The organism is Streptomyces sp. NPDC002476 (assembly GCF_042889785.1).
Classification (GTDB): domain Bacteria; phylum Actinomycetota; class Actinomycetes; order Streptomycetales; family Streptomycetaceae; genus Streptomyces.
This window is the reverse complement of the sequence record NZ_JBIARH010000013.1, coordinates 115,344-171,656: the sequence shown is the minus strand read 5'-3', so window position 1 is coordinate 171,656 and position 56,313 is coordinate 115,344. Positions and strand designations below refer to the sequence as shown.

Sequence of the window (56,313 nt, the reverse complement as noted above, 5' to 3'; positions counted from 1 at the left end):
GTACCCCCGGACTCCGTGCGCGACCGGGTCGCGGCGGCGCAGACGGCGCTGCTCCGTGCCCTCGTCGCGGGCGCTCCCGCCCCGCCCGGCTTCGACGAGCGCCGTCTCGGCGTCCAGAGCCGCGCCCTGGCCTCCAAACGGGCGGGGGTGGTCGCCAAGGTGGCGCCGGAACTGCCGGAGATCCTGGGCTCCGGCTACCGGGAGGCGTTCCTCGCGTACGCCGCGCGCCGTCCCATGTCCGGGGGGTACCGACGGGACGCGCTCGACTTCGCCGAGGAGCTGCTGAGCACCGGCCGGCCGGCCGACCGGGCGGCCCGGCGCCGCCTCACCCGATGGTGGAAGGACCGGGCGGGCGGGCGTCCGCCCGGCCGCACCACGCTGCTGCTGCGCGCCGCCCGCGCGGCCCTCGTCGGCGGGTGAGCCGCAACTCCCCAGCGCGACGGGCGCGGGAGCGGCAGGGGGTTCCTCCCGCCGGATACGACGCTGGGCCCGGCCTCGAACGAGGCCGGGCCCAGCGTGCCCCCGTACGTGCCGCACACCCGCGCCCGGCAGGGCGGGGCGGGACGGACCGACGGGCGGGACGATCCACTCGTCCCTCGATCCCCGGGGGCGCCGCGGGCCGAACCCGCGGCGGACCCGGAACCGAACCCGGTGTCGCTGGAACGACGGGCGACGCGTGACGCGCCGGTGCCCGCCGTCTGATCTTCCGGGCTGGGGTGGTCGGAGCCCGTTCGCTACGCGAGCCCGGCCACCAGGTCTGCGACCGACTTCCTGCGTCCGGTGAAGAACGGGATCTCCTCGCGGACGTGCATCCGCGCCTCGGAGCCCCGCAGGTGACGCATGAGGTCGACGATCCGGTGCAGTTCGTCCGCCTCGAAGGCGAGGACCCATTCGTAGTCGCCGAGCGAGAAGGAGGCGACGGTGTTGGCCCGGACGTCGGGGTAGCCGCGGGCCATCTTGCCGTGGTCCGCGAGCATCCGGCGGCGGTCCTCGTCCGGCAGCAGGTACCAGTCGTAGGAGCGCACGAAGGGGTAGACGCTGACGTAGTCGCGCGGCGTCTCGTCGGCCAGGAACGCCGGGATGTGCGACTTGTTGAACTCGGCGGGGCGGTGCAGCGCCATGTTCGACCAGACCGGCTCCAGCGCCCGGCCCAGCCTGGTGCGCCGGAAGAGGTTGTACGCCTCCTGGAGCTCGTCCGAGGTCTCGGCGTGCCACCAGATCATGATGTCGGCGTCGGCCCGCAGACCGGACAGGTCGTAGGTGCCGCGGACGGTGACGTCCTTGGCCGCGAGCTGGTCGAACAGCTCCTGGACCTCGTCGGCGTAACCGGAGCGGTCGACGGGGAGCACATCACGAAGCTTGAAGACGGACCACAGCGTGTAGCGGATGACCTCATTGAGGTCCTTGGCCTTCTTACCAGCGTTGGGAATCTTCTCAGGCGCACTCATACGGCTATTGTCCCGCCTCGCTCCCTGTGCCCTGAACCGGGGTCGGCGTGGCGATGATCTCTTCTCCGGAACCGCCCGCGAGACCGGCGGCGATCTCGTCGGCGGCGCGGTGGGCGCTCGCCACGCACGCCGGGATGCCGACCCCGTCGTAGACCGCTCCGCAGACCCGCAGACCGGGCAGCTTGGCGACCTCCTCCCGGATCCGGGCGACCCGGGCCAGGTGTCCCACGGGGTACTGGGGCAGTCCTCCGATCCACCGGGTGACCTCGGTGTCCACGGGCTCCGCGGTCAGTCCGGTGGCCGCCGCGAGATCGCGCAACGACACACCCACCAGCTCGGAGTCCTCGCGGTGCAGATGGTCCTCCTCGCCGTACCGGCCGACGGAGGTGCGCAGGACGAAGAGGTCGGGAGCGGCCTCGGCGACCCACGACCACTTGCGGGTGGAGAAGGTGGACGCCTTGATGGTGCGCCCGTCCACCGGCGGCACGAGGAAGCCGGAGCGTCCGTCGAGGGCCGCGGTACCGGCTGTGTCGGAACGGCGGAACGCCATGGTGACGAGCGCCATCGACGCGTACTCGACCCCGGCGAGCTCGGCGGAGGCGGCCGGGGACTCGGCGGCGAGCAGGGTGGAGGCGGACCAGGCGGGGGTGGCCAGCACGACGCCGTCGGCGGCGATCACCCGGCCGTCGGTACGCACCTCCCAGCCGATTCCGGTCCGGGTCAGACCGAGGACGGGGATTCCGGTCAGGATCTCCCCTCCGGCCGCGCGCACCGCCTCGGCGACAGCCCCGGGGAGCGTGCCGATGCCGCCCTCGATGCCCTGGAAGACCGGGCCGGTCCGCGGCCGTGCCGCGGCCCGTTCCTGGATGCGCCGCACGCCGTCGAGGAGCGAACCGCCCTCCCGCACCACCTCGAACAGCTGCGGTACGGCGGCCCGCATCGAGATCCGGTACGCGTCGCCCGCGTACACGCCGCCGAGCAGCGGTTCCACGAGCCGGTCGACGACCTCGCGGCCCAGCCGGTCCGCCACGTACGCGCCGACCGCGACGTCGTCGCCGACGGCGGTCGGGGTGAGATCGCGTTCTTCGGCTACACGGGCGAGGCCCTCCGGGGAGAGCACGTCGCCGAGCGCCGCCGGATCGCCCGGCACACCCATCACATGGCCCTTGGGCATGGGCCGCAGAGCGTCGCGCGTCCACACCGACGCGGCGGTCGTGGCGGGCGGCCGGAGCCGGTCGCCGAGCCCGACGGCACGTGCCAGCTCCACCGCCTCGGGGCGCGTGGCGAGCATCGACTCGGCGCCCAGATCGACCTGTGTCCCGGCGACCTCACCAGTCATCAGCTTGCCGCCGAGCCGGTCGGTGGCCTCCAGGAGGGTGACCCGCAGCCCGGCCCCGAGAAGCCGGTGGGCGGCGGCGAGACCGGCGATACCGCCACCTATGACGACGACATGACCCGTGCCTGTGTGCGCGCGATTGAGTGAACGCTCCATGCCCCCACTCTCTCAGACCCGGTTCGAGGCCCGAACGTGACCGCTTCGAAACCGGGATCGGGCAACCCGCGGACGGGCCCCGCACGTCGAACCGGCAACGTCGACGACCCGTCCCGGGGGGACACACATGAAGACAGCCAGACATCCGCGCCGCACCCGGCGCCGTTCGCGCACCGCCCTGGCCGCCGGGCTCCTGGTCGGCCTCCTCGCACTGAGCGGCTGCGGCGCCGGCGACGACGCGGGCGAGACGCGTTCCGCCGACAGCGGGAAGGCCGCCGCGCCGCGCGAGCGAGCCGCCTCGGACGCCTCGGCCGGGCAGGTGGCCGAGGGCGCGGGCGGTTCGCCGGCCGACGGGCGGAAGACCGGCGGCCCGCCCGCCGTTGTCCACGTCATCCGCACCGCCACGCTCTCCGTCGAGGTGCGGGACGTACCGAAGGCCGCCGCGGCCGCCCGCGCGGCGGCGTCCGAGGCCGGCGGCCTGGTGGCCGACGAGAAGACCGAACGGGTCGACGCGACGCGCGAGACGTCGCACATCGTGCTGCGCGTTCCGCAGGACGCGTACGAAACGGTCCTGAAGGACCTCGCGGGCACCGGGAAGCTGCTGTCGCGCACCTCGTCCGCGAAGGACGTCACCGACCAGGTGGTCGACGTGGAGAGCCGGATCGCGTCCCAGCGCGCGAGCGTGGCGCGGGTGCGCAAGCTGATGGACCGGGCCGACGCGCTCTCCGACGTGGTCACGCTGGAAGGCGAACTGAGCAGCCGTCAGGCGGCGTTGGAGTCGCTGCTCGCCCAGCAGGCGTCGCTGAAGGACCGCACCTCGCTGGCGACGATCACCCTCGACCTCTCCGAGCCGGAGACGGCGCCGGAGACGAACGACGACGACGATCCGCCCGGCTTCCTGGACGCGCTCGACAACGGCTGGGACGCGTTCCTCACGGTGCTGCGGTGGGGTTCCGTGGTGCTGGCGGCCACGGCTCCGTTCCTGGTCACGATCGTGGTGCTGGTGGTGGCGGGGCGGCTGCTGCTGCGCCGGCTGCGCGGGCGCCGGGCGGCGCGGACTCCCGTGCCACCGCATTCCCCGCCGAGGCCCCCCGCGTCGTAGCGTGGGTCCCTTCGGATCGGTGTCGAAGGGACCGGGAATGGCGACGGAGCGACTGGTGGTCATCGGTGGTGACGCGGCGGGCATGTCCGCCGCGTCCCAGGCCCGCAGGCTCAGGGGTCCCGACGAGCTGGGGATCGTCGCCTTCGAGCGGGGCCACTTCTCCTCGTACTCCGCCTGCGGCATCCCGTACTGGGTCGGCGGCGACGTGACCGAACGCGACGACCTCATCGCCCGTACCCCGCAGGAGCACCGGGCCCGCGGCATCGACCTGCGGATGCGCACCGAGATCACGGAGATCGACGTGGCCGGGCAGCGGGTGCGAGCGCTGGACCTGGAGACCGACGAGACGTACTGGACGGGCTTCGACAAGCTGGTGATCGCGACGGGGGCCCGTCCGGTGCGTCCGGCGCTGCCCGGCATCGACGCGCCCGGGGTGCACGGGGTGCAGACGCTGGACGACGGGCAGGCGCTGCTGGAGTCGCTGGACCGGGTACCGGAGGCGCGTCGTCGGGCGGTCGTCGTCGGGGCGGGCTACATCGGGGTCGAGATGGCCGAGGCGATGCTGAAGCACGGCTTCGAGGTGACCGTCCTGAACCGGGGCGAGCAGCCGATGGCGACGCTGGACCCCGACATGGGGCGGCTGGTGCACGAGGCGATGGACGGCCTGGGCATCACCACGGTCAACGGGGCCGAGGTGACCGGGATCCGCACCGGGCCGGACGGCCGGGCCGACGCGGTCGTCGCGGGCGGCACGACCTATCCGGCGGACGTGGTGGTGCTCGGCATCGGAGTGGCGCCCGAGACGACGCTGGCCCACGCCGTCGGCCTCCCGGTGGGCCCGCACGGCGGCCTGCTCACCGATCTGTCGATGCGGGTCGTCGGGCACGACAACATCTGGGCGGGCGGCGACTGCGTCGAGGTGCTCGACCTGGTGGCCGGCCGCACCCGGCACATCGCGCTGGGCACCCACGCCAACAAGCACGGCCAGGTCATCGGGGCCAACGTGGCGGGCGGCTACGGGACGTTCCCCGGGGTGGTGGGCACGGCGGTGAGCAAGGTGTGCGATCTGGAGATCGCCCGCACCGGGCTGCGCGAGAAGGACGCCCGCTCGGTGGGGCTGCGCTACGTCACGGCGACGATCGAGTCGACGGGCCGGGCGGGCTACTACCCGGGGGCGCGGCCGATGACGGTGAAGATGCTCGCGGAGTACCGCACCGGGCGGCTGCTCGGCGTGCAGATCGTGGGCCGGGAGGGTGCGGCGAAGCGGGTCGACGTCGCGGCCGTGGCGCTCACGGCCGGAATGACGGTGGACCAGATGACCGCCCTGGACCTCGGCTACGCCCCGCCGTTCTCACCGGTCTGGGACCCGGTCCTGGTGGCCGCCCGCAAGACGGTGACGGCGCTGCGGCGGGCGGGCACCGCCTGAGAGCCCGGCGGGTGCCCGCGGCCGGCTCGTCCCGGCCGCGGGCACCCGCCCAAACGTTTCCCTCAGCGCGCGGTCCGCTCGTGCACGTGCTCCACGAGCCGGGTCAGGGCGTCCGGGTCCATCGACGGCATCACACCGTGGCCCAGGTTGAAGACGTGGCCCTCCAGACCGGCGGCGGCGTCCAGCACCTCCTGGGTCTTCTCCCGCACCGTCGCGGTTGGCGCGAACAGCACCGCCGGGTCGAGGTTGCCCTGGAGCGCCTTGCCGGGGCCGACCCGGCGCGCGGCCTCGTCGAGCGGAACGCGCCAGTCGACGCCGACGACGTCCGCGCCCGCCTCGCCCATCAGACCGAGGAGTTCGCCGGTGCCCACGCCGAAGTGGATGCGCGGGACCTCGTACGGGGCGACGGTCTCGAAGACCTTCGCGGAGGCGGGGAGCACCGAGCGTCGGTAGTCGGCGGAGGACAGCGCGCCCACCCAGGAGTCGAAGAGCTGCACGGCCGAGACGCCGGCCTCGATCTGCACCTTGAGGAAGGCACCGGTGATGTCGGCCAGCCGGTCGAGGAGGTCCGCCCACAGCTCCGGCTCGCCGTACATCATGGCCTTGGTGTGCTCGTGGTTGCGGGACGGGCCGCCCTCCACGAGGTAGCTGGCGAGCGTGAACGGGGCGCCCGCGAAGCCGATGAGCGGGGTGGCGCCCAGCTCGGCGACGAGCAGGCCGACCGCCTCGGTGACGTAGGACACGTCCTCGGGCGTGAGGTCGCGCAGCCGGGCCAGGTCGGCGCGGGTGCGGAAGGGCTCGGCGATGACCGGGCCGACGCCCGGCTTGATGTCGAGGTCGATCCCGATGGCCTTGAGCGGGACGACGATGTCGCTGAAGTAGATCGCCGCGTCCACCTTGTGACGGCGCACGGGCTGCATGGTGATCTCCGCGACGAGCTCCGGCATCATGCAGGAGTCGAGCATCGGGATGCCCTCGCGCACCTTGAGGTACTCGGGCAGCGACCGCCCCGCCTGACGCATGAACCAGACCGGGGTGTGCGGCACCGGCTCGCGGCGGCATGCCTTGAGAAACGCCGACTCATGGGTGGCGGAGGTCTTCGTCTGCTGGCCCATGGGGCGATCGTTGGCACTCACACCCAGAATCTTCGCACGAAGCCGGGGCGACCCCGTCCACGGCCTGCAGTGGGAGCAGGAGCGGCGTCCGGGGCCTTCGGATCCAGGACGGAGGAGGGAGGCGGATGGGGCCTCCCCTGCTCGAAAGCAGCTGAGAGCTCGGGGGAGGAGCGTCGGCGACCGACGACAGCGCCGGAGGTGGAGGTCCCCGACATCGCGATGCCGCCGACAATCGTGGACGAGGCCCTGACGACCTGGGGAGCAACAGGGAGCGGGCTCCCTGTTGCTCCCCAGGTCGTACCCGGCCGGGTGTCCCTCCCTGCACGCGGCTCCCGTTCCGCCTACTCTTCCCCGCATGGCTCCGGCTCAGGAACAGTTCTCCGATCGACCCGACGGCGCTGACGACAAGGACGGCGCGGAGGGCGACTCCACGCCGCCCGCTTTCCGGTCGGCGCTGGACGGCTTGCGTTCGGCGCGCCTGCGACCCGAACTGGAGGTCGAGCCGACCCACCCGCCCAAGCGGCTCGCCCCGTACGCGTACGCGCTGGAGGCGGCGGTCGTGCAGGGCGAGGAGGATCTGGCCGACGGCCGTCTCGTACTGCTCCACGACCCGGACGGGCACGAGGGCTGGCACGGCACCTTCCGTCTGGTGACCCTGGTGCGGGCGGAGCTGGAACCGGAGATGGCGTCCGATCCGCTGCTGCCGGAGGTGTGCTGGTCGTGGCTGACCGGCGCGCTGGAGGCGCGCGGGCTGTCGTACGGAGCGGCGGGCGGCACGGTGACCCTGGCGGGGTCGCACTACTTCGGCGCGCTGGGGGCGCGGCGGCCGGCGACACAGATCGAGATCCGGGCGTCGTGGACACCGCGCGAGAGCCGGGGCGGGGCGCCGGACACGGCGGCGCATCTGATGGCGTGGGGCGATCTGCTGTGCCAGATCGCGGGCCTGCCTCCGTCGGGTCCGGCCGACGCGGCGGTGGTCACGCTCCCGCAGCGGCGCGGCCCCCAGGTCCCCTGACACTCCGGTGGCGGAGCCCCGACCGAGCCGCCCCCCTCCCGCCCCGTTGACGCCGCGTCACCACAGGCGAACACCGCGTCACACTTTGCGCGGAATTACCGACATTTTTTTCGTACAATCGATCGCGCGTCCGATTTGCCCGAATTGTTACTCAGCAAATCGCGATCTTCCTCTAAAGGAGGACGGGTCCGCTGCCGAAGAGGTCAATGACCCTTCAAGCACGGTGCGCCCCGGCTTCATCCCCGAGCCGGCCCGTCCCGCCACTCCCCAGGAGGCCTGGTGTCCGTTCTCCTAGAGCAGCCCGCAAGCCTGGTCGCCTACCGCCCGAACAAGCCGACGGCCATGGTCGTCGTGGCCGACCCGCGCGTCCGTTCCACCGTCACCCGCCATCTGTGGGCCCTCGGAGTACGTGACGTCATCGAGGCGTCGTCCATCGCGGAGGCCCGTCCCCGCGTCGGCAACCCGCGCGACATCTGCGTAGCCGACGTCCATCTGCCCGACGGTTCCGGGCTGACCCTGCTGTCCGAGACCCGGGCCGCCGGCTGGCCGAACGGCCTCGCCCTCTCCGCCGCCGACGACATCGGCGCGGTCCGCAACGCCCTCGCAGGCGGTGTGAAGGGCTACGTCGTCACCGGCACCCGGACCAACATCGGCCATCCCACCCGTCCGGGCGCCGCCCCCATCGGCGCGAACGCCGCCCGCATGCACCGCCGCCCGCCGGGCCCCCCGAGCCACCCGGGCGGCTACCGCGAGCTGTCCGGCCGCGAGGTCGAGGTCCTCCGGCTGGTCGCCGAGGGCCAGTCCAACAAGGCCATCGGCGTCTCCATGGGGCTGTCCGCCCTGACGGTCAAGAGCCATCTCGCCCGGATCGCCCGCAAGCTCGGCACCGGCGACCGTGCCGGAATGGTCGCCGTCGCCCTGCGGACGGGCATCATCCACTGACCCTGCGCGCCCCGGCAACTCCCCCGGCCGCCGGGACCGGCTGGTTTGCATGCATCGGCGCCCGTCGACGGAACGTTCCGTCGACGGGCGCCGTACATCCACGGATACCCTTGACACGTGACCGACGCCCAAGAGACCGCAGCAGACACATCACTGCGAACCACCGGGGGCGCTCCCCCGGACGACGTCGCCCCGGCGCCGATCCCCTTGCTCGAACCTCGCGAGGGCATTCCTCCGGTGGTGGCCTCCGACGACGCCCTCGCCCAGGTGATCGCGGCGTTCGCCGCGGGCACCGGACCAGTGGCCGTCGATGCCGAGCGCGCCTCCGGCTACCGCTACGGCCAGCGCGCCTACCTCGTCCAGCTCCGCCGCGAAGGCGCGGGCAGCGCGCTGATCGACCCGGTGGGCTGCCCCGATCTGTCGAGGCTCGGGGAGGTACTGCACGGCAGCGAGTGGATCCTGCACGCCGCCACCCAGGACCTGCCCTGCCTGCGGGAGATAGGGATGACTCCCACGGGACTGTTCGACACCGAACTGGCCGGCCGACTGGCCGGCTTCCCCCGGGTCGGCCTCGGCGCCATGGTCGAGAGCGTGCTCGGGTACACCCTGGAGAAGGGCCACTCCGCCGTCGACTGGTCCACCCGGCCGCTGCCCGAGCCCTGGCTGCGCTACGCGGCGCTGGACGTGGAGCTGCTGATCGACCTCCGCGACTCCCTGGAGAAGGAGCTCGACCGGCAGGGCAAACTGGAGTGGGCCCGGGAGGAGTTCGACGCGATCGCCACCGCGCCGCCCGCTCCCCCGCGCAAGGACCCGTGGCGCCGCACCTCCGGCATGCACAAGCTCCGTCGTCGCCGCCAGCTGGCGGTGGTGCGGGAGTTGTGGACCGTCCGCGACCGGGTGGCCCGGCGCCGGGACCTCTCGCCCGGCAAGGTGCTGAGCGATGCCGCGATCGTCGAGGCAGCGCTCGCGCTCCCGGCGAACGCGCACGCGCTGACCGCCCTGCCCGGCTTCGGCCACCGCATGGGCCGCCGACAGCTGGAGCAGTGGCAGGCGGCCGTCGACCGGGCCAAGGCCCTGCCGGACTCCGAGCTGCCCCAGCCCGGCCAGGCCGTCGCCGGTCCGCCGCCGCCCCGCGCCTGGGCGGACAAGGACCCGGCCGCGGCGGCACGGCTGGCCGCCGCCCGCGCGGCGGTGTCGGAGCTCGCCGAACGGCTGCACATGCCGCAGGAGAACATGATCACGCCGGACACGGTGCGCCGGATCTGCTGGGAGCCGCCCGGGAGCGCGACGCCGGACGCGATCGAGGCCGCGCTCATCGGCTACGGGGCCCGGCACTGGCAGATCGAACTGGTGACCCCGCTCCTGGCGCGCGCATTCTCCTCGAAGGCGTGAGATTCCGCCGACCGAGGGGCGTAATCACGCCAGGTTGAACGAGCGCCGCACGCCGCACCGCCGCACGCCGCGCCACCGGACGCCGGACAGGCCGTTTCCTCGGCCCCGTCCGGCGTTCGCCGTTCCCGGGCCGGGGGCGTGCCGGAGCCGTGGCGGTCGCGTGCGCCGCCGCGCCTCCGTGTGACCTTCGCCGCTCCGGTCGCAAGGGGTGGGCAGTCTGGTTACCCGCAAGTAGCATGAGGGAACGGCGTGCCCTCGGGCGCGCTCCGCAGCAGTGCCATCCCGCACCCTGGAGGAGAGCCACCGTGCCTCGTACCATCCGGGACGTCGTCTTCGTCGACGGCGTCCGCACCCCGTTCGGCAAAGCGGGCCCGAAGGGCATCTACCACGAGACCCGCGCCGACGATCTCGTCGTGAAGGCCATCCGGGAGCTGCTGCGCCGCAACCCGGCCCTGGACCCCGCGAAGGTCGACGAGGTCGCCATCGCCGCGACCACCCAGATCGGCGACCAGGGTCTGACGCTGGGCCGTACCGCCGGGATCCTGGCCGGTCTGCCGCAGTCCGTCCCCGGCTACTCCATCGACCGCATGTGCGCGGGTGCCATGACCGCCGTCACCACGACGGCCGGTTCCATCGCCTTCGGCGCGTACGACGTCGTCGTGGCCGGTGGTGTCGAGCACATGGGCCGTCACCCGATGGGCGAGGGCGTGGACCCGAACCCGCGTTTCGTGTCGGAGAAGCTGGTCGACGAGTCCGCCCTGTTCATGGGCATGACCGCGGAGAACCTGCACGACCGCTACCCGTCGATCACCAGGCTGCGGGCCGACGAGTACGCGGTCCGCTCGCAGGAGAAGGCCGCCAAGGCGTACGCCGACGGCAGGATCCAGCAGGACCTGGTGCCGATCTCCGTGCGCCGCACCAACCCGGAGGCGATGGGGTCTCCCCTGCTCGAGCGAAGCCGAGAGCCTGGGGAAGAGACGGGCTGGGGCCTGGTCACCGCCGACGAGCCGATGCGCCCGGGCACCACGCTGGAGAACCTGGCGGGCCTCAAGACCCCGTTCCGCGTCCACGGCCGGGTCACCGCCGGCAACGCGGCCGGTCTGAACGACGGCGCCACCGCCTCGATCATCGCCTCCGAGGACTTCGCCCGCGAGAACGGCCTGCCGGTCAGGATGCGCCTGGTCTCCTACGCCTTCGCGGGCGTCGAGCCCGAGGTGATGGGCTACGGCCCGATCCCGGCCACCGACAAGGCCCTCGCCAAGGCGGGCCTGTCGATCGGGGACATCGGCCTGTTCGAGATCAACGAGGCGTTCGCCGTGCAGGTGCTCGCCTTCCTGGAGCACTACGGCATCGCCGACGACGACGCGCGCGTCAACCAGTACGGCGGCGCCATCGCCTACGGCCACCCGCTGGCCTCCTCCGGCGTCCGCCTGATGACACAGCTGGCCCGCCAGTTCGAGGAGCAGCCGGAGGTCCGCTACGGCCTCACCACCATGTGCGTCGGCTTCGGCATGGGCGCCACGGTCATCTGGGAGAACCCTCACCACAAGGACGCCGGAGGCAGCAAGTGAGCACCACCGCAGAGCTTTTGAAGGGTGCGGCCGAGCTGTTCCCCGACGAGGTCGTGACATCGGCGCACGTACGCCACCTCGACCTTCCGGCCGGAGCGGGCCGCTTCGCCCTGATCACGCTGGACAACGGCCTGGACCACACCAAGCCGACCACCTTCGGACCGCAGTCGCTGGGCAATCTGAACGCCGCCGTCGACCAGGTCGAGAAGGAGGCCGCCGAGGGCGCGATCGTCGGTGTCGGCATCACCGGCAAGCCGTTCATCTTCGCGGTCGGCGCCGACCTCAAGGGCGTCGAGCTGCTGAAGAACCACGCCGACGCGCTGGCCATCGGCAAGGGCGGCCACGACGTCTTCCGTCGTCTGGCCGGCCTCGCGGTCCCCACGTTCGCGTACTACAACGGCGCGGCGATGGGCGGCGGGGTCGAGGTCGGGCTGCACTGCACGTACCGCACCGTCTCCACGGCGGTGCCCGCCTTCTCGCTGCCCGAGGTCTTCCTCGGACTGGTTCCGGGCTGGGGCGGCTGCGCGCTGCTGCCGAACCTGATCGGTGCCGACCGCGCGGTCTCGGTGATCATCGAGAACTCGCTGAACCAGAACCGTCAGCTCAAGGGCAAGCAGGTCTTCGATCTCGGGATCGCCGACGCGCTCTTCGAGGGCGCCGACTTCCTGGAGCGTTCGCTGGCGTGGACCGCGGACGTGCTGAACGGCACGCTCACCGTGGAGCGCCCGGAGATCGACCGCGGGGACGCCTGGGACCAGGCCGTCGCCCGGGGCCGGGCCGTCGCCGACTCCAAGGTGCACGGCGCCGCCCCGGCCGCGTACCGCGCGCTGGACATCATCGCGGCGGCGAAGGACGGCGACCTGGGCGCCGGCTTCGACGCCGAGGACCAGGCCCTCGCGGACCTGATCATGGGCGGCGAGCTGCGTGCCGGGCTCTACTCCTTCAACCTGGTGCAGAAGCGCGCCAAGCGCCCGGCCGGTGCCCCGGACAAGAACCTGGCCCGTCCGGTCACCAAGGTCGGTGTCGTGGGCGCCGGTCTCATGGCCTCGCAGCTGGCGCTGCTGTTCCTGCGCCGCCTGGAGGTGCCGGTCGTGCTGACCGACATCGACCAGGAGCGGGTGGACAAGGGCGTGGGCTACGTCCACACCGAGATCGACAAGCTGCTCGGCAAGGGCCGTATCAACCAGGACAAGGCCAACCGCCTCAAGGCCCTGGTCTCCGGTGTGCTGGACAAGGCGGAGGGTTTCTCCGACGCCGACTTCGTCATCGAGGCCGTCTTCGAGGAGATCGGCGTCAAGCAGCAGGTCTTCGCGGAGGTCGAGGCCGTCGCCCCGGCGCACGCGATCCTCGCCACGAACACCTCGTCCCTCTCGCTCACGGAGATGGCGTCGAAGCTGAAGCACCCGGAGCGGGTCGTCGGCTTCCACTTCTTCAACCCGGTCGCGATCCTCCCGCTGCTGGAGATCGTCCGGGGCGAGAAGACCGACGACGCCGCGCTGGCCACGGCGTTCGCCGTGGCGAAGAAGCTGAGGAAGACCGCGGTGCTGGTGAAGGACGCCCCGGCGTTCGTCGTCAACCGCATCCTCACCCGCTTCATGGGCGAGATCCAGAACGTCATCGACGAAGGCACCCCGGTCGAGACCGCGGAGAAGGCGGTGGAGCCGCTCGGCCTGCCGATGTCCCCGCTGGTGCTGCTGGAGCTGGTCGGCCCGGCGATCGGCCTGCACGTATCCGAGACCCTGAACCGCGCCTTCCCGGAGCGGTTCACCGTCTCCGAGAACCTCGCGGCGGTCGTGAAGGCGGGCAAGCGCGGCTTCTACGTGTACGACTCCGGAATGCCGGAGCTGGACCCGGAGGTCGCCGCGCTCCTCAAGCAGGGCGACATCGTCCTGACCGAGCAGCAGGTCCGCGACCGGGTCCTGGACGCGGTGGCGCAGGAGATCGGTCTGATGCTGGACGAGGGCGTCGTCGCCGAGGCCCAGGACATCGACCTCTGCCTGATCACCGGCGCCGGCTGGCCCTTCCACCTGGGCGGCATCACGCCGTACCTGGACCGTGAGGGCGTCTCGGAGCGGGTCAACGGCAAGCGTTTCCTGGCACCGGGCGTGGCGAGCGTTCCCGCATAACCCACTGGAACACGCCCGGTCCGGCTTCACGAGAAACGCACAAGCGGAACCACGGCGGGCCGTACACCTCGTGTGTACGGCCCGCTTTCGTGCACCCAAAAGGTCCGAATCGCAACCGGTTCGGGATTTTCCACGCCGCCGGTCGCCGAGGGGGCCGAGCACGTCCACCACCAGTACACGATCCGGATCGGCGCGGAAAGCGGCAAGAACCGCGAGACGGTCTCCCGCGAACTGCTGGTGCGCGGCATCGGCAACGCGGTCTGCCCCGCGCCGGCGCAGCCGCAGGCCAGGACCTTGTGGAAGGCGATCCGCGAGGACGCCCCGATCCCGGAGCCGGCGAAGAAGTCCCCCGCCACCGACGGCTGACGGACCTGCGGCGGTCGGCGCGCGAGACGCCCGGCGCGTGCGGTCGCCGCCGCACGGGCCGTCGGCGCGTGGCACGCTTCCGGCATGGTGAACGAACGGACCACCCTGGTGATCGTCGACGCGGCCAACGTGGTCGGGTCGGTGCCGGACGGCTGGTGGCGGGACCGGCACGGCGCGGCCGTTCGGCTGCGCGACGCGCTGGTCCCGCTGGCCGGGCACGGGCCGGCGGACGTCCCCGGCCCCGTCGATCTGGTGCTGGTCGTCGAGGGCGCTGCCCGGGGTGTCGACCCGGTCCCCGGGGTGCGGGTGGATCCGGCCCCCGGGAGCGGGGACGACCGGATCGTGGAACTGGCCGCGGCGGCGGGCGACCGCGCCTGTGTCGTCGTCACCGCGGACCGGGAACTGCGGCGCCGCGTCGAGGCGTACGGCGCGCGGTGCGTGGGGCCGCGCGCGGTGCGGCCCTCGCGCCCTTGAGGGCGGTCGCCGCCCGGCCCTACGGTCGGCCGACGGGCTCGTTGAGCCCGCTGTGCCCGCGCCCGTACACGAAGTAGATGATCGCTCCGAGGATCATCCAGACGGCGAACCGCAGCCAGGTCTCCGCCGGCAGATTGAGCATCAGCCAGACCGAGGCCATCACCGACAGGGCGGGGACGAGCGGGACCCACGGGGTGCGGAAGGCCCGGTGCAGCTCGGGGCGGGTGCGGCGCAGCACCAGTACCCCCAGGGCGACGACGACGAACGCGAAGAGCGTGCCGATGTTCACCAGCGTCGCGAGTTCGTGGAGGCTGGTGAACCCGGCGACGACCGCGATGACCACGCCCAGCAGGACGGTCGGGCGGTACGGGGTGCGAAAGCGCGGGTGCGTCCTGGAGAAGAACCGCGGGAGCAGCCCGTCCCGGCTCATCGCGAAGAACACCCGGGTCTGGCCGAGCAGCAGGATGAGACAGACCGTGGTGAGGCCGATCGCTGCGCCGAAGCTGATGAGCCCGGCGTAGACGGGATGACCGACGGCCTTGAACGCGTCGGCCAGCGGGGCCTCGACGGACAGCCGGGTGTAGTGCTCCATGCCCGTGACCACCAGGGACACGGCGACGTAGAGCGCGGTGCAGATGAACAGCGAGGCGAGGATGCCGCGCGGCATGTCGCGCTGCGGGAGCTTCGTCTCCTCGGCCGCGGTCGCCACCACGTCGAAGCCGATGAAGGCGAAGAAGACGATGGAGGCGGCGGTGAAGATGCCCATGACGCCGAAGTTCGTGGGCGCGTACCCGGCCATCAGCTGAATCAGCGGCGCGGTCAGCCCGGAACCGGGGGGCTGCTGCTGCGCCTCGGGGATGAACGGCCGGTAGTTTTCGGCCTTGACGAAGAAAAGTCCCGCGATGATCACGGCGAGTACCACGGCGACCTTGATGGCGACCACGACGGACGTGACCCGGGCCGAGAGCTTCATGCCCAGCACCAGCACCACGGTCAGGACGAGGATCAGGACGAAGGCCAGGATGTCGAAGCCGAATCCTTTCGCCACATCCGTTCCCGAGAGCACGTCCGGCAAGGTCCAGCCGAAGTTGTCCAGCAGCGAGCGGACGTAGCCGGACCAGCCGACCGCCACCACCGCCGTGCCGAGGGCGAACTCCAGCACCAGGTCCCAGCCGATGATCCAGGCGACGAGTTCACCGAGCGAGGCGTAGGCGAAGGTGTACGCGGAACCGGCGACCGGGACCGTGGAGGCGAACTCGGCGTAGCAGAGCGCGGCCAGGGCGCAGACGACTCCGGCGAGCACGAACGCGACGGCGGTGGCCGGACCCGCGGTCTCCTTGGCCACCTTGCCGGTGAGCACGAAGATGCCGGTGCCGATGATGACGCCCACTCCGAAGACGGTGAGGTCCAGCGCGGAGAGGGACTTCCTGAGCGCGTGTTCCGGTTCCTCGGTGTCGCGGATGGACTGCTCGACCGTCTTGGTCCGGAACAGTCCGTCACTGCTGGGTGGTGTGTCCTGCTGGGCGGTCACCGGCGTACCTCCACGCACTCGTCGTGTACGCCATGATTTGGGAGCTTCGGCGGCGAAGGACCGTGCACCGGAGGATTTCACGCGAACGGGCCGGTCGAACCACTCGTACAGGGTGGTTCGACCGGCCCGTTCGGCCGTGCCGGAGGTCGCTCGTACGGACCGGACCGGATCGGCCCGGATCCGCCCGGTTCACGGACCGCGTCGCGCGTACCGGACCGTGCCGCACGCGGGACCGGCGGCCCGCCGGGGAAGCCCGGGTGAGGACGTCAGTCGCGGACCGGTTCGATCATGGAGCCGCCGCCCACGGAGTCGTCGTCCGCGCCCGTTCCGAAACGCCCGTCGAGCCTGGCGACCAGACCCGTGACCTGGCGGGCGATGTCCGGCGCGGTCAGCCCGATCTCGGCCATGACCTCCTTGCGGGAGGCGTGGTCCAGGAAGCGCGGCGGGATGCCGAAGTCGCGCAGCGGCACGTCCACCCCGGCGTCGCGCAGCGCCTGGGAGACGGCGGAGCCGACGCCCCCGGCCCGGCTGTTGTCCTCGACGGTGACGACGACCCGGTGCAGCTCGGCGAGCGGGGCCATGGCGTCGTCGACCGGCTTGACCCAGCGCGGGTCGACCACGGTCGTCGAGATGCCCTGGGCGTCGAGCAGGTCGGCGATCTCCAGGCACATCGGAGCGAGCGCGCCGACGGAGACCAGCAGGACGTCCGGCCGGTCGGTGCCGGGCTCGCGCAGGACGTCCATGCCGCCGACCCGGCGCACGGCCTTGACCGCCGGGCCGACCGCGCCCTTGGAGAAGCGGACGACGGTCGGTGCGTCGTCGACGTCGACGGCCTCGCGGAGCTGGGCGCGCACCTGGTCGGCGTCGCGCGGGGCGGCGATCCGGAGTCCGGGCACGCACTGCAGGATCGACATGTCCCACATGCCGTTGTGCGAGGCGCCGTCGGTGCCGGTGACCCCGGCCCGGTCGAGGACGAAGGTCACTCCGCAGTTGTGCAGCGCGACGTCCATCAGGACCTGGTCGAAGGCGCGGTTGAGGAAGGTGGCGTACACCGCGAAGACCGGGTGCAGCCCGCCGGTCGCGAGACCGGCCGCGGAGACCGCGCCGTGCTGCTCGGCGATGCCGACGTCGTAGATCCGGTCCGGGAACTCCTTCTCGAACCCGGTGAGGCCGACCGGCTGGAGCATGGCCGCGGTGATCGCGACGATTTCCTTGCGCTCCTTGCCGAGCTTGACCATCTCCTCGCCGAAGACGGAGGTCCAGTCGAGGCCCGCGGTGGCGACCGGGAGACCGGTGTCGGGGTGGATCTTGCCGACGGCGTGGAAGCGGTCGGCCTCGTCCTGGAGGGCGGGGGTGTAGCCGCGGCCCTTCTCGGTGAGGCAGTGCACGATGACCGGTCCGCCGAAGCGCTTGGCGCGCTGGAGCGCGGACTCCAGGGCCTCGATGTCGTGGCCGTCGATCGGGCCCACGTACTTCAGGCCGAGGTCCTCGAACATGCCCTGCGGGGCGATGAAGTCCTTCAGCCCCTTCTTCGCGCCGTGCAGCGTATCGTAGAGCGGCCTCCCGACGACGGGGGTGCGCTCCAGGATGTCCTTGCCCCGGGCCAGGAAACGCTCGTAGCCGTCGGTGGTGCGCAGCGTCGCGAGGTGGTTGGCGAGACCGCCGATGGTCGGCGCGTAGGAACGCTCGTTGTCGTTGACGACGATGACGAGCGGGCGGTCCTTGGCCGCGGCGATGTTGTTCAGCGCCTCCCAGGCCATGCCGCCGGTGAGTGCGCCGTCACCGATGACCGCGACGACGTGGTCGTCCTTGCCGAGCAGCTCGTTGGCCTTGGCCAGGCCGTCGGCCCAGCCGAGCACGGTGGAGGCGTGCGAGTTCTCGATGATGTCGTGCTCGGACTCCGCGCGGGAGGGGTAGCCGGAGAGGCCGCCCTTGCTCTTGAGCTTCGAGAAGTCCTGACGACCGGTGAGGAGCTTGTGCACATAGCTCTGGTGACCGGTGTCGAACAGCACCTTGTCCTTTGGCGATTCGAAGACCCGGTGCAGGGCGATGGTGAGTTCCACCACACCCAGGTTGGGGCCGAGATGGCCGCCGGTCTTCGAGACCGCGTCGACGAGGAAGGTCCGGATCTCTTCGGCGAGCCGGTCCAGCTGCTCGGGAGTGAGCCGGTCCAGGTCACGCGGTCCAGCGATGCGGGTCAGCAGATCCCACCCGCCCACCGCCGCCCTTGCACGACGCGTTTCGCGCGGCTGTGTCACCGTGCCTCCTTGCGTTTTGAGCTGGGTCAAGCATGCCGATCCGATGAGTCTAGTGTTCCGTCCGTTCGGGGGGTCATCGGGCGGGGCGTTCGGGACGGACTCGGTACACGACCGGAACACGACCGCGTGCACACCCGGTACGCGACGGCGTGCGCCGGGCCCGCGCACGCACGGTGCGTGACGGGCCCGGGACCGCGCGGGGGCCCGGCGCCGGGACGGGCACCGGACCCCGAAGCCGGGCGGTGCGGGCTCACGCGCGTCCCGCGGTCTTCTGGGTGCGTCGGGAGACCGAGTCGATGACCACGGCGGCCAGCAGCACCGCGCCGGTGATCATGTACTGGATGGCGTTGGCCATGCCGATCATGTTCAGCCCCTGCTGGATCGACTGAATCACGATCATGCCGAGCAGCGCCGACCAGACCTTGCCGCGGCCCCCGAAGAGGCTGGTGCCGCCGATGACGGCCGCGGCGATGACCAGCATGAGTGTGTTGCCGCCGCCGACGCTCTTGGTGGCGCCGCCGGACAGGCTGGCGATGAACAGGCCGCCGAACGCGCCGAGCGTGCCGGACAGCGCGAACACGGCGATCCGGACCCGGGCGACGTCGATACCGGCCCGGCGCGCGGCCTCCGGGCTGCCGCCGACGGCGAAGACCCGGCGGCCGAAGCTCGTGCGCCGGGCGACGAGGTCCGCGACGACCAGGACGGCGAGGAACAGCACCAGGGCCAGCGGCAGCCCCCGGGCCCCCGGGGGCTCGTTCAGCACGTACGCGACGGCGAAGCACAGGACCGCGACGGCCGCGGTGCGCAGCACGACCTCGCCGTCGGTACGGGCGGGGAGGCCGGCGGCCCGGCGGCGCCGGCCGTCCACCAGGAGCGAGGCGGCGTACGCGAGGACGGCGACCAGGGCGAGCCCGTAGCCGGCGGCCTTGTCCTCGAAGAAGTAGTTGGTCAGGTCCTCGACGACGCTGCCGGACGGCGTGTTGATCGATCCCTCGCCGCCCATCATCCAGTCCTGGAGCCCGCTCCAGCCAAGGAATCCGGCCAGGGTGACCACGAAGGCCGGTACGCCGATCCGGGCGAAGAAGAAGCCGTGCAGTGCGCCGAGGGCCGCCCCGGAGAGCAGGGCGGCGACGATCGCGAGCCACTCGTTCCAGCCGCGGTTGACGTCGAGCACGGCCCACACGGCCGCGCCGACCCCGGCGACGGAGCCGACCGAGAGGTCGATCTCGCCGAGCAGCAGGACGAACACGATGCCGACCGCCATGATGCCGAGGCCGGAGCTGTAGACGGCGATGTTGGCGACGGAACCGGCGGAGAGGAAGTTGTCGTTCCGGAGCTGGAAGACGATCGCGATGACGACCAGGCCGACGAGGACCGGCAGCGAGCCGAGATCGCCTCCGCGCACCTTGCGGCCGAATTCGGCCCAGTACCCCCTGAAGCTCGCCTCGCGGACGAGCAGCCGGGGGTCGGCGGCGGGAACGGATGCTTCCGCAGGCCGCTCGGACGCGGTCCGCGCCGGGGTCGCGGGGTTCCCGGGGTTGCGGGGACGCTCCGCGGCCTCCGGGGACCGCGAGCTCTCGGAGTTCCCGGAACCGTCGGGAAGATCGGGGGACTTGGCGAGGTCGCTCACTTCGCGTCCTCCTTCGTGGCCCTGCGGGCCCGGCGGCGTGTGACGGCATTGTCGGTGGCGCCGGTGATGGCGGCGATGATCTCTTCGTGGGTGGTGCCCGCCACGTCGAAGAAGCCGTTGTTGCGGCCGAGCCGGAGCACCGCGACCCGATCCGCCACGGCCCGTACGTCGGCCATGTTGTGGCTGATGAGGAGGACACCGTGGCCGCGCTCGCGCAGCCGCTCGACGAGGTCGAGCACCTGGGCGGTCTGCTCGACGCCGAGGGCCGCGGTCGGCTCGTCCAGAATGACGATCTTGGGGTCGCCGATCAACGCTCGTGCGATGGCGACGACTTGGCGCTGGCCTCCGGAGAGCGCGGCGACGGGCGTCCGGACGCTCGGGATGCGGATGGAGAGGGTGTCCAGCAGTTCCCGGGCGCGCTTCTCCATCGCGATCTCGTCGAGGACGGACGCCTTGCGCAGTTCGCTGCCGAGGAAGAGGTTGGCGACGACGTCGAGGTTGTCGCAGAGTGCCAGGTCCTGGTAGACGGTGGCGACTCCGAGGGCCTGGGCGTCGTTCGGCCGGCTCACACGGGCCGGTGCGCCCTCCCATTCGATGACGCCTTCGTCGATCGGGTGGACGCCCGAGACGGTCTTGACGAGGGTCGACTTGCCGGCGCCGTTGTCGCCGACCAGGGCGACGACCTCACCGGAGCGGATCTCCAGGTCCACGTCGGTGAGCGCCTGGACGGCGCCGAACCGCTTGGAGATTCCGCGTAACGCCAGCACGGGTGGAGCGGACACGTGAATCATCTCCTTCACCGCCTGACCGGCGGGAATGGTGTGCCGAGCACGGGGGTGCGTGGGGGGAGGTCCGGCGCACACCCCTGCTTGCGGGGCGCCGACGGGGCGGGCGCCGGACGGCCGGGAGGCCCGTGGCCGCGGCCCGGACCGGGGAACCGCCCGGGCCGCCGGACCGACTCGGAAACGGCACCGGCCGGGTACGGAAGCGTCACCGCGGACGGGCCGGGGACGGGTACGGACCAGGACCGGGTAGGGACCGTGACCGGGTACGGACCGGGACGGATGCCGAGCCGGCTCATGGCACGGGCCGAACAGGAGCGCGGCGCCCTACTTGATCCCCGCCGCCTCGCAGGCCGCCTTGTACTCGGGCGTGCAGATCTCCGCGGCCTTGTACACCTGGTCGGCGATGATCGTGCTCGCGACGTTCTCCCCGGTCACGACCTGCGCGTCGTACAACCGGGCCGGGATGCCCTTGAACTCCCCCGAGAGACTGTCGACCTGAGTGGGAGTCAGATCGTCGAACTTCTTGCCCTTGAGGAGCCTGACCGCGATCTCGGCGGCGGTCTCCGCCTCCGGCTCGATCTGCTTGTAGATCGTGAATGCCTGGTCGCCCTTGAGGATCCGCTGGAGACCGGCGAGTTCGGAGTCCTGGCCGCCGACCGGGACCTTGATGCCGCGCTTGTTCAGCGCTGTGATGATGCCGCCGGCCATGCCGTCGTTGGCGGAGTAGACGCCCTGGAAACCGCCCTTGCCCAGGGAGTCGATGGCCGCGCCCATCTTCTTGTTGGCCTCGTCCGGGGACCAGTCCGGGATGTCCTGCTCGTAGACGATCTTCTTGACCCGGGTGTCCAGGACGCTGTGCGCGCCCTTCTTGAAGAACGGGGCGTTCGGATCGGTCGGCGAGCCGTTGATCATGACGACGCCGCTCTCCGCGGCCTTGGCACCGAGCGCCTTGACCAGCGCCTCGCCCTGGAGGCGGCCGATCTTCTCATTGTCGTACGACACGTACGCGGAGATCGGGCCCTCGGCGAGGCGGTCGTACGCGACGACCTCGACGCCCTTCTTCTCGGCCTGCCGCACCCAGGACTTGGTGGCCTTGTAGTCGACGGAGTCCAGGATGATGACCTTCACCCCCTGCGTGACGAGGGCGTCGAACTGCTTCTTCTGGGTGTCGCTCTGCTGCGCCGCGTTGCTGTACTTGACCTCGCAGTCGCCGCACAACTGCCTGACCTTCGCCTCGATGAGAGGGCGGTCGAAGGTCTCGTACCGGGTGGTCTTGTTCTCCGGCAGCAGCAGACCGATGGTCCTGCCGTCACCTCCGCCGCCGGCCGTGTCGTCACCGCCGGCCTTGCCGCAGGCGGCGAGGGAGACGGCCATGGAGAGTGCGGCCGTTCCTATGACGATGCGACGTGTCGTTGCGTTCTTCATACGGATTGCCTCCATGACGAGGCCGCGGCACCGCGGCCGAGGTGGCAGGCAGTCAACTCGGCCTTGCAGTGAGCGTCAAGGAGTAAATCATTAACAAGATGACAACGGTGCCATTCATTCTCTAAGTGAAGGCAGGGCCCTTTGTCGGCAAGGCGCTTCCCAAAAGGGTGGAATCCCCCATCTCGCTGAGCACCAGGGCGAGCGCGCCCAGCACCTCGGCCCGCCCCCCGAGCGCCCCGGGCAGCACCGAGAGCTGTCTGGCGGCGCTGGGGATGGCGTAACGGGCGACCGATTCGCGGATCGGCGCGAGCACCAGTTCGCCCGCCTCGGCGAGGGGCCCGCCGAGCACCACCCGGCTGGGGTTGAGCAGGTTGCAGAGGCTGGCCACCCCGCTGCCGATGTGGCGCCCGACGTCGGCGACCACCCGGCGGCAGCCCGGGTCCCCCTCCTGGGCCAGCCCGACCATCCCCTCCATGGTGAGGTCGGGGCCGTGGCCGGGCCGGAGCAGCGGCAGGACGTAGCGCGCCGCCGTGAACGTCTCCAGGCAGCCCCGGTTGCCGCAGCGGCACACCGGCCCCGACTCGTCGAGCGTGATGTGCCCGATCTCGCCGGCCGTGCCGCCCGGCCCGCGGTAGATGCGGCCGTCGATCACCAGGCCCGCCCCGACGCCGTCGGCGACCTTGATGTACGCGAGGTCCTTCACCCCCCGGCCGCTCCCCCAGACCAGCTCCCCGAGCGCCCCGAGGTTGGCGTCGTTGTCGACGTGCACCGGCACGCCGAGGCGCCCCGCCAGTTCCTCACGGGGATTGATGCCCTTCCAGCCCGGCAGGATCGACGTGGAGCCCAGCGTTCCGGACTCGACATCGATCGGGCCGGGCACGCCGAGCCCCACCCCGATCACCTTGTCCTGGCCGATCCCGGTCGCCCCGATCAGCCGTTCGACCAGCCGCTGGGCGCGTCCGAAGCCCTCCTCGGACGAGGCGTCGACGTCCAGCGGCTCGGCCTCCTCCGCGATCACCTGATGGGCGAGGTTGCCCACCGCCACCCGCAGATGCGTATGGCCGAAGTCGACACCCACCACGATGCCCGCGTCGCCGCTGAGCGAGACGCTGCGGGCCCGGCGGCCGCCCGCCGAGGTGGGGGTCACCTCGACCGTGCCGCCTTCCTTCAGTTCACGAACGATATTGGAGACGGTGGCCGCCGAAAGGCCGGTGCTCCGTGCGATCTCCGCCTGGGTGAGCGAGCCGGCCATGCGTACCGCACGCACGACCCGCTCCAGGTTGGCGCGATGCAGGGATGTCTGCGACCCCGGAGTCTCCATCGACTCACTCCTAGTGTTCTCTCCAAGATGTGAACTCCAAGCTGAGCGTTTTGCGGCACTCCCCGTCAAGACCTTGAGCCTCCGAGCCCACCCGAAAGCACCCGCCGCCCGAACGGCGTGCCCGGCCGGGATCCGCGCGGGCACGTGCCACCGCTCCCCCTGTCCGGCCCCGGAGAAGGGGGCCTGCGCACGCGGAACCGCCCGTCGGCACGGGGCCGACGGGCGGTTTTGGAGCGGGACGGCGGGGTGGGGCGCGGCGCTACTTCACCGCCCCGGCCGTGAGCCCCGCCACGACCTGGCGCTGGAAGACGATGTACGCCCCGAGGACGGGCAGCATCGCCATCACCAGACCGGCGAACAGGCCGGACCAGTCGCCCTTGTACCCCTGGCTGTTGGCCAGTTCGACCAGCCCCTGGGAGAGCACCCGCTGGTTCGGGTCGGTGTTCAGCACCGTGGGCAGCATGTACTGGTTCCACTGTCCGAGGAAGTTGAAGATCCCGACGCTGATCAGGCCGGGCCTCGCCATCGGCAGCATCACCTGGAAGAAGGTCCGGGTGTGCGAGGCTCCGTCGAGCATCGCCGCCTCCGCCACCGAGGTCGGCAGCGTCCGGAAGAACGAGGTGAGGAAGAAGACCGTGAACGGCAGCGAGTACGCGATGTAGACCAGGATCAGTCCGTGCCGCGTGTCCAGCAGGGCCATGTTGTTCATGACGAAGAACAACGGCACCAGCGCCAGGATGATCGGGAAGCTCATCCCGCCGATGAACAGGAAGTAGACGAAGCGGTTGCCGGGGAAGTCGAACCGGGCCAGGACGTACGCCGCCATGGAGCCCAGCAGAAGGGTCCCGACGAGCGAACAGCCCACCACCACGATGGTGTTGAGGAAGTAGTCGCTCATGTGCGCCTGGCTCCAGGCGCGCGACCAGTTCTCGAAGTGCAGCGTGTCGGGCAGTTCCCACGGGGTCGACAGGATCGAGTCGTCCGTCTTGAACGACGCCATCACCGCCCAGAGCAGCGGCATGACGACCAGGATGGCCCAGATGATCAGCACGCCGTGCGAGAAGACGTTGAGGACCTGGCCCTCGCTGTTCTTCTCCTTGGCCGCGGGCGCCGTCGCCCGGGTCACGGGGGCCGGTCGCCGCGCCGGGGCCGCGGGCGGGGTGTCAGTGGTCTTCACGCGTACTCACCTCGTACTGTCGAGCCGGACACGGAGGCCGACCTGTGGTGCCTGCCGGGGATTCCCGTTGATCGCCGCATCAGAACTCCAGCCGCTCGCGCCGGCCCAGACGCATCACGATGGCGGCGAAGGCCATGGTGACGACGAGCAGCCCGACACCGATCGTCGTCGCGTATCCGGCCTGCCCGTCGCGGAAGGCCGTCTGGTACACGTACAGCGGCAGGACCGTGGTCGAGTAGTCGGGACCACCGGGGCCCACGGTCATGACCTGCACGGCGGTGAACGCCTCCACGCCGAGGGCCAGGATCCCCATGTAGACCCAGCCCGACTGCACCGTGTCCCAGAGCAGCGGGAGCGTGATCCGGAAGAACGTGGTGATGCGACTGGCTCCGTCGAGGAGCGCCGCCTCGTAGAAGTCCTTGGGGATGGACGCCATGCCGGCGGAGAAGAGGACGACGAAGAACCCGACCGTCGACCAGACCAGGACCGTCATCACGCAGATGAGCGCCAGGTTCGGGTCGCCGAGCCACTCCGGCTGGACGGAGTCCAGGCCGAGCGTCTTCAGCGTCCCGTTGATCATGCCGCTGCGGGGGTTGAACGCGAACTGGAACAGCAGGGCGACGATGACGATCGAGAGCACCTGCGGGAAGAAGTAGGCGATCTTGTAGAAGCCCGAGCCGCGCACGCCGGAGATCGTGGCGTTCTTGCGCCGTCGGCCCCCCACGTTGAGCATGAAGGCGAAGAACAGCGCCAGGCCCAGCGTCACCAGCGGCAGCAGGAGCACGAGCAGCACGCTGTGCTGCAAGGACTTCCAGAAGATGTCGTCCTTGAGCATCTTCGTGTAGTTGGCGAACCCGACCATCTTGAAGTCGGGGCTCAGGCCGGTCCAGTCCGTGAACGAGTAGTAGATGGACTGGACGAACGGCCAGATCACGAAGACCGCGTAGAGCGCCAGTGGGACCAGCAGGAATCCCACGATGAAACGGTACTTGCCATGCTGCATCGTTTACCGACCCCGATCTTTCCGCGGGTGCCGCCGCTGGTGACGGTTGCTCACTAGTGCTTGTAGTGCTTGATGGACTGGTCCTTGGCCGTCGCGTCGGCGAAGGCCTGGATCTTCTTGATGGTCTCGGCCGGGGTCGCGCGGCCCGCCAGCATCTCGCCGAGACCGGCGATGCCGACCTGTTCCTTCTGGAACTTCGAGTACCAGCCCTCGAGACGCGGGTTCAGCACGTTGTCGCCGGCCAGCTTGAGCGCGTCGACACCCGACTGCAGGGCGGTCGACAGGGTCAGGCCGTCGGTGCCGCCGTTGAAGGACGTGAGCGACTTGACCTGCTTGGTGAAGTTCTTCGAGGACTCCTCGGAGAGCATGATGCGCAGCTGCTCCATGGCGCCTTCGGGGTTCCTCCCCTTGGCCGGGACGATGAAGGGCTCGCCGCCGGAGGCCCACATGGTGCCGAACGGCATCTTGTCGGAGGCGTCCAGGCCGGACGGTGCCGACACCATCATCTTGAAGTCGTCGGGCGTCGTCGGCGCCGCCTCGTTCTCCACCCACGAACCGTTCGGGATGAACAGGGCCTTGCCCTTGGTCCATTCGGTCTGCGACTGGATGTGGGTCAGCCCGGGGGTGCCCTGGAGGATGTACCCCTTCCGGTACAGCTCGTAGTACGCCTCGAACGCCGCCTTGACCGCGGGGTCCTTCCAGGCGTTCGGCTCCAGGTTGTCCATCCGGTCGAGGACCTCGCGGCCGCCGATCTTAGCGATGAACGGGTAGAGCGAGTACGCCAGGTAGTAGGGGTACTTGCCCGGGTACGTCCAGCCGGCGATGCCCTGCTTCTTCGCCTTCGCGCACAGGGCGAGCATCTCGTCCCAGGTCTGCGGGTACTTCGCGTCGAGCTTGTCGAGCGCGGTCTGCGAGTACCAGACGCCGTACACGGTGTACGCGTAGTACATGATCCAGACCGGGTCGCCCTCCAGCTGGCCCATCTCCAGGACGCCCGGGCGCAGGGTGTCGCGGACCTTCTTGTTCGGGTCGTCGTAGGACGGGGCGTCCATGAGCGTCGTCAGGTCCGTGAGCTGCTTCTTGCCGGCCAGGATGCCCATGTCCATCTGCTCGGCACCCGAGTTGTCGATCAGGTCCGGCGGGGTGCCGCCGTTGAACCGGGGCTGCAGCTGCGACTGGATCTTCTGCGTCGCGACGTGCTTGACCTTCGGGGCCTTCGGGAAGGCCTCGTTGTACCTCTTCTCCGCGTCGAGGGCGTACTGTTCACCGAATCCGCCGTTGAAGATGACGACTTCGAGCGGGGCCGTCTCGTTGACGCCGAGCGGGTTCTTCTTGGTGACCTTGCCCTTCTCGACCTTCTCGTCACCGCCGTCGCCGCCGCTCGCACACGACGCCAGGAAGCTCATCGTCGGCACGGTGAGCAGACCGAGTGCGGCCGATCGCTTGATCACATCGCGACGGCCGAGGCCCTCATTCTTGTGGGCGGAGGTGGATCCCATGCTCAAGTCCTCGCCTTCTCCAGGACTCAGGCGGTGTGTACCGGTCGCCCGTCGATATTCGCCTCAGGCGAAGGGCCCCGCCACCGCGGTCAGTTGCGCTTGGGTAGTGCTGATGTTTCAGGCTAGCCACGTGCAATGGGAGTTCGGGAAAGAACAGCCGACGCGGACACCTTCGTGCCCTGCGAACCCACCCCTCGCCCCCTTGCCCGCGTCACCGTGAAACGCTGCGCGGACGCCGACAGGTATAGTCCACTCGCGCCCAACTGAGCAAGATCGAATGCAAGTTGAGCAGCAGTCTTTCCCGAGTTGAGACCTCGCGGATACGTGCCCCTCGCACGTTCCGGCCCCGGCACGAGCAATTCCGCACCACCGTGGATTCCCTCGACGAAACGCCGCCAACACCCTTGACACATCCGGAACTTGGCTCACTGCCGCACCATGCGTATCGGCGTGACAACGTTGCCCGGATGCACCTCCGGAAAGTACTGCTCGGCATGCGGCCCCGACATGGACCTCGTGGGTGACACGGCCGCGGCGACCGCATCGATCGCGGCTTCACCGGAATTGATCATGATCGCCCCCGCCGCGGCACGGTCGCCCGAAAACGGCGTGCGGGACCAAAAGCCCATCTACGGCACGGACATTCCGTTCGACTTTCGAATCGAACGCAGGCCGACCGGACCGGCGCAACACCGTCGAAGAGGGTCCCGACGGAAATAAGCGGTCATCGGGTGCCGACGGCGGATTCTCCACTGGAATACCGGGCAAGGTCACCGACACAGTGACAGACGTCCGGGCCGGTGCGGAGAACACCGGCGACGAGGTGAAGGAGAGCCTGGTCGACGGGGAGCCCGGCAGCGGGCGGCTGCCGTTCGAGCCCACCGCCCGGCCGGAGTCCGGCCTCCCGGAACCGGTCGAGGCGGTCCCCCTCGATCGCGCCCCCGTTCCTCACCGCCTTCTCCCACGTGCGCGGCCGGCGCCCCTCCTCGGGGCATCGGCCGGGGCGCGCCACGGCCGTACGGGCGGGGGCGACGCCCCGCCCACCGCTCAGGCCCGCTCAGGCCCGCTCAGGCCCGCTCAGGCCTGCTCAGGCCCCTCCGGCCCCTCCGGCGTCCGCTGCGGGAAGAGGCTCTCCGGCAGGCACACGTTCCACGCCGTGATCACCGGATTGCCGTGCTCCGTGCCGAGCCGGGACACGGCCCCCGTGGCGAGCTGGAACAGCGTGCCCCCGGCGGGTGCCAGCCCGAGATAGCGGGCGGTGAGCACCCGCAGGAAGTGGGAGTGGGCGACAAGGGCGATGTCCCCGTCCCGGCCCGCCTCGCGCGCCACCTCGGCCAGCACCCGGTCGGCCCGGGCGCCGACCTCGGCGGGAGTCTCCCCGCGGTGCGCGTCGAGGCCGGGGGCGACGCCGTCGGTCCACAGGTTCCAGTCGGGACGGGTGCGGTGGATCTCGTCGGTGGTGACGCCCTCGTAGCCTCCGTAGTCCCATTCGTGCAGATCGGACGTGATGCGCGGAGCGGCGAGCCCGGCGAGTTCGGCGGTGCGCCGGGCGCGCGCCGAGGGGCTGACCAGGGTGAGCGCGATCCGCCGCTCGGCGAGCAGGGGCGTCAGCGCGAGGGCCTGGCGCTCGCCGAACGGGGTGAGAGGCAGATCGGTGTAGCTGGTGTGCTGACCGGACCGCGACCACTCGGTCTCGCCGTGCCGGATCAGGATCAACTCGCCCATGGTGCGTTCCGCCTCCTGTGCCGTCTCCGTGCCAGTGGCCGTGCCTTCCCCGTGCCAGTGGCGCTGTGCGGGGAACCCGCGGGCCCACGATCGCATTCCCCCGGCCGGTGGGCGGTGCGCCCGCCCCCGGGTGTCGCGCGAAGACGCGCGGGGCCGCACCCCGGTGCTCCGGGATGCGGCCCCTTGCCGTTCGGGCGGCCGACCGGCCGCCCGGCGTCGCCTACTTGCGGATCAGGCTGCGCAGCACGTACTGCATGATGCCGCCGTTGCGGTAGTAGTCCGCCTCACCGGGGGTGTCGATGCGGACGACCGCGTCGAACTCCACACCGGTGTCGGTGGTGACCTTGACCGTGCGCGGCGTGGTGCCGTCGTTCAGCTCGGTCACGCCGGTGAAGGAGAAGGTCTCCTGGCCGGTCAGGCCGAGGGACTCGGCGTTCGCGCCCTCCGGGAACTGGAGCGGGAGAACGCCCATGCCGATGAGGTTCGAGCGGTGGATGCGCTCGTACGACTCGGCGATGACGGCCTTGACGCCGAGGAGCGCGGTGCCCTTGGCGGCCCAGTCGCGGGACGAGCCGGAGCCGTACTCCTTGCCGGCCAGGACGACCAGCGGAATGCCGACGGCCTGGTAGTTCTGCGAGGCGTCGTAGATGAAGGAGACCGGCGCGTCGTCCTGCGTGAAGTCGCGGGTGTAGCCGCCCTCCGTGCCCGGCGCGATCTGGTTGCGCAGCCGGATGTTGGCGAACGTGCCGCGGATCATGACCTCGTGGTTGCCCCGGCGCGAGCCGTAGGAGTTGAAGTCACGACGCTCCACACCGTGCTCGGTGAGGTACTTGCCGGCCGGGGTGTCGGCCTTGATGGCACCGGCCGGGGAGATGTGGTCGGTGGTGACCGAGTCGCCGAGCTTGGCGAGCACCCGGGCACCGGCGATGTCCTCGACCGGGGCCGGGTCCATCGTCATGCCCTCGAAGTACGGGGGCTTGCGGACGTAGGTCGACTCGGCGTCCCACTCGAAGGTGTTGCCGGTCGGGATCGGCAGGGCCTGCCACTGGGCGTCGCCCGCGAAGACGTCCTGGTAGGACTTGTTGAACATGTCCTCGCCGATGGCGTTGGCGACGACTTCGTTCACCTCGGCCTCGGTCGGCCAGATGTCCGCGAGGTGGACCGGCTTGCCGTCCTGGTCGACGCCGAGGGCGTCCTTGGTAATGTCCACCTTCATCGAACCGGCGAGGGCGTACGCGACGACCAGCGGCGGGGAGGCCAGGTAGTTCATCTTGACGTCGGGGTTGATCCGGCCCTCGAAGTTGCGGTTGCCGGAGAGCACCGAGGTCACGGCCAGGTCGTGCTCGTTGACCGCCTTGGAGACCTCCTCCGGCAGCGGGCCGGAGTTGCCGATGCAGGTGGTGCAGCCGTAGCCGACGAGGTTGAAGCCGACCTTGTCGAGGTACGGGGTCAGGCCCGCCTTGTCGAAGTAGTCGGTGACGACCTTCGAGCCCGGGGCGAGGGTGGTCTTGACCCACGGCTTGCGGGTCAGGCCCTTCTCGACCGCCTTCTTCGCCACGAGCGCGGCGGCGACCATGACGTACGGGTTCGAGGTGTTGGTGCAGGAGGTGATCGCGGCGACGGTGACGGCGCCGTGGTCGATCGTGTAGGTGGTGCCGTCGGGGGCGGTCACCTGGACCGGGTTCGACGGGATGCCGTTGCTGACGGCCGGGGCGTCGGAGGCCGGGAAGGACTCCTGGCCCGCCTCGTCGGCGGTGGTGACGTAGTTGCGGACGTCCTGGGCGAACTGCGCGGCGGCGTTGGCGAGGACGATGCGGTCCTGCGGGCGCTTCGGGCCGGCGATCGACGGGACGACCGTGGAGAGGTCGAGCTCCAGCTTCTCGGAGAAGTCCGGCTCGGCGGCCGGGTCCAGCCAGAGGCCCTGCTCCTTGGCGTACGCCTCGACGAGCGCGACCTGCTGCTCGCTGCGGCCGGTCAGGCGCAGGTAGTTCAGCGTCTCGCCGTCGATCGGGAAGATCGCGGCGGTGGAGCCGAACTCGGGCGACATGTTGCCGATGGTGGCGCGGTTCGCGAGGGAGGTGGCGGCGACGCCCTCACCGTAGAACTCGACGAACTTGCCGACGACGCCGTGCTTGCGGAGCATCTCGGTGATGGTCAGCACGAGGTCGGTGGCGGTGGTGCCCGGCTTCAGCTCGCCGGTCAGCTTGAAGCCGACGACGCGCGGGATGAGCATGGAGACCGGCTGGCCGAGCATCGCGGCCTCGGCCTCGATGCCGCCGACGCCCCAGCCCAGCACGCCCAGGCCGTTGACCATCGTGGTGTGCGAGTCGGTGCCGACGAGGGTGTCGGGGTACGCCTGGCCGCCCCGGACCATGACCGTGCGGGCCAGGTGCTCGATGTTGACCTGGTGGACGATGCCGGTGCCCGGCGGGACGACCTTGAACTCGTCGAAGGCGGTCTGGCCCCAGCGCAGGAACTGGTAGCGCTCCTTGTTGCGGCCGTACTCCAGCTCGACGTTCTGGCCGAAGGCGTCCTTCGTGCCGAACTTGTCGGCGATGACGGAGTGGTCGATGACCAGCTCGGCCGGGGCGAGGGGGTTGATCTTGGCCGGGTCGCCGCCCAGCTCCTTCACGGCCTCACGCATGGTGGCGAGGTCCACGACGCACGGCACGCCGGTGAAGTCCTGCATGATCACGCGGGCCGGGGTGAACTGGATCTCCTGGCTGGGCTGCGCCTGGGAGTCCCAGCCGCCGAGCGCCCGGATGTGGTCGGCGGTGATGTTCGCGCCGTCCTCGGTGCGGAGCAGGTTCTCCAGGAGCACCTTCAGGCTGTACGGGAGGCGCGCGGAGCCCTCGACCTTGTCCAGCCTGAAGATCTCGTACGACTCGTCGCCCACGCGCAGCGTGCTGCGGGCGTCGAAGCTGTTCGCCGACACGACAGTCTCCTTCATCAATGTGCGCGTACTCCGCGCCGCGCCTCATTACGGCGGGCGCCGCGTGGTGCCGCCTGCGGCCCCTCGCCCATCCGTTAAGGTAAGACTTAGTTAGGTAACCCTTACCCGATGGCGGACTGCGGTGCGCCTTCGGCAAATATCTCGATGTCGAGATAACTCTAGTACATCACCGCTGCCCGGTCATGCGCGGGCACCCGTGTCCGCCGCGGCCGAGGGCCGACCGCCGCGGAGTCCGGGCCTTCGGCAGGGGCGGGATCAGAAGGTACGTGCCAGCAGCAGGACGCCCATCGCGAGCATGGTGGCCGCGACCAGGGCGTCCAGCACCCGCCAGGCGCCGGGGCGGGCCAGGACACCGCCGAGGAGCCGGGCGCCGTAGCCGAGACCCGCGAACCACGCCAGGCTCGCCAGCATCGCGCCGAGACCGAAGACCCAGCGCAGCGGGCCGCGGTCGGCGGCGACCGAGCCGAGCAGCAGCACGGTGTCCAGGTAGACGTGCGGGTTGAGCCAGGTCAGGGCCAGGCAGGTCAGCACCGCGGCACGGACGGAGCCCGCGGCGGCGCCCCCCGCCGTCAGCGACTGTCCGGCGGCGGGTCGCAGCGCCCGGCGGGCGGCCAGCACGCCGTAGCTGATCAGGAAGGCGCCGCCGACCAGGCCGACCGCAGCCAGGGCGGCGGGCCACGCGGTGACCACGGCACCGAGCCCGGCCACGCCGAGGGCGATGAGGACCGCGTCGGACGCGGCACAGATGCCGACCACCGCGAGCACGGCCTGCCCGCGAGCACCCTGGCGCAGGACGAACGCGTTCTGCGCTCCGATGGCGACGATGAGGGACATGCCCGTACCGAATCCGGCGAGGGCCGCCGAGAGGACACCGCTGTTCATGTCGTCCGACGCTATGGCCCGCCGTGACATCAGTACAGCTGAAGTTTCTTACGTAGCATTAGCCGCCGTGATGGCGGATCTCCCCTTCGACCAGGTGCGTACGCTGCTCGCCGTCGTCGACGAGGGCACCTTCGACGCCGCCGCGGCGGCGCTGCACGTGACGCCCTCGGCGGTCAGCCAGCGGGTCAAGGAGCTGGAGCAGCGCACCGGGCGGGTGCTGCTGATGCGTACGAAGCCGGTGCGGCCGACGGACTCCGGGCAGGTGGTGGTGCGGTTCGCGCGCCAGCTGGCCGCTCTGGAACGGGATGCGCGCGCGGAGCTGGGGATCGCGACCGGGGCGGGCCCGGCCCGGGTGCCCATCGCGGTGAACGCGGACTCCCTGGCCACCTGGTTCCTGCCCGTCCTGACCCGGGTGCCGCAGGACCCGCCCATCTGCTTCGACCTGCACCGCGAGGACGAGGCGCACACCGCGGCGCTGCTGCGCGAAGGCCAGGTGATGGCGGCGGTGACGTCGTCGGCGCAGCCGGTGGCGGGCTGCACGGTGCGCCCGCTGGGCCTCGCGCGCTACCTGCCGGTGGCGAGTGCGGGGTTCGCGGCGCGCCATCTGTCGTCGGGGCCGCTGGAGCGCCGCCTGGCCGACGCGCCGGTGATCGTCTTCGACCGGCGTGACGACCTCCAGGACCGGTTCGTCCGGTCCCTCACGCCCGACGGTTCGGGCGCCGGCCGCCTGCGCCACCACGTCCCCACGTCGGAGGGCTTCTGCGACGCGGTGGCCTCCGGTCTGGGCTGGGGGCTGGTCCCGGAGCCGCAGGCGGAGCCCCTGCTGCGGTCGGGCGCCCTCGTCGAACTGGCCCCGGGGCGGCGTGTGGACGTACCGCTGTACTGGCAGCAGTGGAAGCTGGACGTGCCCGCGCTCGCCCTCGTGGCGCGGACGGTCTCGGCCGTGGCGGCCGAGACCCTGCACCCCCAGGGCTGACGGCGTCCCCGCGTTCCGCCGCCCGCCGGCCGGCGCCGGAACCGGCAGGGCGGGGCGACGGCTGCGGGAACCCCGTCCGCCCGGAAGGACGTCCACGGATTCAGGACACGCAGGGACCAGGACTCGTCGAAGGGCGCCGCACGCCATGGCCGCAACAGCCGCACGCCACCTCGTCCGTTACGCCCCCGGCCGCCCCGCCTCCGTGCTGCTCTGCAACGACACGGGACGCCTTCCCGCCGACCTGCGCCGGACGGGTCTGCCGCCCGAACTCCACGTCTGAGCCCACACTCACGGCCTTCCTGGCCCGTCTTCCCGGCCGTCCGGCACCGTGTCTATGATCCCGGCATGGCTGTTCCCGCGGTCGTCCCCATCGCCCACGAGCCGGACCACCGGACCGACACCATCGGGCACTACGCGGACGGACGGTTCCTGGCCACGGTCACCCATGCCCTCCCGGACGCGTGCGGGGACATCGCGGTCCGTCCCTTCCGGCTGACGGTCGACGGTGCGCTCTTCGTCCTCGTCACGGAACGCCACGAGGACGGCGACGGCCAGGACGACCGGGCCGAACTCCTCCCCGACGGCCTCGGGTTCGGCGCCCCCTGGGACGGCCTGCACGACACCTGACCCACTGCGACACGGGCCGTGCCATCGCCCGGTGGCGCGAGCACCCGAGCGAAGGAGAAGCATGAATGACATCGCCGCGTTCGACGGCATATCCCCGACCATCCTCGCCGAACTCCTGGGCCGCGAACACGTCATGGACATCGGCATCCGCCCGCTGTGGTCGTCGCCCCCGCGCGTGGCCGGACCTGCGTTCACCGTGCGGTGCCCTCCGGGCGACAACCTGATGCTGCACGCGGCCATCTACCGCGCGGAACCCGGTTCGGTCATCGTCGTCGAGGCGGGGGACGTGGACTACGCACTCGCGGGAGGAAACGTCTGCGCCATCGCCCGGCGTCGCGGGGTCGCGGCATTCGTGACCGACGGGGTGATCCGCGATCTGGCCGAGGTGCGCGAGCTGGGTTTTCCCGTCTTCGCCAGGGGCGTCATGCCCGTCCCGGGAGTGAAGAAGGCCGTCGGACCGCTCAACGTCCCGGTGCGGTGCGGCGGAGTGGAGGTCCACCCCGGCGACATCGTGGTGGCCGACGAAGAGGGCGTCGTGGTCACCCCGGGCGCCCGCCGCGAACAAGTGCTCCTCGAAGCCCGCAAGAAGCTCGCCGAGGAGGCCCGGGAGACCCTCGACACCTGGCAGGAGGCGCACCGCGCCCGGGTCGACGGCATCCTGGCCGAGGGCGGCTTCACCGACTGATCCCGCCCGTCCCCTCGTCCTCGTCCTCGTCCCCGTCCCCGTCCCCGTCCCCGTCCCCGAACGGGCGCACTCCGCGCGCCGGGGCGGCGGACCGGGTGGACCATGGAACGCACGTGCCACCCGTGCCGTGCCGCGCCTCTGACGTGCACGTGAGCGGCCAATAGTCGCGCCTGCGCACCGTCGTCACCCGAACGGCGCACCCCACCGGAAGGCGCATCTCATATCTGAGATAGCCTTTCGCCATGTCAGACGATTACCTCGTACGCATCGGCAAGCTCATACGTGACGCCCGTCAGCACCGGGGCTGGACACAGAGTCAGCTCGCCGAGGCGCTCGCCACCAGTCAGAGCGCCGTCAATCGCATCGAGCGCGGCAACCAGAACATCAGCCTTGAGATGATCGCGCGCATCGGTGAAGCGCTCGACAGCGAGATCGTTTCTCTCGGCTACGCCGGGCCCATGCATCTGCGCGTGGTCGGAGGACGCCGGCTCTCGGGCGCCATCGATGTCAGAACGAGCAAGAACGCGTGCGTGGCACTCCTCTGCGCCTCACTCCTCAACAAGGGCCGTACCGTGCTGCGCGGCGTCGCCCGCATCGAGGAGGTCTACCGCCTCCTGGAGGTCCTGAACTCCATCGGCGTGCGAACCCGCTGGATCAACGGCGGGACCGACTTGGAGATCGTCCCGCCCGCCCGGCTCGACATGGACGCCATCGACGCCGACGCCGCCCGCCGGACCAGGTCCATCATCATGTTCCTCGGCCCGTTGCTGCACCGCATGGACTCGTTCAAGCTCCCGTACGCGGGCGGTTGCGACCTCGGTACGCGGACCATCGAGCCGCACATGATCGCGCTGCGCCGGTTCGGACTGGAGATCGCCGCGACGGAGGGCCTGTACCACGCACAGGTCGACCACGCGGTCACCCCCGGCCGCCCCATCGTGCTGACCGAACGCGGCGACACCGTGACCGAGAACGCGCTGCTGGCCGCCGCCCGGCACAACGGCACGACCGTCATACGCAACGCTTCCTCCAACTACATGGTCCAGGACCTCTGCTTCTTCCTGGAGGCGCTGGGCATACGCGTCGACGGCATCGGCACGACGACTCTGACCGTGCACGGCGTCCCGCACATAGACGTGGACGTCGACTACTCCCCCTCCGAGGACCCGGTCGAGGCGATGAGCCTGCTGGCCGCCGCCGTGGTGACGGAGTCCGAGCTGACGATCCGCCGGGTACCGATCGAGTTCCTGGAGATCGAGCTCGCGGTGCTGGAGGAGATGGGCGTCGACTGCGACCGTACGACGGAGTACGTCGCCGACAACGGCCGTACCAGACTGGTCGATCTCACGGTCCGCCCCTCCAAGCTGGAGGCGCCGATCGACAAGATCCATCCCATGCCGTTCCCCGGGCTCAACATCGACAACGTGCCCTTCTTCGCGGCGATCGCCGCCTCGGCACACGGTCAGACCCTCATCCACGACTGGGTCTACGACAACCGCGCCATCTACCTCACCGACCTCAACCGGCTCGGCGGCAGGCTCCAACTCCTCGACCCCCACCGGGTCCTGGTCGAGGGCCCGACCCGGTGGCGCGCCGCCGAGATGATGTGCCCGCCCGCGCTGCGCCCCGCCGTGGTCGTGCTGCTCGCCATGATGGCGGCCGAGGGCACGTCCGTGCTGCGCAACGTGTACGTCATCAACCGCGGTTACGAGGAGCTGGCGGAGCGCCTGAACTCCGTGGGGGCACAGATCGAGATCTTCAGGGACATCTGAGGGGCTCCACAATGTAGTGCCGTCGCACGCTTACTCGACCTGCCCGAATGCAAGCAGGAAGGAGGTGCGACGGCACCCGCGTGACAGCTCTGGGACTCTGCGCCTGTTCACGTTCAAAAAAGAAGCAAGTCTCGGCCTCTGCGGCCCTTCTCGGCGACGCGGTAGCGAATGGGGTGCACGAACCGCCGGGTCGCAGTACGCGACGCGCTCCATACCGGCGGTCGCGGCCTCGCACTCGTCGCCGCGCTCTCCAACCGCTGGGAGACGGTTCCCCATCCGCCCAGCGGCAAGACCGTCCGAGCCGAACTGACCACTCCGAACCGCGAATGAGTACAGTCGGCGGGACGCCATCCGAAAACCGGCCACCCCAATCCGGTGGGCGGGCTCCAGGCGGTGGCTGGAGCGAGGCCGAAAGCATGGGCGCGCAGACGCCCACAGCTGGTTGTACCGCTCACGAGGAGGCCGGTTGCCCCCTGTGGAGGATCGCGCGAGCGATCCGGAAGAGGGCAAGGACAAGAGCGCCGACGGCGAGGACAGCGAGAGCGACGATCGTGGGGTTCACCCATGAGGGAACGAGGCCGACATGCTCGTTGCACGCGTCGGACAACGGGAAGTAAGACGTGCCATCCACACCTGTACGGTCCCGCCACGCCTGGTCGTAGGTGGTGTGGAGGGTGAGCTCGCAGGTTTCCTGTACGTCCAGACCGCCTGAGAAGATGCCGAAGCCCCACACATTGGCCGCGAGGCTCCCGAAGATCAGGGCGGCACCGAGGAGGGCGACGGGCTGCTTGTGCCACGGCGGGGGCCGTTTCGCGCCATGGCGCAGCATCAGCAACCCTGCCGGGACCGCCAGGACAAGACCTGCGAGGACGAGTTCGAACATCAGGACTCGGCACCGACCCTAGCGACGATCGCATCGGCGGACCCGAGCGCCTGCCGCCGGTCACCGGCCACCGCCACGACGTACGGCGTCGTACGGAGCATCTGCGCGTACGCGGACGACTGGGCTTCGGTCTTCAGGCCCGTCGCTTCGATCCGCGCCACAGCGCCGTGCATGTGACGCTGTGCCGCAGCGGTGGCATCCTGATGGTGCAACACGATGCTCAGTCCCCGCGCCCTGGCCTTCTTGACCCAGCCGTGCAGGCTCTCGGAGTTGATGCCGAGTTCGCGGGCGACATCGGTCACCGTCCGTCCCGACGAGCCCACGAGCTCGATCGCGTCCCGCTTGTAGTCGTCGGAGTACCGCTTCGTGTACTTGCTTCCCACCTGGCACTACTTCCTCTGGAACCTCTCAGATCCCAGTCTCCAGGTATCCGTGATCAAGGGGAACTTCATGGAGCGCCTTACCCCAGAGCAGCGCCGCCGCTTCCGCCAGATCGTGGCGGGCTTCGTCGACGAGCCCCGCTCGGAATCAGTCAGAACTTCTGTTGTTCAGCATCGGGGGGCAGGAGGCAGGGAGTGTCGACGGACAGACTCCATTGATCATCGGCCACGTCACCCGCGGAGACATAGTGCTTGTCCTTCGGATGCCGGGCCTGAACACCGTAGGTGCCACGCTCCTGCCCAGGGCCTTCCTGGTAGCCGACGATCTTGAATCCCTGGGCTTCAAGTTCGCTTTTCAGTGCCCTGGCTGCCTCGCTGTACCGAGCCCGGGGCAGTTTGGCACGTGCGTTGAACATCAGGGTGAACCGGCTGTCGTCGGCTGTCTCACCGTTCTTGCCGGTGCAGCTGGTGAAGTTTGCCTTGGCCGTGGCGGGGATGATCTCGACCTTGGTCGTGCGGGCCATGGACTCGACCCAGTGCTGGGCCCAGGCCTGCGCCTTCTCCTTACTCATGCGGGGAAGGGGATCGTTTACGCCGTTGTCGGACATGCAGCCTCCGAGAAGCAGTGCGAGGGCAAGGGCGAGGAAGGCCCGCCGTGTTGTGGGCATGGTCTGCGGTCTCTTTCGGATCAGTTGGACGGCCCGGGACGCGGCTTCAGCCCGGCGATGATGCGGCCCTGATTGTCGAGGCTCTGGCTGCCGTCGTCCCAATATCCGCTGTGCCCGGAGGTGTCGACATACATCCTCTGGGCTCCGAAATCGGGGTCCTTCGGGTCCGCTGAGAGTGTGAGTCCGGAGGTCCAGTTGGAGACGAAGTCGTTCCCGGAAGCGCCGACCCACAGGTGTTGGGGATTCACGTGTAGCTGGTCGGCGCGTTCCACGGTGAGGCCCGGGCTGCCGACAACAACGATGTCGTCCGCGTCCAGTCCGGTGCCGCCAGCATCGGCGGCACCGGTCATAGAAGATCCGTAGCTGTGGCCGATGACGGTGAGGTGCCCGCGATCGCCTTCGTGTGCGGATCGGAGACCGTGGGTGAAGTTGCGTAGGTCTTCTTCACCTGCCTTGGCCCGGCCTTGGGTGATTACGCTTCCGTCGACCTCGGGGGCGTCGTAGTCCATCCAGCTGATCACGGCGACGTCTTCTCCGGCTGCGGTTGAGTTTGCCGCCGCGTTTTGCAGTTTTTCGATGCGGTTCAGCTGTCCGCCGTAGTTGTCCAACTGGTTGTCCGTTCCCGGCACCAGGACCGCGGTGTGCCGGGCGCTGTCGGGGTTACCCAGGGCCACGATGGCGCGGCCGTCCTTCTCGGTGCCGAAGCCGAGGAGGTACATCTGCTTGTTTGCCGGGCCGCTGTCCGTCTTCTCCAGACGGTCCTTGAGGTTGGTCAGGTGCCGGTAGTTGTACCGGTCGTGGTAGCCAAGGCTGTCTTCCCGCAGTGCATAGTCATTCAGACGCAGGTCCAGGGCTGAACGGTTGGCTTCATCGCGGGTGGGCGTGGGCAGACCGTCCAGCGCGCCGATCCTGTCCGGGTAGGCGGCGAGGTAGAACTGCCGCTTCTCCTCGTCCAAGCCAGCCCACCCATGCAGGTCAGCGCCCCACAACCACCCATCGCGGCGGGTCACGGGGCCGCCTGGTCTCTTCAGGGACATCTGAACAGCCTGCCGCTTCACCCGCTCTGACCTGCTTTGATGCGGGCCTGGAGGGAGTGCGGCGGCGCCCGTGAGACACCTCCGGGACTCTGAGCCTGATTCGGCTCATCCGGCAGCGGTCAAGCCGTCCCCGCTGTCTGCGCGCCCGCCCGCGTGAAGGGGCACCGGCTCATCCGACGAGCACCCTCAGGGCCTCCTCCGACCCCCGGTCGTCGGGAAGGTAGGCCAGCAGATGGTGGCCCGGCTCGTCGACGGCGGCGAGCTTGACGTACCGCAGCCGCAGATCACCGGCCACGGGGTGCCGGAAATGGCGTACTGCGGGATGGAACGCCGAGGTCTCCCGGCGGCCGTACCAGCGCGCCGCATCCGGGTCGGCAAGGAGCTCCTCGGTGATCTCGGCGTACCGGCCGTCCTCCGGATGCCGGGCGGCCTTCGCCCGGAACTGGCCGAGCAGACTCCGCGCCTCCGACTCCCAACTGGCCAGCAGCGTACGGGCCGGCGGCCAGCGGAACACCAGCCACAGCAGATTGCGCTGCTTGGGCGCCAGCCGCGCCAGGTCGGTGAGCAGCGCCGTATACCCCGAGTTCCAGGCCAGCAGGTCCCAGTGCGGGTCGAGCACCACGGCCGGGTTCGGCGCCAGCGACTCCACCAACGACAGCAGATTCCGCGACACCCACCCCGGCGGCTGCTCGGACGGCGCGGCGTGCTCCACGAACGACATCACATGCGCGGTCTCGTCCGGGGCAAGGCGCAACGCCCGCGCCACCGACCGCAGCACCTGCTCCGACGTACGGACCCGGCCCTGCTCCAGCCACGCGTACCAGGAACTGCTGATCCCGGCCAGCTCCGCGACCTCCCCGCGGCGCAGCCCCGGGGTACGGCGCCGTGGTGAGCCGGGCAGCCCCACATCGGCGGGCGCCAGCCGCTCGCGGCGAGAGCGCAGAAACGCGCCCAGTTCGCGGCCCGGGCCGTTGAGTCCGCCGCCGTTCATACCCGTCCCCCTTGTGACGCCGACCCGCCCCGCGGCTTGGCACCACGCCCACAACGTGTGAGCAAGGGTAATCGGCTACGGGGCCACCGTGACCGTCCGCGGTGGTGAGCTGGATCTGCCGGTCCGAAAGCGGCGGCAGGCACGACTCGAGGAGCCCCATGGACACCACCGACTCGGACCGCACCACCCCCGTGCCCCCTCCGGCCGCCACCGCGGGCCCGACCGCCCCGCCACTCCCCGCTGCCTCGCTGCGCCTGTTGCGCGCCGCCGGTTTCGTCAGCAACTTCGACCGCTTCTGCATCACCCCGATGCTGCTGCTCATCGGCACCCAGCTCGGCGTCTCGCTGCCCACGGTGATGCTCGCCGCCAGCGGCTACTTCCTCGCCTACGGCCTGATGCAGCCGGTCTGGGGCCTTGCGAGCGACCGTCTCGGCCGGGTGCGGGTGATGCGGCTCTCGCTGACCGGGGCCGCCGTCGCCGCATTCTGCTCGGTGATCGCACCCGACGCGACCGTGCTGATCGTGGCACGCTCCGCGGCCGGCGCGTTCTTCGCCGCGTCCATCGCCGCGTCCATCACGTACATCGGGGACACCGTGCCCGCCCCGGTCCGCCAGCGCCCGCTCAGCGAGCTGATGACCGCGTTCGCACTCGGCACCGCTGTGGCCACCATCGTTGCCGGAGCGCTGGCGCACTACGTCAGTTGGCGCCTGGTCTTCGCCCTGCCCGGCTTGATCGCCGCATACCTGGCCGTCGCCCTGCGCCGGCTGCCGGAGCCGGCGCGCCCGGCGCCCGGTACGCTACTGGCCCCGTTCAAGGTCGTCCTGCGCTCCCGCTGGCAGTGGTACGTCATGGCCGTCGCAATGCTCGAAGGCGCCGTCCTGCTGGGCTTCTTGACGTACATCGCACCGGCCCTGGAGGCCCAGGGCGCCTCGGCGACGCTGGCCGGTGCGGTGTCCGCGCTGTACGGCGTGGGCTCGATGGCCGCGGCGCAGACGGTCAAGCGACTGGTCGGGCGCTGGACACCGGTACGGCTGATCGTGGTCGGCGGGGTGCAGATGGCGGTGGCGTTCGGCCTCTCCGCGGCCAGCCGGTCGGTGCCCGCGCTGGTGGTGTGCACGCTGCTGCTCGGCGGCGGCTGGTCGTTCATGCACTCCACGATCCAGTCCTGGGCCACCGTCCTCTCCCCGGCGGCCCGCGCCACCGGCGTCGCCATGTTCGGCCTGGCTCTCTACGTCGGCAGCGCCCTCGCCAGCGCTTTCGCCGCCGGACCCGCCGAGCACCACGCGTACCGGGGAATGTTCCTGACGGCCGCGGTCCTCACCGTCCCGCTGACGGTCGCCGCCGCGGCGGGCCGCGCCCGCTACCGGGGCTGACCCGGCCGCACCGGCGCCACACCCAGGTGGCGGACCGGATCCGGTTGTGCCAGGCGGAATTCGGGAGAAGCGGGCCGGTGTCGAGCGAAGAGAACCAACCGGTCCAGGGATCCAGCGGATGGCGGATGTGAGGTGCCCCAAGGCCCCGAGGCCGCGTTGCGCACATCCGTCTTCCCTCCCCTCGCCCCGGCCGGCTGTCAGGCGATGGACGCCACTGCCGAACCGGACGTCGGACCGTCCGGCCGGAGCAGGTCCGCGGCCCGGAGGGCGGTGGACCCCGCGTCCGCGTCCGCGGGCAGGAAGCGTCCGGCCTTGCCGCTCCAGGTGACGACGAGCTCGTCCCGGGCCCGGGTGACGGCCGACGGCCGTCCGCCCGCGTCAGGGGGCGGCGGACGGCCCGGGAAGCCCGCACTCGGCCCAGACCGTCTTCCCCGGCGCATGGGGCCTCGGATGCCAGCCCCAGCGGTCGGCGATCCCTTCGACGAGCAGCAGTCCCCGACCCCCGCCGGCGAGCCCGGATCCCGGCGCGGGGACGGGGAGTTCCCCGGGCCGGGGCGGTACCCGCTCGCCCCGGGTGTCGCTCACCTCGACCCGTACGGTCGGCCGGTCCTCCGCCGTCATGCGGAGAAGGAGTTGGAAGTCCCGCCCGGACACGTGCCCGTGCCGCACCGCGTTCGCCGCGAGCTCGGCGACGACCAGCACGACCGCCTCGTGCGGCCCGGTCCCGTACGGCACGCCCCACTCTTCGAGGCGGACGGCGGCCAGCCGACGGGCGAGCCGGGCGCCACGGGCGGTGGAGGTGAATCCCATGGCAAAGACATGGGCACTCAAGTACGAGGACAAGCCGGAGGGTTGAGTCGTGCGGCCGTGGGTGTCGATGTTGCTGTTCATGACCACCAGGCTCCTCGCGGTGGCGTAGCGTGACCAACGGTGACGCACTGACGCGAACCTCTTGTACGCGCGGTGTCGGTGCCGGTACGTGGAGCACGGTGTGACCGCGCCCAGCGGTGGGCGTTGGTCCGGGGAGGCAGGGTGCGATGGCGGCAGAGCAGACGAAGCCCGAGGCCGGGGCCAGGGCCGGGGCCGGGGCGGAGCGGGACGAAGAGAGCGGCGCACGAGCGGCGGACAAGTCGAGCCAGGGCGTGGTCACCGCGTTCGGGCAGAGCATGAAGACGCTGCGGATGCGGGCGGGGATGGAACGGGAGGAGCTGGGGAACCGGCTGGGCTACTCGGCGTCGACCATCGCGTCGTTCGAGCAGGGCCGGAGAATCCCGCCGCCGCGGGCGATCGACCGGTCTGACCAGGTGCTGGATGCGGGCGGCCTGCTGACGGTGTGGAAGGAGATGCTGGAGAAGGCGCAGTACCCGGCGTTCTTCCAGGGGATGGCCCAGCTGGAGAAGCAGGCCATGGAGTTGCTCGCCTACGACTCCCTGGTGGTCAACGGCCTGCTCCAGACCGAGGAGTACATGAGGGCGCTGCTCGCCATGCGGCGCCCGCCTCTGGATCAGGAGACGATCGAGCAGCGGGTGATGGCTCGGTTGGCCCGGCAGGACATCTTCAACCGCCGGCCCGCGCCGCTGCTGAGCTTCGTGATGGACGAGTCGGTCCTGAGGCACCGATACGGCGGCAGGGAGGTCCTGCGAGGACAGCTGGAGCACCTGCTTCTGATCGGCCAGAAGCCCAACGTCGAGCTGCAGGTCATGCCGACAGACTGCCAGGACAACGCAGGCGTCAACGGTCCGTTCACCGTCATCACGCGCAAGGACGGCAAGAAGTTCCTGTACGTCGAAGCGCAGAACACCAGCACCCTGGCGACCGACCCGGAGCAAACGGTTCTCGCCGCCGCGCGCTATGGGATTATCCGTTCACAGGCTCTCACCCCGCGAGAGTCGCTGAAGTTCATCGAGAAGTTGCTGGGAGAGCTATGAACAACACCGAATCCCTCGCCTGGTTCAAGAGCAGCTACAGCGGAACCGAGGGCGGCCAGTGCATCGAGGTTGCGGCGGGCGCGGGAGCCGTGCACGTCCGGGACTCGAAGAACATGACCGGACCGGTCGTTCGAGTGTCGCGCGAGGCATGGGCGGGGCTCGTCGGGCTCGCTTCAGCCGAGTAGTACAGCCGACGCTCGTACGCGCGAGAGCCCTGCCCGTCCGTGTCGGACGGCAGGGCTCTCGCCTGTACGGGAACGGATCGGTTCCCCGCCGCCTCCGGGGCCTTCGTGTCCCCGGGCTTCCAGTCGGCCTCCCGCATCCGTCGCGTGAACTCGGCGTGGGGCTTCGAAAGAGCGCACCCTGACGAGCCGAAGTCAGTGGATCGGTGTGGTCCAGGCGGTGAGGGTGCGGGGGGTCAGGCCGTAGCGGCTTTTGAAGACGGGATTGCGCCGGCCGCCTTCGAACCAGGGACGGCGGTTGGCTATGGCCTCGCGCAGCAGTTCGGCGAAGACAATGTAGAAGGGGCTGAATCCGGGGCATGCGTCGTAGTCGATGCCGCACGCCCAGAAGTGCAGCCGGGTGGGGTCGACGAGGGCGAGCGCGGAGCCCACCAGGTGGCCGTCGACGCGCAGTTCGAGGACGCGTACGTCGTTGCCGAGCGCACGGACGAAGTCCTGGAAGAGGCCGGGCCGGTAGTAGTCGGAGTTGTGGTACTTGGCGGCGGTGGCGCGGGCGAGGCGGACGAAACCGTCCAGGTCGGCTTCGTGGGGCGGGTGGAACGAGGTGGTCAGTCCTGCGTCCTGCGCGTTGCGCAGGTCGTGGCGCATGTTGCGGCGGGGGGCCTTGCCGAGGCCGTTGAGGTAGGTGTCGAAGTCGGGTACTGCTCGCAGGTCGAGGCCCCAGCCGGTGTCGATCTCGACGGGGTGCAGGCCCGCCTGGGCCAGGATCTCCGTGTGCGGGTGGGCGGCGTCGATGTTGGCCAGGCCGATCAGGGACGCGTCCCAGGCGGTGGCTTGTCGGCGCAGGGCGCTCAGGAGCGTGTGGGCGGCGGTGTCGTCGGCCTGAGGGTGGAGGGGCAGGACGGTGTCGAAGCAGTGCCAGACGTGGCTGAAGACGACTGGCGTGTCGACGGCCTGCGGCAGGTGGCCGGCGAGGACGCGCATCGGGTCGACACGTTGTTGCAGATAGGCGGGGAGTCCTGCGACCGCCAGTCCGGTGTGGTCCCGCACCAGCAGGTAGGCAGTCTGCCGCACCGGGTGAAGGGGGTGTTGTTCGAATGCGCGCAGGAAGGGGCGCCGGTAGAAGACGGGTGCGTCGGCGGCGTTCATGAGGGTGTCCCATTCCGCGCCGCAGTCGTCGATCGAGGTGTGGGCCGTGACGGTGAGGTGGTCGGTCGGGGTGCGGGTCATGCCGTGGCTCCTGTCGGCTCGGACCAGGTGAGTACGACCTTGCCGGCGTTGCCCTCGGCGGCCGCGGCGAATGCCTCGTCGTACTCGTCGGCCGGGAAGTGGTGTGTGATCACGGGCTGGGGGTCGAGCCCGTCTCGCAGGAGGTCGCGCATGCTGTGCCAGGTGTCGAAAACCCGTCGTCCGCTGATGCCGTGGACGGTGATCATGCGCAGGGAGAGATCGGCCCAGTCGGCCGGTACCGGTTCCGGCGGCAGGCCCAGCAGTCCGACATGGCCGCCCCGGTCCACGCAGGACAGGGTTTCGTGCAGGGCCTGGGGGTTTCCGGACATCTCGAAGGCGACATCGAAGCCGGTGTCCATGCCGAGGTCGGCAAGCAGGCGGGAGACAGCTCCGGGGGCGGCCTCGACGGTGTGATGGGCGCCGAGTGTCTGGGCCAGCTTCAGCCGGAAGGGGTTGACGTCGGTGACCGCCACCAGCCGGGCACCGCGGTGGACGGCCACCGCGGCGGTCAGCGCGCCGATCGGCCCGGCACCGGTGATCAGAACGGTGCGGCCGCCCAGGTCGAAGGTGTCCGCGGCGTGCACCGCGTTGCCGAACGGATCGAAGATCGCGGCCACGTCCAGGGAGATGCCGGGGGCGTGGACCCAGATGCTCCGGGCCGGCAGCGTGATGAACTCGGCGAACACGCCGTCGCGTTGAACACCGAGCCCCTGCGTCCCCGTGCACAGATGCCTCGCCCCGGCCCGGCAGTGGGCGCAGCGTTCACAGGTCAGGTGGGCCTCGGCCCCGACGAGCTGCCCCGGCCGCAGCGCGCCGACGCCCGCCCCCACCTCCACGATCTCCCCGACGAACTCGTGCCCGACCACGCGCGGCAGGGTCAGTGTGCGCTGCGCCCAGCCGTCCCAGCGGTGAATGTGCACATCGGTGCCGCAGATCCCCGTGCGCAGGACCCGGATGCGGACGTCCTCACGGCCCATCGCCGGCTCCGGTACGTCCACATAGCTCAGGCCGGCGGCCGCCGTGGTCTTGACCAGCGCCTTCACAGTCGATCCACATCCTCGGCGGCAGCCTCGCCGGGGAGCGGGGCGTGGAGACGGTCCAGGGGAACGGCGATCCGCCGGTCGTTCTTGTCCTCCAGCCAGCCTTCGAGGTCGAACAGCCACCATGCGTCGACATCGACGACGTAGAACCGTCGAGGCCCACGGCCCTCGAACTCCGCCCTGTCCAGACGCCATTGCTCGCGCACCTGCGGGTCGGCGAAGTTCCGCTCGTAGTACCACTGGCTCAAGGCGGTGAGCTCATCGGCGCCGACCGCCCGCGCCGTCCCGGTGAACTGGGCGCCGTCCAGGCCCAGTTCATTGTCGAGGCCGGTCATGAACAACGACGCGGACAGCCGCCCGTCGGCCTCGATGTTGACCGAGTGCCGGGCGGCCCGCAGCGAGTACCACAGCAGGCGCAGCGGACCGCGCAGCGGCACGAAGTTCACCGTCGACGCCCACGCGCCGTCCGGGCCCGCCGTGGCCAGGGTCATGAAACGGGCCTGTTCGATCAGGAGGTTGCTGCGCGTGACCAGCTGCTGCGTCCGGTCGGACGCGGGCCGCGACGGGGCCATCACAGTCCTCCTTCCTTGACCGCGTCGAGGATCAGCGCGTGCGGCACCCGGAGATAGTCCGCACCGAAGCCCGCCGGGGCGTCATCGGTCACCAGGTGGGAGGGCTGGGCGGGGGCGCCGAACCCGCACGCGGTCAGCGCCCGGCGCAGCGCGGCCGTGCTCCACAGCCGTGCCACGACATGCGCGTCGTGCCGGCCGAAACGCAGATCGAGTCCCAGCGGCGCGCCATCGCCCCTGGAGCCCTGGTCGTACACGCGGAAACCGTAGGAGGCGTAGTAGTCCGGGTCCGGGTGAAAGGCAGGGTTCACCGGCAACGTCACGAACCGGCCCCCGGGCCGCAGTGCCCGCGCCGCGGTACGGCACATCGCCGTCAATTCCTCGTACGTGGTGGCATAGGGCAGCACATACACGCCGAGGACGATGTCGAACGAGCCCACCATGGCCTCCGGCAGGGCACCGGTCACGTAGGTGATTCCCTTGGGCTCCCGCTCCTCGGCCCGCCGGGCGTGGGCGACCATGCCCTCCGCCTCGTCCATCCCGACCACCGCGTCGGCGCCCTGCTCCGCGAGGAGGCGGCTGTAGATCCCGCTGCCGCACCCCAGGTCCAGGACACGCAGGCCCTTGAGTGCACCGACCGCTTGCAGCACGGAAGGTGTCTCCAGATGCCGGCGAAAGGGCGTCTGGGAGAACTCCTCGTACAGCAGGGCCAGTTGATCGAACTGACTGCTCACTGTCACTCTCCTCCGGTTAGGAGGTCGCGCGCATAGGTGCGACGCCGACCCACCTATGCGCGCGACCTCTAAGGGTTGACTCCGATGGGTTTGCGATATGTCAGGAATCTCCTGGCCTGCGCTCCCGCTCAGTTGCGCGACACGATCTCTGTCGCGCCACGGCATGTGGAAGAGCGCGCATCTGGAGGCACAGGAGGCATGTGCGGCATCAGTCATGTACCGGGCGGGGCCCTGTTTCACGGGCGATCACCCATGAAACAGGGCAACGACCGTTGATGACGCCGTCGGCCGTGATGTCGAGTGACGTCGCCGGCCTATCGGCTCGCACCTGGTGGGGCGAGAGGAGTCAGGGTGTGGGCCCCGGGGAGTACTTCCCCTACTGAGTGGGCAAGGGTGCGACCGACGCCCAGTTCGATGAACAGGCGGCCCCCGGGCGGCGCGAGGCGGATGAATGCATCGAGGGAATAGGCGGGCATCACCCAGTTGTCGGCCAAAGCCTCGCCGAGTTTGTCGGCGTCGGTGTAGCACCGGCGTTGAGTCGACGAGTAGACGGGCACGCTCAGCGGCTGTTGGTCCACTTCCCCGATCAGGCCGAGGAAGCGCTCCCGGTAATCCCACAGGGCGGGATCATGCGCACGCAGGGGCACAGGCAGGATCTTGCGGCGGGGGCCGGCGAGCCTCATCAGAGCCGCCACGGCATCGGTGGATCCGCTGACGACGGTCTGGCGGGGGGTGTTCACGCAGGCGAGAACGAGATCATCGCGCGCTGTGCGAGCCAGGAGGGCCCGTGTCTCCGCCTCCCCGGCCTGGACGAGCACAAGGGCCCCCCGGGTGCCGGGGCTGCGGTAGACATCGCTCAGTGCACACACCAGACGGGTACCCTCTGCGATGGTGAGCGCCCCGGCTGCGACCAGGGCAGCACACTCGCCGAGGCTCTGCGACACGATCAGTGACGGCACGGTGCCCGCCCGGGCAAGGATCCGGGACAGAGCCACTGACGCGGCGAACTGCGCCAGCATGCTCGTCCCATGCGGTGCCGTGTCGGCCGGCCTGCGGCCCAGGAGCACGTCATGAAGTGCGCCGTGTGCCTGGTAGCCGTAGCAGGCCATGGCCTGCGTGACCTCTGCGAGGACCTCGTCCGCCGCGCCCCATGATCCGGCCGGAAGGGCGGTGTTCGTGCCTTCGCGGAGGCCGGCCAGGGCCCCGGTGGGGTCGGTTCCCTGCCCGGCGGCAAGGTAGACCACTGCTTCGTCGTGTATGTGCGGGAAGCCGTCCATCAGTGGCTCACCCGCTTCCATACGACCGTCACGGCGGGGAGGCCGTTTGCTGCTTCGGCGCGCAGGATCAGCCGGCCGTCTCGGAACTCCACGGTGCGGGAGAACGCGGTGTTCTCCCACTGCGGGGTGCTGCCGACGATCGTGCGGTGGACGACCACATCGTTGTGGACCTCGTACCGTCCGGCGTAGCCGACGTATCCGCCCGAGCCGCCGATCTGGGCGGACAGGCAGCCGTCCATGGTGTACATGATCTGGCCGTGGGCGTCCTCACCAAGCGGGTGGGTGATCTCGCCCTTCTCCATGCCGGTCAGGGACAGCAGTTGCCAGGTGCCGGCGAGCAGAAGCGGGTCAGCCGGCGGCATTGAGGCCTTGTCCATGTTCGGTGTCCTTTGTTCTGGGGTTGAGTGGGATCGGGAGGGCATGGGCCTGTCACCACCAGGTGAGTGCGACCGCTCCGACCGTCATGCCGGCGCCTGCTCCGGCGAACAGGACCTTCTCGCCGCGGCGCAGCGGCGCGAGACGGTTCATGTGGTGCAGCGTCAGGGGCATGGAGCCGCACCCGGTGTTGCCGTACCGGTCGCCGGTCACGCCGACCCGGTCGGCGTCGATGCCCAGGGAGTCGGCGATTTCCCGCAGCATCACCGGGTTGCCCTGGTGGAACACGAACCGGTCGATGTCCGCAAGCTTCCACCCGGCCTCGTCGGCTGCCTGGAGGGTGAGGGCGGGTACCTTCTCGACGAATACCCGGCGTACGACCTTGCCGTTCATGTGGAGCTTGTCGCGGCGCGCTTCCAGGACCTCAGGAGTGAGGGGCTCACGGGTGCCGCCGGCCATGATGCCGACCTCGTCGTGGAACTCGCTGTAGGCGGCGAGCGCCACACCCTGGATGCCGTAGCCGTCGGGGACAGGACCAAGCGTCACGGCACCGGCACCGTCGCCGAACAGGGCCGCGGTGGCGCGGTGGGAGCGGTTGATGTATTTCGAGTACTGGTCGGCTCCGACGAGAAGGATGTTCCGCACGTTCGGCAGGGTGTTGATGAGGCCGCGCGCCACCGCGAGACCATAAACAAACCCGCCGCAGGCGGCATTGAGATCGAAGGCCATGCCGTCACCGTCGAGCCCGAGACGGCGCTGCAGGGCCGTCGCGGTGGCCGGGGCGACCTGGTCCGCGGTGGACGTGGCGAGGATCAGCGCGTCGATGGGCCCGGCTGCGCCTTCCACGGCCTCGCGGGCCGCCGGCTCGCACATGGCGGAGGTGGACTCACCGACCGGGGCGACGCGGCGCTCCATGATGCCGGTCGCAACGGCGACCCACTCGGGATCCGTCGACGCCCAATCGGCGACCATCCGGTTCGTGACCACCCCACCCGGTACATAGGCGCCCAGAGAGCGGATGCCGACCGATACCGGCCCCGGCTTCCCGTCTTCCTCTGCGACAACGCCGTCGGCGGGGCCGGAGCCCGAGCGATAGAAGGTGCTCGTCATGAGAGATCTCCGTCGTGTTCCTGTAAGCGGTAGCGGTTGATGGCGTCGACGTGCCGGGCGCGCTTCTCGTGGTCGTGCACCCCCAGGCCCTCGGCCGCCTGCTTCATGCCTGCGCCGTTGCGCGAGACGAGCTGCCGGTACGCGGTCGAGCTGACCGGACCGTGCGCCGCCGCCTCCTCCCAGCTCAGGTGATCCGGCTTGGGCATGAGCTGGTTGGACTTGACCAGCGCGATCTCGGCGAGGCCGCCGAAGTTGACCTCGAAACCCCAGATGCGCTGCTCGGGGTCGAGCATCGTGTCGTTGTGCCCGTCGCTGGACTCGAGCTCGGCGGAGAGGCAGTGTGCGACGACCTCGTCGCCGGGCTTCCAGGCGTTCACCCCCGGGCCGGTGCGCAGGACCACGCCCGCGAGGTCGGACCCGATCACGTGGTACGGCAGGTCGTGGCGCTTGGTGAGCTCGCTGAGCTTGCCGTACCGCTCCAGGAAGCCGAAGGTGGCCAGCGGCTCGAAGATCGAGGTCCAGACCGAGTTGAAGTCGACCGAGCCGGCCATGACGGCCACCAGGGCCTCGCCCGGGCCGAGTTCGGGCACCGGCACGTCGTCCAGCTGCAAAGACTTGCGGGGGCCCTTGTCACAGGTCCGAAGACCTTCGAACATGCCGGTCTCGTCCTTGTGCACGGTGATCGCGCGGTACGAGTCGGGCAGGGGGAGTGCGGCGAAGTCGGCGGGAGTGGATTCCGGCGAGTGGATCGCTTCCAGAATCTCCTTCATGGTGTGGCCACTCGGCTCTGATGCGCTCGTGCTCCACAGATTCTGGCCCTGCTCGCTGTACCAATCAGGAAGGATTGACATAGGTGTACCTCCAATCTTTCGTCATGAGGTGGGATTGAATGCCTTGAGACGGCCTATGAGGGAAGGCCAATCCTGAGCTTCCGTGACGGCAGGTATTACATGGCGTAGGGCTAAAGGGGTTTGGGGATACCGGCGAGGCCCGCGTCGGGGACCGATAGGCCGCCGCCGATGCCCAGGGAGTAGCCCGTGGCAAAGGCGGAGGCGGGCGACGCCAGGTACAGCACCGCGTATGCGACTTCTTCAGGCTCACCCCAACGACCGGGCGGAGCATGCGCCATGAGCCAGTCGGAGAGTTCGTCGGTGCCGGAGGCGAAGCTGGTCATGTCGGTGTGGCCCCAGCCAGGGCACACGGCATCGACCCGGATGTCTTGCCGTGCCCATCCCGTCGCCGGACTGCGCGTGAGAGACAGTTGTCCGGCCTTGGAAGCGGCCCGGGCATCCAGGAGCGGAGGGCCGATCAGCCCGCCCACCGACGATTGCAGGATCAAGCTGGGCCGGGTGGAGCGGGCCAGGACGTGTTTCGAAAGTAGCGTCGTCCGCCCGAAGGGCGGGGCCCTCGGCGTCCGGTGCGGCGCGCGGGCCAGGTGGTGCGACGGGGCAAACGTTGCCGGGAGCGGCACTAGGACAAGCGCGACCGCACGGCCGATGCCCCGGGATGCGCCAGTCACCAGTGCCCGGGCTCCGTCGATCCGGAAGACGTCAAGAACGCTCATCACAGCTCCAATGGTGTTGCGGTGCAGTACCTGCTCACGTGATCCCAGGCGACGTTTACGGCGGATCGCTCGGGTCAGCCAGGGCGGGTGCGACGGTGGCCATGGCCATCAGCCCGTCCTGCACCCGAGTCCGGGGCAGGCAACGGCCAAAACGAAAAAAGCGAATTGCGCCTTTCGTTGATGACGAAAACCAGTACACAGCACGGATGTTCCGACGGACAGACAGTCGAGGCGGTGAATGCGCTGCAACCGATGCACCATTGCGCGGTTGTGAATTCCGGGCGAGGGTGGCCTGGTTGACCGTAGTCAGGGAGAGAAGACGTGCCGAAGACACCCAATACCCGCCTGCGAACGCTGCTTGCGGAGGCCGGCTGGAGCGGCGCTCAACTCGCCGCGGCCTTACGGCAGGTGGCTGCCGAGCACGGACGCCAGCTGGCCTGCGACCGCTCCATGGTCTCGCGCTGGCTGTCCGGCACCACACCCCGGCCGCCGGTGCCGCAGCTGCTGTTGGAGGTGTTCTCGCGGCGCCTCGGGCGGCCCGTCGGTGCCGTGGAGGCGGGCCTGAGCCGCCCTCCGTGCACGGTGCTCGATCTGTCCTGGGAGGCTAACCCGTTGCGCCGATTAACCGCACTCACTCGCGCCGACCTCGACCCTGAACGGCGCCGCCTGCTGCACGCCGGCGTGTACAGCCTGGCCATGCTGGCCGTTCCGGTCGTGCGGTCGCCCGACGCCAAACCGTTGGCCGGGCGGGCGCCGGGTTCAGACGGTGCAAAAGGCCGGGCGGGGCGGAGGGAGGTCGAGCAGATGCGGACCATGGCACGCACCTTCGCCGAGGCCGCCCAGCTCCACGGCTCCGGTCATGTCCGCACCGCGCTGGCCGCCTATCTCGGCCATGATGTGGCCGGCTACCTGCAGGCCCCCGCCACCGAGCACACACACCGGCAGCTGCTCACAGGGGCCGCCCAACTGATCCTGCTTCTCGGGACCATGAGCGCCGACAGTGGAGCCGACGCTCTGGCCCAGCGCTACCACCACACCGCCGCGTCCATGGCCGCCGAGGCAGACGATCCATTCACCCTCGCCATCGCGCTGCGCACCATGTCCGCCCACGCCCACGACCTGGGCCACCGTACGGCAGCCGTCCGTACCCTGGCGGAACGCGCCGCCGACGCCACGCTCACCGCCCCATTGGTCATCCGTGCCTACGCCCAGGCCCACCTGGCTGTCATCCAGGCTCACCACGACAAACACGCCGCCCTCACCGCCCTCGCGACCTCGGAGCGGCTCTACGAACGGGCCTCCACCACCCCGGGCCCGTTCACCCACTATCCGGCCGGCGCCCTCCACTACCAGCGCGCCCAGACCCTCGCCACCCTCGGCGACAAGACCGGCGCTGCCGATGCGCTGACCGCCTCGCTGCGCCTACGCGCCCCCGCCGAACACCAGGCAGGCGTCCTCACCCGGGCCCGCCTCGCCGAGACCCTCCTCGCCCAGGGGCACCTCGACGCGGCCCTCGTTCACTGGCACAAGTTCCTCGACGACTACCCCACCCTGCACTCCCACCGCGTCACCCGGCGCCTGTACACCATGCGCCACCTGCTCAACCCCCACAGCCGCCACGCCAGTACCGCCCGGCTCCTGGCCCGCGCCGCCCCCCTCCGCTGAGACACCCGCCGGCAGGACCCTCCTCGCCCACGGCCACCTCGACGCGGCCCTCACCCACTGGACACACTCTCTAGTGCCGTGACCGGCACCATGCCGCATCAGGCAACGTTTGCCCCGTCGCGACGTCGGGCACGCACCCCACGCCGCTCCTTGACGGGCAAACGTTGCCTGCCGCGGCACTAGCTAGACAACTACCCCACCTCAGCTCCGTCCGTGCCGCCGGCTGCCTGGACGTGATGGGCCGACACCTCGTGCCCCACCACCGTCACCGGCCTGCAGCAGCCCTCTTGGACCGCGCTGCACCCCTGCGCTGAATTGGCTATGACGGCGGCAACATCAAACGGATCTTGCATGATCAAATACATGCCTGCGGACCAGCCAAACTCGACCAATCCAGGGACATATTCACCCATATGCCATTCCCGTGCCCCGGGGCATCACCCGCAGGCGCCGGTGCTCGGGCCGGGGCACCCGGTCTGCGCGCGCTCGCGGATGTGCCGCCAGAGCCGGTCAGGGTCCGTCGGCTGACCGAGCAGGAGGGACAGAACTGCAGCGGATCGTGCGGCGGGGCAGCACCAGTACGGTGCGGTTCCGCCGGGCGATCATGCTGCTGTCCTCGGCGGGCGGGGACACCGTGCCGGTCATCGCACACCTGTTCAGGCCGACGGGTCGCTCACCTTGTCCGTGCGGGACTTTCTCGCCGTCTGGGGCCTCCAGTGGCGCCGGCCTGCAGCGGTCGAGCAGGTCCGCTCAGGATCGGTGACCGGAGCGGGCGGAGCCAGGCCGCCGGCCACCCGATTCACCCGACGCACGGGCAACGCCGCCCAGCACCACCCGCCACATGGATTCGAGCTGGTCGACGACCCCGGTGGGCGCGGTTCCGTCCGGCGTCCGGGCAAGGGCCTCCGCCCCGGTCAGCAGGCAGGCGGCCAGCGCGACCACCGTGTCCGGATCCACGCCCGGCCGCAGCTCCCCCTCGCGGGCGGCCCCGAGGAGAAGCTCGCGCACCACGGGGATCCACACAGCCGTCCAGTCGACGGCGCCACGGGGATCGTCCCGGGCCAGACGCGCCGCGGAACGCACCACCGCCTCGCCCTCCAGCAGACGAGCGAGCCCCACGGTCAGGCCGACGACGGAGCCCAGGGCCGGCGACGGGTCGTTCGCCATCTGTTCCGTCCGGGCGTCCACGAGCGCGCGGGCATCGGCCCGAACGGCGTCCGCCAGCTCGCTCTTGGAGGCGAAGTGAAAGGTCAGAGCCCCCATGGACACATCGGCCAGTCGGCAGATCCGGGCGAGCGTGGCGCGCTCGTAGCCGTTCCGGTCGATCTCGACCGCCGCGGCCCGGATCAACCGCCTCCGGGTGCGATCGGATTTCTTCTCGGTCCCCATGTCACCCCTTCCAGTGGGCCGGCACGCCGCGGGACAGCGACGGGCGAGCCATCGGAGGTCCGGCCGGGCAGCAGCAGAAGCAAACCAAACGCTCGTTATATTTTTCCAGAGCCGGGCGGACCCAATACCCCGGTACCGGAACGAGCGGGCTCCCCCACGGCGGAGGGGGCGGCCCTCCCTCGGGGACCGCCCCCTCCGCCGTGCGCGCCCGGGTGCGCGGTGTCAGACCGCGGTCCGGCCGCCGTCCACGGGCATCGCGATCCCCGTGACGAACGACGCCCGGTCGCTGCAGAGCCAGGCCGCGGCCTGGGCCACCTCCTGGGCCGACGCGATGCGCCCGCGCAGCGTGTGCGACCGGAAGCGTTCCTCCAAGTGGGGCGAGCGGGAGATCAGTTCGTCCATCATCTCCGTTCTCGTGCTGCCCACGACCAGGGCGTTGACACGGATGCCCCGGTGCCCGTAGTCCTGCGCGGCGGCCCTGGTCAGCCCGATCACGGCGTGCTTCGCGGCGATGTACGCGGCGGAGGCACTGGTGGCGCGCACACCGGCCACGCTGGAGGTGTTGACCACCGACCCGCCGCGGCCGGAGGCAAGCATCACCGGGATCTGGTGCCGCAGGCAGTTCCACACTCCGCGCACGTTGACGTCCATCGTCCGGGCGTACACCTCGTCGTCGATCTCGTGCAGCGGGGTGCCGGCGGTGGCGAACCCGGCGTTGTTGAACGCGACGTTCAGCGTGCCGAAGGTGTCCACGGCCATCGACACGGCGCGCTCCACGTCCTGCGGGACCGTCACGTCACCCGGGACGGCGAGAGCCCGGCCTCCGGCGTTACGGATCTCCTCCTCGATCCGCGCCAGGGGCTCCCGCCGACGGGCCATCAGCACCACCGCCGCTCCCTCCCGGGCGAACAGGCGCGCGGCCGCGGCACCGATCCCGCTGGACGCTCCCGTGACCATGGCGACCTTGCCGTTCAGCATCTCAGTCCCCCCGGCCCGGGTCGTCCGCGCCCCCCGGAGAGCCGGGGCCCGCGTCGGCGCGCCGGTCGGCGGCGATCGTCTCCATCAGCGGGCGCACCCGGGCGGGGCTCACCTCCGTGCGGGCGATCACCGACGGCACGGCGACACCGGGCAGGACGAGCCGCCACATCCGCACCACTCGCTCGGGAAGGTCTGCCCGGCCGTTCTCCACCGCCGCGTACA

Annotated in this window: 53 protein-coding genes and 2 pseudogenes (2 of these 55 running past the window's edge); 21 read left to right on the top strand and 34 right to left on the bottom strand. The window is 70.4% G+C overall.

The features are described 5' to 3' along the window. Window positions 1–420: the 3' end of a DUF692 domain-containing protein gene (locus tag ACFYXM_RS17750; RefSeq protein ID WP_389290250.1), read on the top strand. Its footprint begins 1,017 nt before the window's first position; the window shows 420 of its 1,437 coding nt (coding positions 1,018–1,437); the start codon falls outside the window, past its left edge; its stop codon occupies window positions 418–420. Between the two features lie 314 nt (window positions 421–734). Here ACFYXM_RS17750 and hemQ read toward each other — a convergent pair whose 3' ends face one another. Next, a complete protein-coding gene (gene hemQ, locus ACFYXM_RS17745; RefSeq protein WP_389290248.1) occupies window positions 735–1,448 on the bottom strand; it encodes a hydrogen peroxide-dependent heme synthase in 714 nt (237 codons plus the stop codon). A 4-nt stretch (window positions 1,449–1,452) separates the two neighbouring features. Continuing rightward, window positions 1,453–2,940, bottom strand: coding sequence for a protoporphyrinogen oxidase (hemG, locus tag ACFYXM_RS17740; protein ID WP_389290246.1), 1,488 nt, complete (start codon window positions 2,938–2,940; stop codon window positions 1,453–1,455). Between the two features lie 127 nt (window positions 2,941–3,067). On the opposite strand from hemG, the gene ACFYXM_RS17735 reads away from it, so the two are divergent. Together ACFYXM_RS17735 and ACFYXM_RS17730 are read left to right on the top strand one after the other, a co-directional pair. After that, complete coding sequence (locus ACFYXM_RS17735; RefSeq protein ID WP_389290244.1) at window positions 3,068–4,042, top strand: DUF4349 domain-containing protein; 975 nt, start codon at window positions 3,068–3,070, stop codon at window positions 4,040–4,042. A gap of 37 nt (window positions 4,043–4,079) precedes the next feature. Continuing rightward, the gene (locus ACFYXM_RS17730; protein ID WP_389290242.1) at window positions 4,080–5,468 is read left to right on the top strand and encodes an FAD-dependent oxidoreductase; all 1,389 of its coding nucleotides are present in this window, start codon (window positions 4,080–4,082) and stop codon (window positions 5,466–5,468) included. 62 nt (window positions 5,469–5,530) lie between these two features. On the opposite strand, the gene hemE is transcribed toward ACFYXM_RS17730, so the two are convergent. Then, window positions 5,531–6,604, bottom strand: a complete 1,074-nt coding sequence (hemE, locus tag ACFYXM_RS17725) for a uroporphyrinogen decarboxylase (RefSeq protein WP_389290241.1) — start codon at window positions 6,602–6,604, stop codon at window positions 5,531–5,533. A 334-nt stretch (window positions 6,605–6,938) separates the two neighbouring features. On the opposite strand from hemE, the gene ACFYXM_RS17720 reads away from it, so the two are divergent. The 7 genes from ACFYXM_RS17720 to ACFYXM_RS17690 all read left to right on the top strand — a co-directional run bounded on the left by ACFYXM_RS17720 (window position 6,939) and on the right by ACFYXM_RS17690 (window position 14,469). Beyond that, the gene (locus ACFYXM_RS17720; RefSeq protein ID WP_389290239.1) at window positions 6,939–7,598 is read left to right on the top strand and encodes a DUF3000 domain-containing protein; all 660 of its coding nucleotides are present in this window, start codon (window positions 6,939–6,941) and stop codon (window positions 7,596–7,598) included. A 279-nt stretch (window positions 7,599–7,877) separates the two neighbouring features. After that, a complete protein-coding gene (locus tag ACFYXM_RS17715) occupies window positions 7,878–8,540 on the top strand; it encodes a LuxR C-terminal-related transcriptional regulator (RefSeq protein ID WP_389290237.1) in 663 nt (220 codons plus the stop codon). 117 nt (window positions 8,541–8,657) lie between these two features. After that, window positions 8,658–9,932, top strand: coding sequence for an HRDC domain-containing protein (locus tag ACFYXM_RS17710; RefSeq protein WP_389290235.1), 1,275 nt, complete (start codon window positions 8,658–8,660; stop codon window positions 9,930–9,932). Between the two features lie 305 nt (window positions 9,933–10,237). Beyond that, window positions 10,238–11,503, top strand: coding sequence for a thiolase family protein (locus ACFYXM_RS17705; protein ID WP_389290234.1), 1,266 nt, complete (start codon window positions 10,238–10,240; stop codon window positions 11,501–11,503). Next, a complete protein-coding gene (locus tag ACFYXM_RS17700) occupies window positions 11,500–13,629 on the top strand; it encodes a 3-hydroxyacyl-CoA dehydrogenase NAD-binding domain-containing protein (protein ID WP_389290232.1) in 2,130 nt (709 codons plus the stop codon). The genes ACFYXM_RS17705 and ACFYXM_RS17700 overlap by 4 nt, the downstream gene beginning before the upstream one ends. Before the next feature lie 72 nt (window positions 13,630–13,701). After that, complete coding sequence (locus ACFYXM_RS17695) at window positions 13,702–13,995, top strand: hypothetical protein (RefSeq protein ID WP_389290293.1); 294 nt, start codon at window positions 13,702–13,704, stop codon at window positions 13,993–13,995. Between the two features lie 84 nt (window positions 13,996–14,079). Next, the gene (locus ACFYXM_RS17690) at window positions 14,080–14,469 is read left to right on the top strand and encodes an NTP pyrophosphohydrolase (RefSeq protein ID WP_389290230.1); all 390 of its coding nucleotides are present in this window, start codon (window positions 14,080–14,082) and stop codon (window positions 14,467–14,469) included. 19 nt (window positions 14,470–14,488) lie between these two features. Here the strand turns inward: ACFYXM_RS17690 and ACFYXM_RS17685 are convergent, their stop codons facing one another. The 13 genes from ACFYXM_RS17685 to ACFYXM_RS17625 form a co-directional block, all read right to left on the bottom strand. Continuing rightward, on the bottom strand, window positions 14,489–16,000 hold the full coding sequence (locus ACFYXM_RS17685) for an amino acid permease (protein ID WP_389290228.1): 1,512 nt from the start codon (window positions 15,998–16,000) through the stop codon (window positions 14,489–14,491). Between the two features lie 266 nt (window positions 16,001–16,266). Further along, on the bottom strand, window positions 16,267–18,204 hold the full coding sequence (gene dxs / locus ACFYXM_RS17680) for a 1-deoxy-D-xylulose-5-phosphate synthase (protein WP_389290283.1): 1,938 nt from the start codon (window positions 18,202–18,204) through the stop codon (window positions 16,267–16,269). A 304-nt stretch (window positions 18,205–18,508) separates the two neighbouring features. Next, entirely contained in the window at window positions 18,509–19,888 is a 1,380-nt protein-coding gene (locus tag ACFYXM_RS17675; RefSeq protein ID WP_389290226.1) for a sugar ABC transporter permease, read from the bottom strand. Next, window positions 19,885–20,679: an ATP-binding cassette domain-containing protein gene (locus ACFYXM_RS17670; protein ID WP_389290224.1), complete on the bottom strand. Its 795-nt coding sequence runs from the start codon at window positions 20,677–20,679 to the stop codon at window positions 19,885–19,887. Before ACFYXM_RS17670 ends, ACFYXM_RS17675 begins: the two co-directional genes overlap by 4 nt. 318 nt (window positions 20,680–20,997) lie before the next feature. Then, window positions 20,998–22,098 (bottom strand): substrate-binding domain-containing protein, encoded by a 1,101-nt coding sequence (locus ACFYXM_RS17665; RefSeq protein ID WP_389290222.1) that lies wholly within the window; start codon window positions 22,096–22,098, stop codon window positions 20,998–21,000. Between the two features lie 121 nt (window positions 22,099–22,219). Next, a complete protein-coding gene (locus tag ACFYXM_RS17660) occupies window positions 22,220–23,419 on the bottom strand; it encodes an ROK family protein (protein ID WP_389290220.1) in 1,200 nt (399 codons plus the stop codon). Between the two features lie 259 nt (window positions 23,420–23,678). After that, entirely contained in the window at window positions 23,679–24,596 is a 918-nt protein-coding gene (locus ACFYXM_RS17655; RefSeq protein WP_389290218.1) for a carbohydrate ABC transporter permease, read from the bottom strand. 79 nt (window positions 24,597–24,675) lie between these two features. Beyond that, the gene (locus ACFYXM_RS17650; protein ID WP_389290216.1) at window positions 24,676–25,599 is read right to left on the bottom strand and encodes a carbohydrate ABC transporter permease; all 924 of its coding nucleotides are present in this window, start codon (window positions 25,597–25,599) and stop codon (window positions 24,676–24,678) included. Between the two features lie 53 nt (window positions 25,600–25,652). Further along, window positions 25,653–27,098: an N-acetylglucosamine/diacetylchitobiose ABC transporter substrate-binding protein gene (ngcE, locus tag ACFYXM_RS17645; protein ID WP_389290214.1), complete on the bottom strand. Its 1,446-nt coding sequence runs from the start codon at window positions 27,096–27,098 to the stop codon at window positions 25,653–25,655. 425 nt (window positions 27,099–27,523) lie between these two features. After that, window positions 27,524–27,670, bottom strand: a complete 147-nt coding sequence (locus tag ACFYXM_RS17640) for a hypothetical protein (protein ID WP_389290212.1) — start codon at window positions 27,668–27,670, stop codon at window positions 27,524–27,526. A gap of 505 nt (window positions 27,671–28,175) precedes the next feature. Beyond that, the gene (locus ACFYXM_RS17635; protein WP_389290211.1) at window positions 28,176–28,823 is read right to left on the bottom strand and encodes a histidine phosphatase family protein; all 648 of its coding nucleotides are present in this window, start codon (window positions 28,821–28,823) and stop codon (window positions 28,176–28,178) included. A 220-nt stretch (window positions 28,824–29,043) separates the two neighbouring features. Next, window positions 29,044–31,758: an aconitate hydratase AcnA gene (gene acnA, locus ACFYXM_RS17630; protein ID WP_389290209.1), complete on the bottom strand. Its 2,715-nt coding sequence runs from the start codon at window positions 31,756–31,758 to the stop codon at window positions 29,044–29,046. 273 nt (window positions 31,759–32,031) lie between these two features. Continuing rightward, window positions 32,032–32,658, bottom strand: coding sequence for a LysE/ArgO family amino acid transporter (locus ACFYXM_RS17625; protein WP_389290207.1), 627 nt, complete (start codon window positions 32,656–32,658; stop codon window positions 32,032–32,034). Window positions 32,659–32,728: 70 nt separating this feature from the next. Between ACFYXM_RS17625 and ACFYXM_RS17620 the strand changes: the two genes are divergently transcribed. The 6 genes from ACFYXM_RS17620 to ACFYXM_RS17595 all read left to right on the top strand — a co-directional run bounded on the left by ACFYXM_RS17620 (window position 32,729) and on the right by ACFYXM_RS17595 (window position 37,048). After that, on the top strand, window positions 32,729–33,634 hold the full coding sequence (locus ACFYXM_RS17620; RefSeq protein ID WP_389290281.1) for a LysR family transcriptional regulator ArgP: 906 nt from the start codon (window positions 32,729–32,731) through the stop codon (window positions 33,632–33,634). 145 nt (window positions 33,635–33,779) lie between these two features. Beyond that, window positions 33,780–33,914 (top strand): hypothetical protein, encoded by a 135-nt coding sequence (locus tag ACFYXM_RS17615; protein ID WP_389290206.1) that lies wholly within the window; start codon window positions 33,780–33,782, stop codon window positions 33,912–33,914. Window positions 33,915–33,979: 65 nt separating this feature from the next. Next, complete coding sequence (locus ACFYXM_RS17610; RefSeq protein ID WP_389290204.1) at window positions 33,980–34,261, top strand: hypothetical protein; 282 nt, start codon at window positions 33,980–33,982, stop codon at window positions 34,259–34,261. Window positions 34,262–34,322: 61 nt separating this feature from the next. Then, complete coding sequence (locus ACFYXM_RS17605; RefSeq protein ID WP_389290203.1) at window positions 34,323–34,946, top strand: RraA family protein; 624 nt, start codon at window positions 34,323–34,325, stop codon at window positions 34,944–34,946. A 242-nt stretch (window positions 34,947–35,188) separates the two neighbouring features. Beyond that, a complete protein-coding gene (locus tag ACFYXM_RS17600; protein WP_389290201.1) occupies window positions 35,189–36,718 on the top strand; it encodes a helix-turn-helix domain-containing protein in 1,530 nt (509 codons plus the stop codon). 168 nt (window positions 36,719–36,886) lie between these two features. Continuing rightward, entirely contained in the window at window positions 36,887–37,048 is a 162-nt protein-coding gene (locus ACFYXM_RS17595; RefSeq protein WP_389290199.1) for a hypothetical protein, read from the top strand. 121 nt (window positions 37,049–37,169) lie between these two features. On the opposite strand, the gene ACFYXM_RS17590 is transcribed toward ACFYXM_RS17595, so the two are convergent. From ACFYXM_RS17590 to ACFYXM_RS17570, 5 genes are all read right to left on the bottom strand, one after another. Further along, window positions 37,170–37,601 carry a hypothetical protein gene (locus ACFYXM_RS17590; RefSeq protein ID WP_389290197.1) on the bottom strand — a complete coding sequence of 144 codons (432 nt, stop codon included), beginning with the start codon at window positions 37,599–37,601 and terminating at the stop codon, window positions 37,170–37,172. Next, complete coding sequence (locus tag ACFYXM_RS17585; protein ID WP_389290195.1) at window positions 37,601–37,984, bottom strand: transposase; 384 nt, start codon at window positions 37,982–37,984, stop codon at window positions 37,601–37,603. Before ACFYXM_RS17585 ends, ACFYXM_RS17590 begins: the two co-directional genes overlap by 1 nt. A 149-nt stretch (window positions 37,985–38,133) precedes the next feature. Next, complete coding sequence (locus tag ACFYXM_RS17580; RefSeq protein ID WP_389290194.1) at window positions 38,134–38,553, bottom strand: hypothetical protein; 420 nt, start codon at window positions 38,551–38,553, stop codon at window positions 38,134–38,136. 116 nt (window positions 38,554–38,669) lie between these two features. After that, window positions 38,670–39,605 carry an alpha/beta hydrolase gene (locus ACFYXM_RS17575; RefSeq protein ID WP_389290192.1) on the bottom strand — a complete coding sequence of 312 codons (936 nt, stop codon included), beginning with the start codon at window positions 39,603–39,605 and terminating at the stop codon, window positions 38,670–38,672. A gap of 250 nt (window positions 39,606–39,855) precedes the next feature. Beyond that, a complete protein-coding gene (locus ACFYXM_RS17570) occupies window positions 39,856–40,677 on the bottom strand; it encodes a helix-turn-helix transcriptional regulator (protein ID WP_389290190.1) in 822 nt (273 codons plus the stop codon). Between the two features lie 158 nt (window positions 40,678–40,835). On the opposite strand from ACFYXM_RS17570, the gene ACFYXM_RS17565 reads away from it, so the two are divergent. Then, window positions 40,836–42,050, top strand: a complete 1,215-nt coding sequence (locus tag ACFYXM_RS17565; RefSeq protein WP_389290188.1) for an MFS transporter — start codon at window positions 40,836–40,838, stop codon at window positions 42,048–42,050. A 378-nt stretch (window positions 42,051–42,428) separates the two neighbouring features. Here ACFYXM_RS17565 and ACFYXM_RS17560 read toward each other — a convergent pair whose 3' ends face one another. Further along, on the bottom strand, window positions 42,429–42,941 hold the full coding sequence (locus tag ACFYXM_RS17560; protein ID WP_389290186.1) for an ATP-binding protein: 513 nt from the start codon (window positions 42,939–42,941) through the stop codon (window positions 42,429–42,431). Window positions 42,942–43,087: 146 nt separating this feature from the next. Here ACFYXM_RS17560 and ACFYXM_RS17555 point away from each other — a divergent pair, with 146 nt between their 5' ends. Together ACFYXM_RS17555 and ACFYXM_RS17550 are read left to right on the top strand one after the other, a co-directional pair. Next, window positions 43,088–43,978 (top strand): helix-turn-helix domain-containing protein, encoded by an 891-nt coding sequence (locus ACFYXM_RS17555; RefSeq protein WP_389290184.1) that lies wholly within the window; start codon window positions 43,088–43,090, stop codon window positions 43,976–43,978. Further along, window positions 43,975–44,163, top strand: a complete 189-nt coding sequence (locus tag ACFYXM_RS17550) for a DUF397 domain-containing protein (RefSeq protein ID WP_389290182.1) — start codon at window positions 43,975–43,977, stop codon at window positions 44,161–44,163. The genes ACFYXM_RS17555 and ACFYXM_RS17550 overlap by 4 nt, the downstream gene beginning before the upstream one ends. Before the next feature lie 192 nt (window positions 44,164–44,355). Here ACFYXM_RS17550 and ACFYXM_RS17545 read toward each other — a convergent pair whose 3' ends face one another. The 9 genes and pseudogenes from ACFYXM_RS17545 to ACFYXM_RS17505 all read right to left on the bottom strand — a co-directional run bounded on the left by ACFYXM_RS17545 (window position 44,356) and on the right by ACFYXM_RS17505 (window position 52,059). Beyond that, complete coding sequence (locus ACFYXM_RS17545; protein WP_389290180.1) at window positions 44,356–45,390, bottom strand: GNAT family N-acetyltransferase; 1,035 nt, start codon at window positions 45,388–45,390, stop codon at window positions 44,356–44,358. Then, window positions 45,387–46,433 carry an L-threonine 3-dehydrogenase gene (gene tdh / locus ACFYXM_RS17540; protein ID WP_389290178.1) on the bottom strand — a complete coding sequence of 349 codons (1,047 nt, stop codon included), beginning with the start codon at window positions 46,431–46,433 and terminating at the stop codon, window positions 45,387–45,389. Before tdh ends, ACFYXM_RS17545 begins: the two co-directional genes overlap by 4 nt. Then, window positions 46,430–47,002, bottom strand: coding sequence for a pyridoxamine 5'-phosphate oxidase family protein (locus ACFYXM_RS17535; RefSeq protein ID WP_389290176.1), 573 nt, complete (start codon window positions 47,000–47,002; stop codon window positions 46,430–46,432). Before ACFYXM_RS17535 ends, tdh begins: the two co-directional genes overlap by 4 nt. After that, window positions 47,002–47,733 (bottom strand): class I SAM-dependent methyltransferase, encoded by a 732-nt coding sequence (locus ACFYXM_RS17530; protein ID WP_389290174.1) that lies wholly within the window; start codon window positions 47,731–47,733, stop codon window positions 47,002–47,004. Before ACFYXM_RS17530 ends, ACFYXM_RS17535 begins: the two co-directional genes overlap by 1 nt. A 314-nt stretch (window positions 47,734–48,047) precedes the next feature. Further along, window positions 48,048–49,010, bottom strand: a complete 963-nt coding sequence (locus ACFYXM_RS17525; protein WP_389290172.1) for an acyltransferase domain-containing protein — start codon at window positions 49,008–49,010, stop codon at window positions 48,048–48,050. After that, window positions 49,010–49,387, bottom strand: coding sequence for a lipocalin-like domain-containing protein (locus ACFYXM_RS17520; protein WP_389290170.1), 378 nt, complete (start codon window positions 49,385–49,387; stop codon window positions 49,010–49,012). The genes ACFYXM_RS17525 and ACFYXM_RS17520 overlap by 1 nt, the downstream gene beginning before the upstream one ends. Window positions 49,388–49,439: 52 nt before the next feature. After that, complete coding sequence (locus ACFYXM_RS17515; protein ID WP_389290168.1) at window positions 49,440–50,495, bottom strand: 3-oxoacyl-ACP synthase III family protein; 1,056 nt, start codon at window positions 50,493–50,495, stop codon at window positions 49,440–49,442. 98 nt (window positions 50,496–50,593) lie between these two features. Next, window positions 50,594–51,265, bottom strand: a pseudogene (locus tag ACFYXM_RS17510) (alcohol dehydrogenase catalytic domain-containing protein); the annotation flags it as partial. 191 nt (window positions 51,266–51,456) lie between these two features. Continuing rightward, window positions 51,457–52,059 (bottom strand): SDR family NAD(P)-dependent oxidoreductase, encoded by a 603-nt coding sequence (locus tag ACFYXM_RS17505; RefSeq protein WP_389290166.1) that lies wholly within the window; start codon window positions 52,057–52,059, stop codon window positions 51,457–51,459. A gap of 321 nt (window positions 52,060–52,380) precedes the next feature. On the opposite strand from ACFYXM_RS17505, the gene ACFYXM_RS17500 reads away from it, so the two are divergent. Continuing rightward, window positions 52,381–53,724, top strand: a complete 1,344-nt coding sequence (locus ACFYXM_RS17500) for a hypothetical protein (RefSeq protein ID WP_389290164.1) — start codon at window positions 52,381–52,383, stop codon at window positions 53,722–53,724. A gap of 494 nt (window positions 53,725–54,218) precedes the next feature. Further along, window positions 54,219–54,379, top strand: a pseudogene (locus ACFYXM_RS17495) (IS630 family transposase); the annotation flags it as partial. A gap of 95 nt (window positions 54,380–54,474) precedes the next feature. Here ACFYXM_RS17495 and ACFYXM_RS17490 read toward each other — a convergent pair. The 3 genes from ACFYXM_RS17490 to ACFYXM_RS17480 form a co-directional block, all read right to left on the bottom strand. Next, on the bottom strand, window positions 54,475–55,113 hold the full coding sequence (locus ACFYXM_RS17490; protein WP_389290162.1) for a TetR family transcriptional regulator: 639 nt from the start codon (window positions 55,111–55,113) through the stop codon (window positions 54,475–54,477). 222 nt (window positions 55,114–55,335) lie between these two features. Next, the gene (locus ACFYXM_RS17485) at window positions 55,336–56,091 is read right to left on the bottom strand and encodes an SDR family NAD(P)-dependent oxidoreductase (RefSeq protein WP_389290160.1); all 756 of its coding nucleotides are present in this window, start codon (window positions 56,089–56,091) and stop codon (window positions 55,336–55,338) included. Window position 56,092: 1 nt separating this feature from the next. Continuing rightward, on the bottom strand, window positions 56,093–56,313 hold the 3' end of the coding sequence (locus ACFYXM_RS17480) for a ScbR family autoregulator-binding transcription factor (RefSeq protein WP_389290158.1). 484 nt of this gene lie beyond the right edge of the window; the window shows 221 of its 705 coding nt (coding positions 485–705); its start codon lies off the right edge, out of view — the gene reads right to left on this strand; it ends in the stop codon at window positions 56,093–56,095.

Coding starts and splice junctions, on each gene's coding strand:
- hemQ (WP_389290248.1), bottom strand. CDS start 1,448: ATGAGTGCGCCTGAGAAGATTCCCAACGCTGGTAAGAAGGCCAAGGAC.
- hemG (WP_389290246.1), bottom strand. CDS start 2,940: ATGGAGCGTTCACTCAATCGCGCGCACACAGGCACGGGTCATGTCGTC.
- ACFYXM_RS17735 (WP_389290244.1), top strand. CDS start 3,068: ATGAAGACAGCCAGACATCCGCGCCGCACCCGGCGCCGTTCGCGCACC.
- ACFYXM_RS17730 (WP_389290242.1), top strand. CDS start 4,080: ATGGCGACGGAGCGACTGGTGGTCATCGGTGGTGACGCGGCGGGCATG.
- ACFYXM_RS17720 (WP_389290239.1), top strand. CDS start 6,939: ATGGCTCCGGCTCAGGAACAGTTCTCCGATCGACCCGACGGCGCTGAC.
- ACFYXM_RS17690 (WP_389290230.1), top strand. CDS start 14,080: ATGGTGAACGAACGGACCACCCTGGTGATCGTCGACGCGGCCAACGTG.
- ACFYXM_RS17670 (WP_389290224.1), bottom strand. CDS start 20,679: ATGATTCACGTGTCCGCTCCACCCGTGCTGGCGTTACGCGGAATCTCC.
- ACFYXM_RS17665 (WP_389290222.1), bottom strand. CDS start 22,098: ATGAAGAACGCAACGACACGTCGCATCGTCATAGGAACGGCCGCACTC.
- ACFYXM_RS17660 (WP_389290220.1), bottom strand. CDS start 23,419: ATGGAGACTCCGGGGTCGCAGACATCCCTGCATCGCGCCAACCTGGAG.
- ACFYXM_RS17650 (WP_389290216.1), bottom strand. CDS start 25,599: ATGCAGCATGGCAAGTACCGTTTCATCGTGGGATTCCTGCTGGTCCCA.
- ngcE (WP_389290214.1), bottom strand. CDS start 27,098: ATGGGATCCACCTCCGCCCACAAGAATGAGGGCCTCGGCCGTCGCGAT.
- ACFYXM_RS17640 (WP_389290212.1), bottom strand. CDS start 27,670: ATGATCAATTCCGGTGAAGCCGCGATCGATGCGGTCGCCGCGGCCGTG.
- ACFYXM_RS17635 (WP_389290211.1), bottom strand. CDS start 28,823: ATGGGCGAGTTGATCCTGATCCGGCACGGCGAGACCGAGTGGTCGCGG.
- ACFYXM_RS17625 (WP_389290207.1), bottom strand. CDS start 32,658: ATGAACAGCGGTGTCCTCTCGGCGGCCCTCGCCGGATTCGGTACGGGC.
- ACFYXM_RS17620 (WP_389290281.1), top strand. CDS start 32,729: ATGGCGGATCTCCCCTTCGACCAGGTGCGTACGCTGCTCGCCGTCGTC.
- ACFYXM_RS17615 (WP_389290206.1), top strand. CDS start 33,780: ATGGCCGCAACAGCCGCACGCCACCTCGTCCGTTACGCCCCCGGCCGC.
- ACFYXM_RS17610 (WP_389290204.1), top strand. CDS start 33,980: ATGGCTGTTCCCGCGGTCGTCCCCATCGCCCACGAGCCGGACCACCGG.
- ACFYXM_RS17605 (WP_389290203.1), top strand. CDS start 34,323: ATGAATGACATCGCCGCGTTCGACGGCATATCCCCGACCATCCTCGCC.
- ACFYXM_RS17600 (WP_389290201.1), top strand. CDS start 35,189: ATGTCAGACGATTACCTCGTACGCATCGGCAAGCTCATACGTGACGCC.
- ACFYXM_RS17595 (WP_389290199.1), top strand. CDS start 36,887: ATGGGGTGCACGAACCGCCGGGTCGCAGTACGCGACGCGCTCCATACC.
- ACFYXM_RS17590 (WP_389290197.1), bottom strand. CDS start 37,601: ATGTTCGAACTCGTCCTCGCAGGTCTTGTCCTGGCGGTCCCGGCAGGG.
- ACFYXM_RS17580 (WP_389290194.1), bottom strand. CDS start 38,553: ATGAGTAAGGAGAAGGCGCAGGCCTGGGCCCAGCACTGGGTCGAGTCC.
- ACFYXM_RS17570 (WP_389290190.1), bottom strand. CDS start 40,677: ATGAACGGCGGCGGACTCAACGGCCCGGGCCGCGAACTGGGCGCGTTT.
- ACFYXM_RS17565 (WP_389290188.1), top strand. CDS start 40,836: ATGGACACCACCGACTCGGACCGCACCACCCCCGTGCCCCCTCCGGCC.
- ACFYXM_RS17560 (WP_389290186.1), bottom strand. CDS start 42,941: ATGAACAGCAACATCGACACCCACGGCCGCACGACTCAACCCTCCGGC.
- ACFYXM_RS17555 (WP_389290184.1), top strand. CDS start 43,088: ATGGCGGCAGAGCAGACGAAGCCCGAGGCCGGGGCCAGGGCCGGGGCC.
- ACFYXM_RS17550 (WP_389290182.1), top strand. CDS start 43,975: ATGAACAACACCGAATCCCTCGCCTGGTTCAAGAGCAGCTACAGCGGA.
- ACFYXM_RS17545 (WP_389290180.1), bottom strand. CDS start 45,390: ATGACCCGCACCCCGACCGACCACCTCACCGTCACGGCCCACACCTCG.
- ACFYXM_RS17535 (WP_389290176.1), bottom strand. CDS start 47,002: ATGGCCCCGTCGCGGCCCGCGTCCGACCGGACGCAGCAGCTGGTCACG.
- ACFYXM_RS17525 (WP_389290172.1), bottom strand. CDS start 49,010: ATGGACGGCTTCCCGCACATACACGACGAAGCAGTGGTCTACCTTGCC.
- ACFYXM_RS17520 (WP_389290170.1), bottom strand. CDS start 49,387: ATGGACAAGGCCTCAATGCCGCCGGCTGACCCGCTTCTGCTCGCCGGC.
- ACFYXM_RS17515 (WP_389290168.1), bottom strand. CDS start 50,495: ATGACGAGCACCTTCTATCGCTCGGGCTCCGGCCCCGCCGACGGCGTT.
- ACFYXM_RS17505 (WP_389290166.1), bottom strand. CDS start 52,059: ATGAGCGTTCTTGACGTCTTCCGGATCGACGGAGCCCGGGCACTGGTG.
- ACFYXM_RS17490 (WP_389290162.1), bottom strand. CDS start 55,113: ATGGGGACCGAGAAGAAATCCGATCGCACCCGGAGGCGGTTGATCCGG.
- ACFYXM_RS17485 (WP_389290160.1), bottom strand. CDS start 56,091: ATGCTGAACGGCAAGGTCGCCATGGTCACGGGAGCGTCCAGCGGGATC.